General features: G+C 70.4%; 54 protein-coding genes and 1 tRNA gene (1 of these 55 running past the window's edge). 35 read left to right on the top strand and 20 right to left on the bottom strand.

The genetic code is table 11. The annotated features are described in order from the left end of the window. The 4 genes from JEQ17_RS48325 to JEQ17_RS48310 all read right to left on the bottom strand — a co-directional run. Positions 1–16, bottom strand: partial view of a site-specific integrase gene (locus tag JEQ17_RS48325; protein ID WP_200402165.1) — the start only. Its footprint begins 1,535 nt before the window's first position; 16 of the gene's 1,551 nt are visible here — the first part of the coding sequence; the start codon lies at positions 14–16; the stop codon falls past the left edge of the window. Positions 17–395: 379 nt separating this feature from the next. Further along, positions 396–1,007, bottom strand: coding sequence for a hypothetical protein (locus JEQ17_RS48320; protein WP_234048874.1), 612 nt, complete (start codon positions 1,005–1,007; stop codon positions 396–398). A gap of 142 nt (positions 1,008–1,149) precedes the next feature. Further along, positions 1,150–1,539, bottom strand: a complete 390-nt coding sequence (locus JEQ17_RS48315; protein ID WP_200402163.1) for a DUF6354 family protein — start codon at positions 1,537–1,539, stop codon at positions 1,150–1,152. 72 nt (positions 1,540–1,611) lie between these two features. Next, positions 1,612–2,244, bottom strand: coding sequence for a hypothetical protein (locus JEQ17_RS48310; RefSeq protein ID WP_234048873.1), 633 nt, complete (start codon positions 2,242–2,244; stop codon positions 1,612–1,614). A 277-nt stretch (positions 2,245–2,521) separates the two neighbouring features. On the opposite strand from JEQ17_RS48310, the gene tap reads away from it, so the two are divergent. The 3 genes from tap to JEQ17_RS48295 are packed head-to-tail and all read left to right on the top strand — an operon-like array spanning position 2,522 to position 8,084. Further along, positions 2,522–5,044, top strand: coding sequence for a telomere-associated protein Tap (gene tap, locus JEQ17_RS48305; protein ID WP_234048872.1), 2,523 nt, complete (start codon positions 2,522–2,524; stop codon positions 5,042–5,044). 21 nt (positions 5,045–5,065) lie between these two features. Further along, positions 5,066–5,644, top strand: a complete 579-nt coding sequence (tpg, locus tag JEQ17_RS48300) for a telomere-protecting terminal protein Tpg (protein ID WP_200402162.1) — start codon at positions 5,066–5,068, stop codon at positions 5,642–5,644. Between the two features lie 37 nt (positions 5,645–5,681). Continuing rightward, positions 5,682–8,084: a DEAD/DEAH box helicase gene (locus JEQ17_RS48295; RefSeq protein WP_234048871.1), complete on the top strand. Its 2,403-nt coding sequence runs from the start codon at positions 5,682–5,684 to the stop codon at positions 8,082–8,084. Positions 8,085–8,407: 323 nt separating this feature from the next. Here JEQ17_RS48295 and JEQ17_RS48290 read toward each other — a convergent pair whose 3' ends face one another. Then, entirely contained in the window at positions 8,408–9,775 is a 1,368-nt protein-coding gene (locus JEQ17_RS48290; protein ID WP_200402161.1) for an ApeA N-terminal domain 1-containing protein, read from the bottom strand. Between the two features lie 233 nt (positions 9,776–10,008). Between JEQ17_RS48290 and JEQ17_RS48285 the strand changes: the two genes are divergently transcribed. From JEQ17_RS48285 to JEQ17_RS48275, 3 genes are all read left to right on the top strand, one after another. Next, positions 10,009–10,290, top strand: coding sequence for an HU family DNA-binding protein (locus tag JEQ17_RS48285; protein WP_030578350.1), 282 nt, complete (start codon positions 10,009–10,011; stop codon positions 10,288–10,290). Between the two features lie 201 nt (positions 10,291–10,491). Next, the gene (locus JEQ17_RS48280) at positions 10,492–10,698 is read left to right on the top strand and encodes a cold-shock protein (RefSeq protein WP_030578348.1); all 207 of its coding nucleotides are present in this window, start codon (positions 10,492–10,494) and stop codon (positions 10,696–10,698) included. A gap of 55 nt (positions 10,699–10,753) precedes the next feature. After that, positions 10,754–10,827 (top strand) — tRNA-Met (locus tag JEQ17_RS48275). A gap of 125 nt (positions 10,828–10,952) precedes the next feature. Here the strand turns inward: JEQ17_RS48275 and JEQ17_RS48270 are convergent. Then, positions 10,953–11,375: a hypothetical protein gene (locus tag JEQ17_RS48270; RefSeq protein WP_200402160.1), complete on the bottom strand. Its 423-nt coding sequence runs from the start codon at positions 11,373–11,375 to the stop codon at positions 10,953–10,955. A gap of 282 nt (positions 11,376–11,657) precedes the next feature. On the opposite strand from JEQ17_RS48270, the gene JEQ17_RS48265 reads away from it, so the two are divergent. The 3 genes from JEQ17_RS48265 (at position 11,658) to JEQ17_RS48255 (ending at position 15,276) form a co-directional block, all read left to right on the top strand. Further along, entirely contained in the window at positions 11,658–13,196 is a 1,539-nt protein-coding gene (locus tag JEQ17_RS48265) for a serine/threonine-protein kinase (RefSeq protein ID WP_200402159.1), read from the top strand. Then, positions 13,193–13,609 (top strand): hypothetical protein, encoded by a 417-nt coding sequence (locus tag JEQ17_RS48260; RefSeq protein WP_200402158.1) that lies wholly within the window; start codon positions 13,193–13,195, stop codon positions 13,607–13,609. Before JEQ17_RS48265 ends, JEQ17_RS48260 begins: the two co-directional genes overlap by 4 nt. A 140-nt stretch (positions 13,610–13,749) precedes the next feature. Continuing rightward, positions 13,750–15,276 (top strand): hypothetical protein, encoded by a 1,527-nt coding sequence (locus JEQ17_RS48255; protein WP_200402157.1) that lies wholly within the window; start codon positions 13,750–13,752, stop codon positions 15,274–15,276. Between the two features lie 60 nt (positions 15,277–15,336). Here JEQ17_RS48255 and JEQ17_RS48250 read toward each other — a convergent pair whose 3' ends face one another. Next, a complete protein-coding gene (locus tag JEQ17_RS48250) occupies positions 15,337–16,314 on the bottom strand; it encodes a hypothetical protein (protein ID WP_200402156.1) in 978 nt (325 codons plus the stop codon). Positions 16,315–16,726: 412 nt separating this feature from the next. On the opposite strand from JEQ17_RS48250, the gene JEQ17_RS48245 reads away from it, so the two are divergent. The 7 genes from JEQ17_RS48245 to JEQ17_RS48215 all read left to right on the top strand — a co-directional run bounded on the left by JEQ17_RS48245 (position 16,727) and on the right by JEQ17_RS48215 (position 24,426). Beyond that, a complete protein-coding gene (locus JEQ17_RS48245; RefSeq protein WP_030578335.1) occupies positions 16,727–17,596 on the top strand; it encodes a hypothetical protein in 870 nt (289 codons plus the stop codon). A gap of 47 nt (positions 17,597–17,643) precedes the next feature. Then, positions 17,644–18,219, top strand: a complete 576-nt coding sequence (locus tag JEQ17_RS48240; RefSeq protein ID WP_030578332.1) for an ABC-three component system middle component 2 — start codon at positions 17,644–17,646, stop codon at positions 18,217–18,219. Positions 18,220–18,224: 5 nt separating this feature from the next. Next, on the top strand, positions 18,225–20,240 hold the full coding sequence (locus JEQ17_RS48235) for a coiled-coil domain-containing protein (RefSeq protein ID WP_233435909.1): 2,016 nt from the start codon (positions 18,225–18,227) through the stop codon (positions 20,238–20,240). 238 nt (positions 20,241–20,478) lie between these two features. Further along, positions 20,479–21,210 carry a phosphotransferase family protein gene (locus tag JEQ17_RS48230; RefSeq protein WP_030578328.1) on the top strand — a complete coding sequence of 244 codons (732 nt, stop codon included), beginning with the start codon at positions 20,479–20,481 and terminating at the stop codon, positions 21,208–21,210. Positions 21,211–21,405: 195 nt separating this feature from the next. Next, positions 21,406–23,463: a hypothetical protein gene (locus JEQ17_RS48225; protein ID WP_200402155.1), complete on the top strand. Its 2,058-nt coding sequence runs from the start codon at positions 21,406–21,408 to the stop codon at positions 23,461–23,463. A 232-nt stretch (positions 23,464–23,695) separates the two neighbouring features. Next, positions 23,696–23,992, top strand: a complete 297-nt coding sequence (locus JEQ17_RS48220; RefSeq protein WP_200402154.1) for a hypothetical protein — start codon at positions 23,696–23,698, stop codon at positions 23,990–23,992. A 233-nt stretch (positions 23,993–24,225) separates the two neighbouring features. Continuing rightward, a complete protein-coding gene (locus JEQ17_RS48215) occupies positions 24,226–24,426 on the top strand; it encodes a hypothetical protein (protein WP_200402153.1) in 201 nt (66 codons plus the stop codon). A gap of 64 nt (positions 24,427–24,490) precedes the next feature. Here JEQ17_RS48215 and JEQ17_RS48210 read toward each other — a convergent pair whose 3' ends face one another. The 3 genes from JEQ17_RS48210 to JEQ17_RS48200 all read right to left on the bottom strand — a co-directional run bounded on the left by JEQ17_RS48210 (position 24,491) and on the right by JEQ17_RS48200 (position 26,248). Beyond that, positions 24,491–25,039, bottom strand: a complete 549-nt coding sequence (locus JEQ17_RS48210) for a hypothetical protein (protein WP_200402152.1) — start codon at positions 25,037–25,039, stop codon at positions 24,491–24,493. A 208-nt stretch (positions 25,040–25,247) separates the two neighbouring features. Next, a complete protein-coding gene (locus JEQ17_RS48205) occupies positions 25,248–25,607 on the bottom strand; it encodes a hypothetical protein (RefSeq protein WP_200402151.1) in 360 nt (119 codons plus the stop codon). 8 nt (positions 25,608–25,615) lie between these two features. Next, entirely contained in the window at positions 25,616–26,248 is a 633-nt protein-coding gene (locus JEQ17_RS48200) for a hypothetical protein (RefSeq protein WP_200402150.1), read from the bottom strand. 219 nt (positions 26,249–26,467) lie between these two features. On the opposite strand from JEQ17_RS48200, the gene JEQ17_RS48195 reads away from it, so the two are divergent. The 13 genes from JEQ17_RS48195 (at position 26,468) to JEQ17_RS48135 (ending at position 41,440) form a co-directional block, all read left to right on the top strand. Next, positions 26,468–30,325, top strand: coding sequence for an SNF2-related protein (locus tag JEQ17_RS48195; RefSeq protein WP_234048870.1), 3,858 nt, complete (start codon positions 26,468–26,470; stop codon positions 30,323–30,325). Then, positions 30,322–31,524 (top strand): hypothetical protein, encoded by a 1,203-nt coding sequence (locus JEQ17_RS48190; protein WP_200402149.1) that lies wholly within the window; start codon positions 30,322–30,324, stop codon positions 31,522–31,524. The genes JEQ17_RS48195 and JEQ17_RS48190 overlap by 4 nt, the downstream gene beginning before the upstream one ends. Positions 31,525–31,575: 51 nt before the next feature. Further along, entirely contained in the window at positions 31,576–31,878 is a 303-nt protein-coding gene (locus JEQ17_RS48185) for a hypothetical protein (protein WP_200402148.1), read from the top strand. Then, entirely contained in the window at positions 31,875–32,084 is a 210-nt protein-coding gene (locus tag JEQ17_RS48180; RefSeq protein ID WP_200402346.1) for a hypothetical protein, read from the top strand. Before JEQ17_RS48185 ends, JEQ17_RS48180 begins: the two co-directional genes overlap by 4 nt. A gap of 229 nt (positions 32,085–32,313) precedes the next feature. Next, positions 32,314–33,594 carry a hypothetical protein gene (locus JEQ17_RS48175; RefSeq protein ID WP_200402147.1) on the top strand — a complete coding sequence of 427 codons (1,281 nt, stop codon included), beginning with the start codon at positions 32,314–32,316 and terminating at the stop codon, positions 33,592–33,594. Between the two features lie 176 nt (positions 33,595–33,770). After that, on the top strand, positions 33,771–34,736 hold the full coding sequence (locus tag JEQ17_RS48170) for a DNA-processing protein DprA (RefSeq protein ID WP_200402146.1): 966 nt from the start codon (positions 33,771–33,773) through the stop codon (positions 34,734–34,736). Beyond that, positions 34,733–35,476, top strand: a complete 744-nt coding sequence (locus JEQ17_RS50380; protein ID WP_234048869.1) for a ComF family protein — start codon at positions 34,733–34,735, stop codon at positions 35,474–35,476. Before JEQ17_RS48170 ends, JEQ17_RS50380 begins: the two co-directional genes overlap by 4 nt. A 294-nt stretch (positions 35,477–35,770) precedes the next feature. Further along, positions 35,771–36,634 (top strand): M48 family metalloprotease, encoded by an 864-nt coding sequence (locus JEQ17_RS48160; protein WP_200402145.1) that lies wholly within the window; start codon positions 35,771–35,773, stop codon positions 36,632–36,634. A 338-nt stretch (positions 36,635–36,972) separates the two neighbouring features. Further along, positions 36,973–37,866, top strand: a complete 894-nt coding sequence (locus JEQ17_RS48155; protein WP_200402144.1) for a nucleotidyltransferase family protein — start codon at positions 36,973–36,975, stop codon at positions 37,864–37,866. Between the two features lie 162 nt (positions 37,867–38,028). Continuing rightward, a complete protein-coding gene (gene lexA / locus JEQ17_RS48150) occupies positions 38,029–38,709 on the top strand; it encodes a transcriptional repressor LexA (protein WP_200402143.1) in 681 nt (226 codons plus the stop codon). 95 nt (positions 38,710–38,804) lie between these two features. Further along, positions 38,805–39,626 carry a winged helix-turn-helix domain-containing protein gene (locus tag JEQ17_RS48145; RefSeq protein ID WP_200402142.1) on the top strand — a complete coding sequence of 274 codons (822 nt, stop codon included), beginning with the start codon at positions 38,805–38,807 and terminating at the stop codon, positions 39,624–39,626. Positions 39,627–39,943: 317 nt separating this feature from the next. After that, positions 39,944–40,951 carry a hypothetical protein gene (locus JEQ17_RS48140; protein ID WP_200402141.1) on the top strand — a complete coding sequence of 336 codons (1,008 nt, stop codon included), beginning with the start codon at positions 39,944–39,946 and terminating at the stop codon, positions 40,949–40,951. 75 nt (positions 40,952–41,026) lie between these two features. Then, positions 41,027–41,440 carry a WhiB family transcriptional regulator gene (locus tag JEQ17_RS48135; RefSeq protein WP_200402140.1) on the top strand — a complete coding sequence of 138 codons (414 nt, stop codon included), beginning with the start codon at positions 41,027–41,029 and terminating at the stop codon, positions 41,438–41,440. A gap of 94 nt (positions 41,441–41,534) precedes the next feature. Here JEQ17_RS48135 and JEQ17_RS48130 read toward each other — a convergent pair whose 3' ends face one another. Continuing rightward, positions 41,535–43,349: an RNA-binding domain-containing protein gene (locus JEQ17_RS48130; protein ID WP_200402139.1), complete on the bottom strand. Its 1,815-nt coding sequence runs from the start codon at positions 43,347–43,349 to the stop codon at positions 41,535–41,537. Between the two features lie 88 nt (positions 43,350–43,437). Next, positions 43,438–44,673 (bottom strand): hypothetical protein, encoded by a 1,236-nt coding sequence (locus JEQ17_RS48125; RefSeq protein WP_200402138.1) that lies wholly within the window; start codon positions 44,671–44,673, stop codon positions 43,438–43,440. Between the two features lie 84 nt (positions 44,674–44,757). On the opposite strand from JEQ17_RS48125, the gene JEQ17_RS48120 reads away from it, so the two are divergent. From JEQ17_RS48120 to JEQ17_RS48110, 3 genes are all read left to right on the top strand, one after another. Beyond that, positions 44,758–44,907 carry a hypothetical protein gene (locus tag JEQ17_RS48120; protein WP_200402137.1) on the top strand — a complete coding sequence of 50 codons (150 nt, stop codon included), beginning with the start codon at positions 44,758–44,760 and terminating at the stop codon, positions 44,905–44,907. 184 nt (positions 44,908–45,091) lie between these two features. Beyond that, the gene (locus JEQ17_RS48115; RefSeq protein WP_200402136.1) at positions 45,092–45,514 is read left to right on the top strand and encodes a hypothetical protein; all 423 of its coding nucleotides are present in this window, start codon (positions 45,092–45,094) and stop codon (positions 45,512–45,514) included. 58 nt (positions 45,515–45,572) lie between these two features. Then, a complete protein-coding gene (locus JEQ17_RS48110; protein WP_200402135.1) occupies positions 45,573–46,373 on the top strand; it encodes a GNAT family N-acetyltransferase in 801 nt (266 codons plus the stop codon). A gap of 30 nt (positions 46,374–46,403) precedes the next feature. On the opposite strand, the gene JEQ17_RS48105 is transcribed toward JEQ17_RS48110, so the two are convergent. Then, complete coding sequence (locus JEQ17_RS48105) at positions 46,404–47,690, bottom strand: helix-turn-helix domain-containing protein (protein WP_234048868.1); 1,287 nt, start codon at positions 47,688–47,690, stop codon at positions 46,404–46,406. 242 nt (positions 47,691–47,932) lie between these two features. Here JEQ17_RS48105 and JEQ17_RS48100 point away from each other — a divergent pair, with 242 nt between their 5' ends. Further along, positions 47,933–48,478, top strand: coding sequence for a hypothetical protein (locus JEQ17_RS48100; protein WP_200402134.1), 546 nt, complete (start codon positions 47,933–47,935; stop codon positions 48,476–48,478). 84 nt (positions 48,479–48,562) lie between these two features. Then, complete coding sequence (locus JEQ17_RS48095; RefSeq protein ID WP_200402133.1) at positions 48,563–49,402, top strand: hypothetical protein; 840 nt, start codon at positions 48,563–48,565, stop codon at positions 49,400–49,402. A 208-nt stretch (positions 49,403–49,610) separates the two neighbouring features. Here the strand turns inward: JEQ17_RS48095 and JEQ17_RS48090 are convergent, their stop codons facing one another. The 5 genes from JEQ17_RS48090 to JEQ17_RS48070 all read right to left on the bottom strand — a co-directional run bounded on the left by JEQ17_RS48090 (position 49,611) and on the right by JEQ17_RS48070 (position 52,672). Continuing rightward, on the bottom strand, positions 49,611–50,063 hold the full coding sequence (locus JEQ17_RS48090) for a hypothetical protein (protein WP_200402132.1): 453 nt from the start codon (positions 50,061–50,063) through the stop codon (positions 49,611–49,613). 44 nt (positions 50,064–50,107) lie between these two features. After that, positions 50,108–51,217 carry a DUF4262 domain-containing protein gene (locus JEQ17_RS48085; RefSeq protein WP_234048867.1) on the bottom strand — a complete coding sequence of 370 codons (1,110 nt, stop codon included), beginning with the start codon at positions 51,215–51,217 and terminating at the stop codon, positions 50,108–50,110. Between the two features lie 160 nt (positions 51,218–51,377). Next, complete coding sequence (locus JEQ17_RS48080; protein WP_200402131.1) at positions 51,378–51,851, bottom strand: hypothetical protein; 474 nt, start codon at positions 51,849–51,851, stop codon at positions 51,378–51,380. Positions 51,852–52,292: 441 nt separating this feature from the next. After that, on the bottom strand, positions 52,293–52,505 hold the full coding sequence (locus tag JEQ17_RS48075) for a hypothetical protein (protein WP_200402130.1): 213 nt from the start codon (positions 52,503–52,505) through the stop codon (positions 52,293–52,295). Continuing rightward, positions 52,505–52,672 (bottom strand): hypothetical protein, encoded by a 168-nt coding sequence (locus tag JEQ17_RS48070; protein WP_200402129.1) that lies wholly within the window; start codon positions 52,670–52,672, stop codon positions 52,505–52,507. The genes JEQ17_RS48075 and JEQ17_RS48070 overlap by 1 nt, the downstream gene beginning before the upstream one ends. 590 nt (positions 52,673–53,262) lie before the next feature. On the opposite strand from JEQ17_RS48070, the gene JEQ17_RS48065 reads away from it, so the two are divergent. After that, the gene (locus tag JEQ17_RS48065) at positions 53,263–54,225 is read left to right on the top strand and encodes a transcriptional regulator (protein WP_200402128.1); all 963 of its coding nucleotides are present in this window, start codon (positions 53,263–53,265) and stop codon (positions 54,223–54,225) included. Positions 54,226–54,303: 78 nt separating this feature from the next. On the opposite strand, the gene JEQ17_RS48060 is transcribed toward JEQ17_RS48065, so the two are convergent. Beyond that, positions 54,304–54,579: a hypothetical protein gene (locus JEQ17_RS48060; protein WP_200402127.1), complete on the bottom strand. Its 276-nt coding sequence runs from the start codon at positions 54,577–54,579 to the stop codon at positions 54,304–54,306. Positions 54,580–54,871: 292 nt separating this feature from the next. Further along, positions 54,872–55,498: a hypothetical protein gene (locus JEQ17_RS48055; RefSeq protein ID WP_024126614.1), complete on the bottom strand. Its 627-nt coding sequence runs from the start codon at positions 55,496–55,498 to the stop codon at positions 54,872–54,874. Between the last annotated feature and the right edge of the window lie 955 nt (positions 55,499–56,453).

Genomic DNA, 56,453 nt, shown 5'->3' with positions numbered 1-56,453 from the left:
CCCACCACTCGTCCATGCCGCACCCCTGTGAGTCCTTGAACTCACTGAATCATCAGGGAAGCACAAGTGGGGCGCGTCAGGAGCATCGGGCACCTCGAAGCGGACGGCCCCGCACAGGCAGCCGCCGCAGCGTAGGGCGGAAGACGAAGAAGAGTCGGTGGTGGTCACGGCTTACTCCCAGGATCGAAGACCAGCAGCACGAACGCATGTGCTGCTCACGTACACCTCTACCGATCGGGCAGCAGTTCGGTTGCTGTCTTGAGAGCCGGTTCACCAAGACGTGTGTCTTCGGCTCAAGTACGCCACGGGAAAGGCGTTGTGGGCTGCGCCACGCGCCAGTGCCGGGCCGCCGGGCGGCCGGAGGCCACGGCACCGTGTGGCCTGGGGGCCTAGGGCTACGCGACGCTGTCGACGGGAACATGCCCGGCGACGTGCCAGTCCCACAGCTGGTGGGCGCTGTCCAGGCTGGGGCACCAGGTGACCTTGCGTCCGTTGCGGCAGATTTCGCCGGCACCCGGCGCGCACCGGCACACCACCCGGAACTGTCCGGCGCGCGCGGTCACGACCGCCTGCACGATCCGGCCCACGTGCGTGCCGTGGACGACATCCAGACGGATGGCCGCGGCGAGCTGTTCCGCCGTGACCACCTCCAGCCGGTCGACCGAGTCCAGCGCCTGGCAGACACCGCCGTCAGGGAGCGTGTACGACTTCACGGCCACCCACTGCCCGAGCCGGACGACGGCGCCGACCACTGCGGCCCGCTCCTGCTCGGGGTAGCGCTGCATGACCAGGTCGCCCCGCCGGATGTGAGGGGTATCCGCCAGGCGCTGGAGCGAGCTCACCGAGACCTTCGCGCTGACGCGGTCCTCGAGCCGCGCGGACTCCACGGTCCACACACCCGGCCCGGGCTTCATCAGTTCCCACTCGCCCGGCCGGCCCTCCACCTCCACGATCTCACCGGTACTGAACATCCCGCCGTCCGACGGAGCGTCGGGGGCCCAGAGCATGGCCTGAGTAGACGTCACCACTTCTTCCCAGCTTCCTATCCGTGTTCATTCGAGTGACCTCGAAGCCGCGAGCCGTCGGCCCGGCCCGCGTTCTCGGAGGCAGGCCGGGCCGCAACTGGGCAAGCGCGTTTCGCGCGGCCGGTCAGCCTTGGGCCTTCGCCGCCTCGGCGGTGAGCTCGTGGTGCACGCGCAGCGCCGCGGCCGCGTACGCCACGGGCGACGGGTTGGCACCCTGCACGTCCGTCATCGCCGCAAGGAAGCGTGCGTAGAGGGCCTGGTCGGCGTCGTCGACGACGTCCTCGATCAGCTTGAACGCGCTCGTTGCGAAACGGCGGATGGCCAGCGGCCGGGCCTTGCGGCCGGCCGTGCCCTGCCTGTCGCGCTCCACCACACACTCGGCGTGAGTGTCCGTCTGAGCGAGCACGCGCAGCATCCGCTCGCGGTCGACCATGTCGGGGGCCATGTCCTGCCACAGCTGCCCGACCCGGACGGGTCCGACGGCGGAGGAGACGGGGGAGGGGCTGGTACTCATGAGGAACTCCTCAACAGGGGCGAAGGATTGGTGCCGGGCGGGCGCCCGGGGGCAAGCGGAGGATCGGGGGACTCAGGCCGTGGTCCCGGGGACGGGAGCCTTGAGGATGCGGAGGTTCTCCGCCTGGATCTCGGCGCAGAACCGGCAGATGAGCACCCACAACGGCATGGACAGCCCGTCGAGCTGGTCATGGAGCAACCGGGCGGCTTCGTGCATGCCGTGCTGCGCGCGGACCACGTCCATCGAGTCCAGGCCGCGCGACCTCCGCTCAAGAGACCGGCCGGCGCCGAGCAGGAGGCCGTGGGCCTCGCGGCTGACCGTCTCCAGCCGCAGCGGATGCGCTGGGGTGAGCCGGGACGGCGGCGGCGGGGCCGGGTCGAAGGCGGTCGGGCGGGCCGCGCTGTAGCGCGTCGCCCACAGCTCGACCATGTAGACCGCGGCGGCCTGCCAGGCCGCTTCGTCGTGCTCGCCGGTGCGCTCCTGGAACGTCGCGATCGCCCGGTCGAGGAGGACCTCGGCGCGCTCCAGTGCCGTGCCGTGGCCGAGGCGGAAGTCTTCCATGGCCTTCGCGGTCTCGATCACGTGCACCTGGGCCGCGGGGGCGTGATCGGTGAGACTGCGGCGCATCAGGATGTCGCCCGCCTCCACGACGATCCGCGAGCCCGGCGCGGCGGGCTCCCCTGGTTCGGGGGACAGATAGGGCATGGCTGTCGTACTCCTCAGGTGTCATGTCGGTCGCGGGAGGCAGATCCCGGCGGGCCAGGAGACGGGCAAGTCCCGGCGCGTGCCGCGTCGTTGCGGACAAGGCCGCCTTCTCGTTTCTCCTCCGGGCGGCCCCGGCCAACGCTTAGTGACAATACATCTTGAAATCAAATCAAGCAACAATCACAATACATACTGGAATCTCAACAAGGCGCTTGCGTCCGCCGGCTCGGGTGCGTTAGATTCGCGTTAGATTTGAACTCTGAGGGTGGAGGTGGAGATGGGGGCCAGCGACCCGGTGACGGCTGTACTCGACCGGATCTCGTTCGACGGTCCGGTGCCGCCACTGCCGGAACCGGCGGAACGGGTCAGGCTCCGGGAGGCGTTCGGCTGGACCGTGACGCAGATGGGCCAGGCCAACGACGTCCGCCGCGAGACGGTGTGGACCTGGGAATCGGACCCGCCCCGCACACCGCGCGGCGAGAAGGGGCAGCGGTACGCCAGGATCCTCGCCTACTTCGCCGCCGAGCTCGCTCGCGTTGGTGCAGAGGGTGGCTCCGCCACCTTGGAACCCGAGCCCGAAGGCGAACCCGAGTCAGCGCCGGATGCGCTCGCCGCGGAGGCGACTCCTCTCGAGTTCGAGTTCGACATCGAGGACCCTCCCGAGCTCGTCTGGCCGGACACCGAGCCCGCCCCGGCCCGCGCGGAGACGGCGGTACCCGAGTTCGACGAGCCCGGCTCCTGGACCGACCTGCCGGAGGGCGTCACCCGGCTGTGCGCCCGCTGCGGGCACCCGACGTCCAGCGTCGTGGACGGCCAGCCCCGCCACGTGTACCTCCAGGCCATGGCCGCCATGGGCATGCCCCGCTGCGGCACCCGGCCCACCACGCAGGCCGAGGCCGCCTCCGCCCCGCGGACCGAGACGACGGCGCCCACGTCCGCCGTTGCCCCTCCCGCCCCCGCGGCGCCGGCGGTCGCCGCACCGGTGGCCACCCCGGCACCGGCCCTCCCCGCCGCCGCCGCACCCGCCGGCCGTCCGCCGGCCGCGACGCGCCGCCCGGCCACCGCTCCGGCCTCCCGCCGTACGAAGCGCACGGCGAAGAAGCCGGCCGTGAAGCCGGTGCCGCCGGAGTACGCCGACGGCCCTCTGGCCGTCCTCGGCATCACCGACGGCGCCCTCACCGCGCACCTCGCTGACGGCCGCACCGTGCCGTGCCCGGCCAAGACCCTCCAGGCCCTGGCCGCGTGGGCGCTGGACAAGCGGAAGATCCGCCTGGGCGCGGCCAAGGTCCACGACAACGGCTTCGACCAGGACCCGCTGATCATCCTCACCGAGGGCGCCGTCGCCCACTTCGGCCTGCCCACCAACCTCGCGGACCAGGAAGACCTCCGCCTGCCGGCCGACCACAAGGCCCTCAAGAGCCTCACCAAGGCCGGATGGGAACTCACCAAGGCCGGGTTCGGCCCGTGGCCGCGGATCTTCAAGCGCCTCGACGGCAAGCGCCACTGCATCCAGCTCTTCCTCACCCCGTGGGGCGCCCTGGAGAGCCGCGTCTGGGGCCCGGCCGGCGAGCTGCCCGCGGGCGACCTCGCCAGGATGCTTGGCACCTACGCCCGCCTGGTCATCACCCCCCGCGGCACCGTCGCCGTCACCGGTGAGGAGCTCATGACCTCGCTGCGCCCGCCCACCAAGGCCGAGTGGAGCCAGGACGAGGGCAAGTACGTCTCGGCGAAGGTGCCCCACACCCTCCACACCCTCGTCGACCCCGCCCCGTGCGAGGCCCCCGACGAGCATCCCGTCGTCGCCGCCGACTACCCGGAGGAAGGCTCCCGGCCCGCCAGCGAGGCCCTCGACGAGGAGGCGTGCATCTGGGTCCGTCCCGCCGACCTGATCACCGACGCCGAGCGGGCGTGCACCCACGTCGCCGCCCTGGACGTGCAGGTCGCCTTCCTCGCGGCCTGCCGCCGGCTGCACGTCGGCACCGGCCCCGCCATCCACTACCCCCGCAACCCCGCCTTCGACCCCGACCTGCCCGGCTCCTGGTACCTCGACCTCTCCCACGTCGAGACCGACCCGCGCCTGCCCAGCCCCTTCACCTCCAGCGGCGAACGCCCCGACGGCCCCGGCTGGTACGCCACCCCCACCGTCGCCTACGCCGTCGAACTCGGCGCCGACGTCCGCCCGATGGAGGCATGGGTCCGCGAGACCCACAGCCCCTACCTCCAGCCCTGGTACGACACGCTGCGGGACGCCTACCTGACCGTGATGGCCGAACTCGGCGTCACCCAGGACCTCGACGACGAGGACTTCCTCGCGGCCATGGCCGTCTACAAGGACGGCGACCCGCTGCTGGTGACGCTGGCCAACGCGATCAAGGCCACCGCCAAGTCGGGCATCGGCAAGCTGCGCCAGCGCCCGAACATGGGCGTCGACCACGTCTTCGGCGACCCGTGGCCGGCCCTGAAGCGCCTGACGTGGCGGCCCGACATCCGTGCCATGATCCTGTCGAAGGCGCGGACCAACATGCACCGCAAGATGCACAACCTCGCCACCACGGCGGGCCGTTACCCCCTCGCGGTCAACAACGACTGCGTCGTCTACGCCATCGACGGCCTGTCGCCGCTGCCCCTCCTCCTCGGCCCCGACGGCCAGCCGATCCGCGGCGGGTTCCGCCTCGGTGTCAACCCCGGCTCCGTCAAGCACCAGGGCTCCCAGACCATCGGCTGGGCGCTGGACCTGCTCGCCGACGGAGTGAACATCGCCAACGAGATCAAGGACGCCTCGCTCGTCCGCGTGGCCTGAGACCAAGGAAGCTGACTGACCGTGGGACTGATCGAAGACCGCCTGGACGAGGCCGCCGAGACCGCCTACTCCCAGCCGATCCCCAAGACCCTCGGCGCCCGGATCCGTTTCCTGCTCAAGCAGGAGAAGGGCGTCAGCCGTGCTGAGGCCGCCCGCGCGGTCGCTGAGAAGATCGGCAAGTCCCAGCGCACCGTCGAGCGCTACCGCGACGACAAGATCAAGTCCACGAAGCCCGAGACCGCCGCCCTCGTCGAAGCCGAGGTCAAGAAGCTCTGGCAGCCGCTCGTCAAGGCGAAGAAGCTCCAGGCCGCCATCACCACCGGCGGCATCAAGGTCGACGTACGCGCCAAGTTCGGGTTCACGTCCCCCAAGGGAACCACCAACGACCCCCGCTACCGCCGCCTCACCCGCCGCCTGGACGCAGCCACCGCCGCCGCCCTCTTCGAGGCCAAGACAGCTGGCGCCTCCGAGGAAGACCTCGCCCAGATCGTCGCCGACGGACTGCGCGACGACTACTTCACCGACGGCGGCACCCGTGCCACCTCCCTCCAGCAGGTCGAGCTGACCGGCATCGACCACATCCGCTTCAGCATCACCTGACCGCCAACCGCCCCCGGCTGAGAGGACCGGCCACCCCGTGACCGCGACCATCACCACCCCGCCGCCCCGGATCAGGCTGCGCCCGCACCAGTCCAAGGCCGTCCACGCCGCGCACACCGCGCTGCGCCACACCGCCCGGACCTCCATCGTGATGGCCTGCGGCACCGGCAAGACGTACGTCGCCGCGCGCACCGCCGCCCGCGTCGCCCCCCAGGGCACCCGGCTGGTGCTGCTGCCCACCCTGGAACTCCTCGCCCAGACCATCGACGACTGGCGCACCGCCGGCATGAGCGGCCCGGTCCTGGCCCTGTGCTCCAAGCGCCCCAACACCGCGGGCGATCCGGTCGCGTTCACCACCGACCCGGCCGTCCTCGCCGCCACCGTCCGCCAGAACCCCGGCCTGACGGTGTTCGCCACCTACCACTCCCTGCACCGCGTCCAAGACGCCCACCACCGCTTCGCCCTCCCCACCTGGTCGCTGATCGCCATCGACGAAGCCCACCGCACCAGCGGTGACCTGGGAAAACGCTGGGCCGCCGTCCACGACGACGAACTGATCCCCGCACACAAGCGGCTCTACCTCACCGCCACCCCGAGGATCTGGTCGGCCGGCGAGCCCGATGACGACGAGGACGACTCGCTCGTCGCATCCATGGACAACCCCGCCCTCTACGGCAACACCTGCTTCCGCCTCCCACTCGCCGAGGCCATCGACATAGACCTCCTGGCCGACTACCGCGTCGTCGTCATGGAAGTCCACGAGGCCACCATCCGCACCCGGCTCGGCATCTCCGACAAGGCCACCGAAGCCGAACTGCGCCAAGCCGCGCTCCAGATCGCCGTCCTGCGAGCCATGGCCGAGCTCGACCTGCGCCGCGTCGTCTCCTTCCACCACCGCGTCGCCGACGCCCACGCCTTCGCCAGCACCCTCCCCGAGACCGCCGCCCTCCTCCACGCACTCGACGAGACCGGAACCAGCTGCCCCGACCCGGGCGAACTGTGGGCGGCCGGCCTCGACAGCACCATGGACCCCGCCTACCGCCGCGAACTCCTCGACCGCTTCGACGGCCGCCCCGGCGAGTTCCTCGAACCCGCCCACCGCACCGTGATCGCGAACGCCCGCCTTCTCGGCGAGGGCGTCAACATCCCCAGCATCGACACCGTCGTCTTCGCCGACCCCAAAGAGTCCATCGTCGACACGGTCCAAGCCGTCGGCCGGGCACTGCGCCAAAAGCCCGGCCAGGGCAAGAAGGCCACCCTCATCGTCCCCGTCTACGTCGCACCCGGCGAAGACGCCGACGACCTCATGGGCTCCAACCTGTACCGGCCGCTCTGGCGGGTCCTCCAGGCTCTGCGTGCACACGATGACCGCATCGCCGACCGTCTCGCCGTCCCCCAGCAGCCCGCCCACCCGGTCCCGCAAGACGAGGACGAGGAGTCCGGCGTGCCCGTGGACGTCGTCTTCGACCGGCCCTTCCCCGCCGACACCATCGCCCAGGCGTTCCGGCTGCGCGTCCTCCACCCCCGCGAAGCGTCCTTCCGCCGCGGCCTGGAAGCCGCCACCGCCTACCAGCAGCACCACGGGCACCTCGACGTCCCCCGGCTCTACGACGACGAGAACGGCTTCGCGCTGGGCCGCTGGATCAACCGGGCCCGAAAGGCGTACGCGGCCGGCACCCTCAAGCCCGCCCAGATCAAGGCCCTCGAACACCTCGGAATCATCTGGAACCTCCAGACCCAGGCCGCCGAACGCGGACTCCTCCACGCCCGCAACTGGGCCGCCCGCCACGGCCATCTCGCCGCCCCCACCGGCGAGACGGCCGGCGACTTCGCCCTCGGCCGCTGGCTCACCAACCGCCGGGCCGCCGCCCGCACCCGCGCGGACAACGGACTCGAACCCGACCCCACCGACACCGCGCTCACCGAGATCGACCCGTACTGGAACCCCGCCTGGCCGATCACCTGGCAGCGCCTCTACTACACCGCCCGCACCTACGCCGACGCGAGCATCACCCTCGACGACCTCCCCGCCGACTTCCTCACCGACGACGACGAACCCCTCGGCGAGTGGGTCCGCGCCCAGAGCACCGACTACAGCACCCTCCACCCCGAACAGCTCCGGCTCGTGCGCGAACTCGGCATCACCTTGATCGAACCCGCCGACGACGAACCGCCCCAGCCCACCGGCCGCGCCGCCCGCCAGCAGCGGCAGCTTGACCACGGCCTGGCGGCCGTCGCCGCCTTCCGCGCCCGCGAAGGCCACCTCCACATCCGCCAACGCGACACCGTCACCGTCGACGGCGCCGAATTCAAGGTCGGCCAGTGGCTCAAGAACCTCCGCAAACGCTGGGACACCCTGCCCCCCGAGCATCTTCAAGCCGTCACCGAGGCAGGACTGACCCCCAGCCCCTCACTGACGCCTGGCCCGGCAGGCACCTGATACGAGCAGCCCCAGAGGGAGGACTGTGCTGTCCCGTGGCACCCGAGTCCAATCCCGCACGCGGTCGGCTGTCGGCGGCAACAGCGACCGAGTCCCCCTCGCCAACAGGCTGGAAGACCGCTGACGACCGACTACCACCCCCGGCTGGCGGCCTGGTCGAAGGCTCTGACAGCCGAGCACGCCCGGCACGAGGGACAGCCAGAGTACGTGCGCCGGATGACTGAGAGACGAGCCGAATCCAGCACGGGATCGACCGCCGCCCTGCGAGAACCCCGCCGACTCACCAACCCGCATGGCAAGACCAGGTGCTGGCGGAACTGGATTTACATCCCGATGCTGAGTTGTTTCAAGCTGTCCTGGAAGCGTGTGTTGCGGAGAGCTCGGGCGTCACTATCAGTGATACCTAGGTCTTGGAGTAGTCGCACCCTCATCAACCAAAGCAGCACCTCTCCGCACCAATAGCGTTGAGTTGCGCTTGGCCCCTTGTCTGCTCCGCCGTGAGAAACGCCGGTGCGCGCGTTGTAGACGAGAGTTGGAAAATCTGGAACTGCGGCAAGGATTCTCTGTCCGAGTTTCCCTGTAGACGACACGACATCTACAATTTGCTCCTTGAGTGACTTGTCGTTGCGTCCTTGGATCACATTCTTTGCCCACTGGACATGATCTTGGGGCAAGCCAGCAGCATCGAGTGCCGACACGACCAGTTTGACCCGCGCCCCGTGCTCCTGTTTAGATACGTCTTTGCTGCCGAACTCATTCTTCTTGACCCTGTGATATGCCTCAAGGCTTTGGAAAAAGGATGCGTACCGGTGCGCCGAGTAGGTGAAGGGTGCGTAGAGCGGTGCATGCAGCAGTGCGATCACCGTCTGGCGGTCCTGGTACAGGTCGAACCAGCGAGGCAGGAGCTCTGAGAGAGGTACAGGGGAATCCTCTGCGGTGAGCAAGGTAGGGGCACGGTAGGAGGAAATGCTCGATTCCACAACGCTTCCGGGTGCGAGCGTTCGGAAGTATGCAGACATCCATTCCTCGCTTCCTTCTGGGCGCAACTCCACATCTCTCATCCGGAGTTCTCTACCCAGAGACAAGAGCAGGAGATCATGGAAGGGGCGAAGGTAGGATTCAAGCAACTCTGACCAGCGCTGCGGTGAGCCGGATTCAGCAGAGAAGGCGCACCAGCGGCGAACAGAAACATGGGCTTCATCAGACGATCCGATTACGCCACTTCGAATGGCCAGTGAGGCGTCTCCCCATGTCGTTGAGACGCACTCCGCAATCTTGTCGTCAATAAGGGTTGCCCGCGGCTCCTTTTGCCTCTTGCTCACTGGCGGAGCGCCAACCCAGTCCGCCAGATAGTCAAAGTCGGATCGAATTCCACTGAAATCCGCGTCCATCAGGTGGTCCCCTATCACGGCCAGCTCTGCATCAAACGTCTGCTCCGTGATTTCAGGCCACTGGCTAGTCATTCCGAAAGCGCCGAGCAGTGTAATGGAACGCTGCTGCTCGTCGCGGCCATGGATGAGGGGGAGAGTTCCCCACTCGGCTGGCCCGGAAAGCTCCCCACCGGGAACCTCCTGGCTCAGCAACGCACCGTAGAGCGTCAGGACCGGGCCTTTCTCGGAGAAACTGAGCTTCCCCGTCGTAGGCGCTCCCCCTGGGATCCACCAGGAACCGTAAACCTCGAAGTTGTCCATCGCTGAAGTCTGTCGGATCGGCGCCACATAGGCCGGGTGATGAGGCATGAAGCCAGCCGGCACTAGTCCTTGAGACCAGCGCTCCAACGTTGCCCGCACCGCAGCTCCGGTGATCCGGCGAGGAACTGCCTGGCACTGGACCCGGCGTTGTCAGACCCAGGTGACAGGATGGCGCCGCACACGTCCCGTCCGTGCAGCGGACGTGACAACCCGAGGACCACGGAGTACCCCTCATGAACCGCAGTGAGCTGATCGCAGCCCTCGCCGAGCGCGCCGAGGTGACCCGCAAGGACGCCGACGCCGTGCTGGCCGCCCTCGCCGAGACTGTCGGCGACGTCGTCGCCAAGGGCGACGAGAAGGTCACCATTCCCGGCTTCCTGACCTTCGAGCGAACCCACCGTGCCGCTCGCACCGCGCGCAACCCGCAGACCGGCGAGCCGATCGAGATCCCGGCAGGCTTCAGCGTGAAGGTCTCCGCCGGCAGCAAGCTCAAGGAAGCCGCGAAGGGCAAGTAGGCGCCAGCCTCCCGCACGCAGCGGGCCAGCACCGAAGAGCCCGAGGCCCGCTGGGCGGCACAACTTGCACGCCTCACCCGCGCGGGAGCCGGATTGGTGTCCCGCCTACGGGGTAGAACGGACGCCGGACGCCCTTCGATGACGGAGGGCACCACCCACAGACCGACCGGGAACCACCCGGCGATTTCGAAGGACAGACGCATGGCCAGCGGCACCGTGAAGTGGTTCAACGCCGAGAAGGGCTTCGGCTTCATCCAGCAGGACGGCGGTGGACCGGACGTCTTCGCGCACTACTCCAACATCTCCGGCAACGGATTCCGCGAGCTCCTCGAAGGCGAGCAGGTCACCTTCGACGTGACCCAGGGCCAGAAGGGCCCCCAGGCCGAGAACATCGTCCGCCGCGGCTGACCCCGGAAAATGCGCGCCGCCCCGCGACGGCCACTGTGTAGAGTGGCGTCACCGACGCGGGGTGGAGCAGCTCGGTAGCTCGCTGGGCTCATAACCCAGAGGTCGCAGGTTCAAATCCTGTCCCCGCTACTGACCGAAGGGCCCGGATCCGTCCGGGCTCTTCGCCGTATCCGAACCCCGCACAGCCAAGGGGGCCAACGGCCTCCTCGCCTCCTTCCGGCGCAGCTGCCCGGGCCTCTCCCCACAGGCTGGCGTCATTCCGGCATCGGCGGAGGCCACAGGAGCCGGGCCCGGCCGTACCGGGCCCTGGCCGCATCCGCGCTCAGACCGTGAGGGCGCCCGATCTGCTCCCAGGTGGCGCTCACCTCCCGATCCGCGATCACCGCGCACCGCACCAGCTCGCTGGTCAGGTGCTGGAAGTCCGCGGCCGCAGTGCTGTGCATCCCCGCGTGAGCCCGCTCGTTGCCGACCGCGTCGGCCACCAGCAGCTCCAGGGCCTCGCATCGGGCCCGGATCTCGCGAGAGATCTGCAGCAGAGCGATCCGTGCCCGGAGGGCAGCTGCGGCTCGCCGCCGCTCGCGGTAGGCCTCCTGTCGGCAGGGACGCGGACGGGGGCAGTACCGGCGCCGCCGCCCGCCGGGAAGCCCGGCGCCACACCACGCACATGTGTCCTCCATATCCGAAGGATTCCCCCGGAACAAGATGACAGCACCATGGCCCACCGCCTTCCAGGAGGCCCGGCGTGGCCGGCCGCACACGTCCCTACAACCACACTTGCATGACCTTGACCTGCAAAGACACCCACTGAAGTGCGGGCCACAGTCCCGCTGCCGGCATCGTTCCGCCCAGCCCCGCCAAGGCGTTTTCGTATGCTCCGCTGCACCGCGGGAACGCCCTCGCCCGCGGCGCGCCTGGTGCCGGCCGGCCCAGCGCCCAGACACGCAGGGCTGGAGGACTTGATGCGCGGCACGACGGTCGCCGGCCGGTACCGGCTGAAGGAGCCGATCGGCAGCGGAGGCATGGGCACCGTGTGGCGCGCAGAGGACCTCCACGAGAACCACGACCTCGCCCTCAAGATCATTGCGGTCGGGGAGGGTTACCCGGTGCGGGAAGCGGCCTTCCGCCGCGAGGCGCAGGTCGCCGCGCGCCTGTCCCACCCGAACGTCGTCGCCGTCCGGGACCACGGCGCCGCCGACCTCGACGGCCGCAGGATCCTCTTCCTGGCCATGGACCTCATCGACGGACGGCCGCTGAACACCCTCACCGGCCGCCCGCTCCCCGTCACCCAGGCCCTGACCTGGGCGATCCAGATCAGCCAGGCCCTGGAGGCCGCCCACCACCGCGGCATCGTCCACCGCGACCTCAAGCCGTCCAACGTCCTCCTCGACCAGGCCGCCGGCAACGCCGCGAAACTGTGCGACTTCGGCATCGCGCGCCTTGCCGAGGCCACCCACCACACCCTGACCGTGACCGGCGTCGCCATCGGCACCCCCGCCTACATGTCGCCCGAGCAGGCCCGCGGAGACACCACGCTGAGCGCACCCAGTGACCTCTACTCGCTCGGCTGCCTCCTCCACGAGCTGCTCACCGGACACGTCCCCTTCACCGGCACGGGCTGGCAGATCCTCAACCAGCACGTCCACGACGCGCCGACCCCGCTGTCCACCCTGCGCCCCGGTGTTCCCCGCGAGCTCGAGCAGCTGCTCCTGGAACTCCTCGACAAGGACCCCGACCGCCGGCCGACCGCGGCCGACACCCGCATGCGGCTCACCCGGCTGAACACCGCGCTGGCCGCTCTCGCCGACGCACCCACCGCGACAGCGCCCCGGCACCCGCCCACGCTGGTCGCCACCACGACCTCCGTCAGCCGCCACCGCGAGCCGGCCGCCCGCAGCAGCACCATGTGCGCGGCCGGCCTGACCACGGCCGCCATCACCGGCGCCCTCTCGCTCACCACCACCGTGCCGACGCCCTGGACGACCAGCCTGGGCACTCTCGCCGGGCTGCTGCTCGCCGCCCTCTACCTTCTCGATCCGCCCCAGCCACCGCACCCCGAGCAGCTGAGGATCACCACGGCCGCCCTCATGACCCTCCTGCTCCTCACCGGCGGCACGGCGCTCGCCGTCCTCGTCACCGACATCTCCTTTTGGGCGTACGCCCTGGCCATCAGCGTCCTCGGCGGGCCAACCCTGGTCGCCTGCACCAGCGGTGTGCGCCGCCTGGTCGAGCACACCCTCCACCGCTCGGCCTGGCACGGCGACCTCGCGGCGACCGCCGGTGCCCTGCAGACCGCCACCGTGCTGCTCGCCGCCCACCACGCCGGCCTTCCGCCTCTCACCCTCATCGCCGCCGGCGCCGTGCTGTGGCCGGCCGCAGCACTTCTCACCGCGGTCCTCACACCGCGCCGAACCCGCCACGACCCTCTTGCGCCGGCCCGGACCGGAAACACCGAGCTCCTTCGTGTCACCCGGCCCCGGTCCGCCGTTACCCCCACATGAACGACGCCACCACCGTCTCCGGCGAGATCATTTCCGGCTCCGTGATCGACCGACTCCTTGCCACCGCCGACTGCTCCGACGGTGAACGCGCCCTCGCGAACAGCTCCCTTGCCGAGGAAGCGGCCTACAAGTACGCACTGGCCTACGGGCTGTCCGGCGGCCGCGACCTCCACCACGAGGCTCACAGCGCCGGCATCGACAACCTCCTGGGCCACACGGTGCCGGCGGCCGTCGCCTTCGCACTGCACCACCTCGATGCACTGCTGCCCGACCTGACGATCGAGCAGTGGGAGCGGCTCGATGCCGCCGCCATCGCCCTGCACTCCCGAATCTGCGAGGACCTGACCGGAGCGAACGGCACCGGCGACGAACCCCAAGTTCCTGCCGATGCCGTACCCGATGACGTGAACTGAGCCGTCCGGCCCCCCCGGTACCGGTTCCCACCGACGGCAAGGCGACGATCAGCGTCGCGTCGATGTCAGTGGCCGCCTCTAGGCTGCGCCGCACAGCGAGGCAAGACCCCGCTCACCCTTGAAGAGCGGGGAGTTGGACCATGACGCGCACCGGCAGACCGTGGAAGGACCCCCGCGAACCGGAAGAGATCATGCGGGCAGCGGGCCTGGAGCCGCTGGAGCCCTACCCCGGCAGCTCCGCCCCGTGGCGGTGCCGCCATACGGCGTGCGGCCGGGAGGTCACCCCCCGCCTGAGCAATGTCACCAAGGGACAGCGCGGCTGCGTCTACTGCTCCGGGCGGGCCCGGATCGAGCCCGAGGCCGCAGCCGGCGTCATGCGGGCCGCCGGCCTGGAGCCCCTGGAGCCCTATCCCGGCAGCGACCGCAAGTGGCGGTGCCGCCACCTCGCATGCGGACGCGAGGTCACACCCACCTACGTCCGGATCAACTCCGGTGCCGGGCCCTGCCGGTGGTGCGCGCCGAACGCGCCGGTCGACCCGGACGTCGCCGCGGCCGACATGCGGGCCGCGGGCCTGGAACCCCTCGGCCCGTACCCGGGAGTGGACACGCCGTGGCCCGTCCGCTGCCGGACGTGCGGAGCGCCCGGGGCACCCACGCTGGGCTCCATCCGGCAGGGACAGGGCGGCTGTTACCCCTGTGGTCGGCGCAAGGCCAACGAGTCGATGCGCCACGACGCCGAGACCGCGGCCGCGGTGATGCGGGCGGCGGGCCTGGAGCCGCTGGAGCCGTACCCCGGGACCGCGTTCCCGTGGAAGAGCCGCTGCACCAAGTGCGGGTCCATCGTCTCCCCCCGCCTGGGTTCCCTGACCGGCCAGAGCCGGCGTCCGGCCTGCAAGCGGTGCGCTGACCGGGCCAACGGTGAGGCGCAGCGCCACGACGAGGACCTGGCCGTCGCTGAGATGCGCGAGCACGGATTCGAACCCCAGGAACCGTACCGCGGGGTCAAGTACCCCTGGCGGTGCCTGTGCCACGGCTGCGGCACCATCACCTCGCCGACCTTCGGATCCATCCTCGCCGGCCAGAGCGGATGCCGGCGCTGCGCCGACGTCCGCGCCGGCGCCGCCCGACGGGAAGACCCCCAGCGCGCCGCCGCTTCCATGCGCGAAGTCGGCCTCGAGCCCCTGGAGCCCTACACCACGACCATGACTCCCTGGCGCTGCCGCTGCACCACCTGCGGCCGCACCTCGACCCCCACCCTGGCCAAGATCCGCAGCGGCCGCAGATGCAAGTACTGCGCCCGCTATGGCTTCGACCGCGCCGCGCCCGCCCGCGTCTACGTCGTCACCCACGCACAGCACGGCGCCGTCAAGATCGGCGTCGCCGGCGCCCTTCAGCGCAACGACCGCATCGCCCAGCACCGCCGCCTCGGATGGACCCTGTTCTACGAACACCACGTGCCCAGCGGCGACGACGCCCTGGCCGTGGAGCAGACGATCCTGCGGCGCCTGCGCGCCGCCGGGCACGGCGTCTTCCTCACCGCCGTCCAGATGCCCAACGGCTGGACCGAGACGTTCGACGCAGCCCGCGTCACGGCCGCCCAGCTTCGAGACGCGATCCGAGAACACCAGCCCACGCCAGCCCCTCCCGAGCCGCTGACCCTGTTCTAGCGGCCCAGCCGGGCCGGGGAGCAAGCCAACCTCGGCGGGTCGGGGCGGTGATGGGGCGGGCTATGCCGCGTCCTGGAGGGGGAGGGCCGCCGCGGCGGCCTGCTTGGCGGACTCCAGCGCCCTGGTGAACGTCGAGGCGACGACGGCGGCCTCGTCGGTCAGCGCCTCAATCTCGGCGACCGCCAGGTCGTCGACCGTGGTGCGGGCAAGAAGGTCGAGGAGTTCGTCGCTGCCCGCGTCCAGCCGCTCGATCTCCCGTACCTCGGCGTAGCGGGCGTCGGCCTCGGCGACCTGTGAGGCGTAGGCCTCCAGCGCCGCCACCCGCCGCTCGATGCCGTGCAGGCTCGTCGCGAGCACACGCCGGCGAGAGGCGAGCAGCTCGGCCACCGTGGCGTTGTCCGTCTCCTGCGGCGCCCTGTGACCCTTGCGGGCCACGCGGCTGTAGTTCCGCAGGTCTTGGGCGATCGCCCACTCCTGACGAGGGAAGGTCGCCTCGTTGCGCTGGGCGTCGAGCCACCTCTCGCGGTGCACCCTGGAGTCGAGCACGGCCGTCATCGCCCGCCGCGCACGTGCCAGAAGTTCCTGGGCCTCGGCGGTCAGCTCCCTCGGATGAACGAGGTGCTGCTGGACGGCGGCGAGCCGGCGCAGCTGCCCGTTGTAGAGCGCCCGATCGGCGATCAGACCGGCGCAGAGCACGGCCACGACGCCGGCGGCCAGCGGCCACATGGACAGCAGCGTGTGCGCCATGTCGACGGCCTCCTGCAGCTTCCGGTCCAGCGTGCCGACGAGGCTGGAGGAGTCGGCGGCGGGATCCGCGATTTCGAGGCCACCGGTCCACCACCACACCACACCGGCAACCGCGACTCCCGCTCCGCCGCGCGCAAGAAGGGGGACGGCCGCCCACAGCGGGTTGGCCGGGCGGCCCACGTACCGGCCAGGGTCCTCAAGAGCCTGCCGCAGGACCTTCCGAGTAGCGTCCGAGAGCTCCGCATCCGGGTCAAGGACCGGGCGCGTCGCGCTGTCCGCGGACTCCGTCACCGCTTCCTCCCCTTGTACGACCACAGGCCGCTCGGCCCTGCTCCACCTGTCGCGGGCCGACACCTCGGTCCGCGCCACGGTACGTGATCGCGTTCCGGCGCCAAGGCGATTGGACCCAGTGGACTGCCGCTGTCTCTGCGCGCCAGCCCCATCCACCGTGCCACTGCCGGGATACTGCCGACCGCAAGCACCTTGATCGCATGATTCCGTAACACGTACGCTGACGGCCGTTACTGTGTGTGGCGCAGAGTGAACAGTCCGCTGAACGCGGTTCGCTCGGGTTGCCTGCGGGATGCGGGGGTGCAGGTTGGACAACTCCATGCCGGTGGCAGCTGGTGTTCCGCCCATCCATTTCGGAGTGCACGAACTGAGGACCGGAAGCGCGGACGGGGCACGGGCCGACTTCGAGAAGATGCTCGCGCAGCTCGCCAGTGCGACCAATCCGAACGTCCGGATGATCGCCGCGAATCCGGGCGACTGGGGAATCGACGCTTTCGCCGGTGACCTCGGCGGTGCCATCACGGTCTGGCAGTCCAAGTACTTCATGCCGAAGACCACAACCAGCCAGTCGCAGCAGATTCGCGAGTCCCTCGCGAACGGGCTGAAAGCCGCAGCGGCCAACGGTCACACCATCACGCTCTGGATCCTGTGCATCCCCTCCAGCATGGACGGGCCGGCAGCCCAATGGTGGGATGGCTGGAAGAAGCGGCAGGAGAAGGCGCATGGCCTCGTCATCGAGTTGTGGGACGAGACCACGCTCATGAAGAAGCTGCTGAGCCCCGAAGGTGACCAGGTACGCCGTGCCTATTACGAACCCTTCACGGCGCCCGCCGCCCCCACCCAGGAGCAGATACGCCTCGTGCTGGACGTGGAGGAGGACAAGGCGGCGGCGCTCGACTCGGCTCTATTCGTGCGCCAGATGACCGAGGCCGGCCACGTCGAACTGGACTCGGCGAAACGCCAGTTCTTCAACGCCGACCTGGTGGCGCGCGAAGTCGCGCACAAGGGAGTGCCGGCTGAGGTTGCCGCACTGAGCTCTGCTGACGCCACCCTTCACGGGGTGTGGGAGATGCAGTTCAACGAGTGCTCGGCCGAGGGCACCCTCGCTGCTCTGCACGGCCGGGTATGGCGCGAGGTGCGCGGCGAGCACGACAAACTGCCCAAGGTGCTGCGTCTGGAGGTGACGCACAGCTGGGGTCTGGTCCACCGGCTGGTCGACAACCGTCGGGCAGGGTGGGTCGCACACTGGCGGCAGATCGCGAGCGGTCATGCCGACGACTGAGGTTTCGCGTCTGTCCGTACCGCTCGACCACTGATGAGGAGCATGCCGTGCAAGCAGACCGGCCGGTTGTGATGCCCGAGGACGAGGTACCTTTCCGTCTCGCTCAACTGCTGCTGCTCCTTGACGCCGTCGCCGCGCAGGACGCAAACGGGGCGACCCTGGAACGCATCGGGTACTACGACTTCCTGTCCGCGAACCCCTTCCTCGTAGTTCCCTCCGAGGGCCGGGACGCGAGCCTCCTCCGGTTGGCCGGATTCGACCCGCAGGTCCTTGCCTACGCGTCCTCTTCACAGCGATTCACGAGCCGGCGAGAACGGATCCAGCACGACTTGGCGCTCCTGGTGGCCTATGGGTGCTGCCAGGTCCGAAATCGCAACGGCTCCCTCACCTACTCGATCACAGAGGCCGGTCAGCACCTCGGCGGGCAGTTCACCGCCACCTACGCCACCTCCTTTGCTACTGCCGCAGACATCGTCGTCCGCCAGCTCCGCAAACTCAGCGACAAAAGGCTGCGCGAGCAGACCGCACGGTGGCTCAGGCCGGACGGACCCGACGGGCCCGCAGCTGCCCTCATGAGCGTCCTGGGGCCAGGCCCGTTGCTGGAAACGTCCTGGGAGGGATGATCACCATGGAGCCGCTTCCCGGCATCCGGATCCGCCGTCTGCGCCTGGTCGGCATGGAGCGGTCCTACGACGTCGATTTCACCGCCGAACAACGGGTACGGAACCTCTCCGTCATCGCCGGGGCATTCAGCTCCGGCAAGACAGCGGTCCTGGAATTCATCGCCTACGGGCTCGGCGCGAAACGGCACCCCCGCCACCAGGAGGTGCTGCGAAGGGTCCGTTCATGTCTCCTGGAGGTCGAGCTCTCCGGCGAGCCGCACGTGATCGAGCGGTCGGTCGGAGAGCCCTCGAAGATCGCCTTCGTACGCCGCGGAACGCTCGACAGCAGGCCCACCTCCAGGGCCGAGAGCAGGCCCATCGACCCGCCCGGGGCACCGGAGAGCCTGTCCTCCCTCCTCCTGAGTCATTGCAAGCTCGAAGGCGTCCAGCTACGCGAAGCGCCCACCAACAGCGAATCCCGCACGGACCCGCTCAGCTTCCGCGACTTGATGTGGCTCGCCTTCCTGCCCAACGAACGCGTCGCGGACAAGAACTTCCTGTTCGAGAACGACTACATGCGCAAGCACAAACTGCGGCAGGTCGTCGACGTCGCCTTCGGGGTCCACGACGATCGTGCCGTCGAACTCGGCCAGCGCATCCAGGAACTCGGCGGCCGGCTCAACCGCGCCAAAGCCGAACTCGCAGCAGCCCGTACCTTTGTCGTGGAACAGGCTCCCACCGCACTGGACGGTGAACCCACACCTGCCGTCCACGAACAGGAGCTAGCTGACATCACGAGCCAGCTCACGGAGTTGGACCGCCGGGCGCAGGCGGGAACGGAATTCGCCGCCCAACTGCGCCACCAGCACAAAGAGGCGGCCCAGACTTCTCACCGGGCGGCAGCGGTCCTGCGGGACTGCGAAACACAGCTCCAACGCCTGATGCCTCTCCGCGCACAGTACGCCGACGATCTCCTCAAGCTCGGCATGCTCGGCGAGGCACAGCAGATCTTCGACCCCCTGAGCGTCACCACCTGCCCCGCCTGCCTGAACCGGCTGTCGGCTCCCCCCACCGCCGACAACGGACGCTGCAGCCTCTGCCGCCACGAACTGACAGCGGCGGAAGGGGCGTTGGTCCTGGGCACTGCCGACACCGGCAGCCAGGCCGGAGACAACCGGGTGGACGTCGCAGCCGAGACCCGGTCCACCAAGGCCCGCCTCAAGGAGATCACCACCTACATCGACGAGCTCGGCGCCTCACTTGCCACACTCAAACTCCGGGCGGAAGAGGCGGCCGTCCGGGAAGAGGAAGCCGCCGCCGCGCTGGATGCCGCGACGTCGCCCTCCGTCTCACCGTTCCTCGCCGCCCGCGACGACCTCCACCGAAGGCGCGAACGAGTCCTGCGCCAACTCGAACAGGCCGAAAGCGCGGTCAAACTCCGCGAAGGACTTGCCAAACGGGCCGACGCCGTGGAACGCCACGAAGCCCAGATCGCCCGTCTCCGAGAGGAACTCGCACGACTCGGAGATGCCTCCCACGACCGCGATCGGGTCATCGCCAAGATCAGCGGCCGATACGGCGAGCTCTTGCGAGCCTGGCGCTACCCCAAGGTCAGTACGCCCTTCATCAAGACCGACCTCACCCCCTTCGTACGCGGTGAGCCGTACCAGGAAGCCTCCTCCGGCGCCCGCACCCTGCTCACCCTGGCCTGGCAGCTGGCCGTATTCGAAATCGCCGTCGAAGCAGGGGCCGCACACCCGGGATTCCTCATGATCGACAGTCCCCAGAAAAACCTCGGCCACGGCGGCACCCTCGATGCCGTGATCGCGGACGCCGTCGCCATCGACGACTTCTACCACCACCTGTCCCTCTGGCTCGCAGAGCGCGGTAGCCGAGCACAGCTCATCGTCGCCGACAACAGCCCGCCACCGCTGGTGGAAAGCAGCGTGGTGGTGCGCTACAGCCGCAACGAGGACCGTCCGCCGTACGGGCTGATCGAGGACGAAACCAGTGCGGACGAGGAGGCAGAAGCCGACGCGTGAAACGCCCTCCCAAACACGGGTCCTTTCCTCGATAGCAGGCTGACCCCAACAGGCGCATCCGCGCGGATCACTCACTCGGCAGTTGAAGCGGGCTCGACTCGAGGTCAGCCCGACAGCCGCGTGTCAGTCAGCATCAGTGGCTGCCAGAGCTCGGACGGGTGGGCGGACCATGGCGCGGTAGATCCTGACCTTTTGCCACTGAAGACTGACCGATGGCCCGCGCGTGCAGGATGTAGCCATGGAGAACGAGGTGCCCTTGTCCGGCGGACGCATCACTACAGGGGTGGTCAGGATCGGCGATACCGTCCGTCGGCCAGTCACCGCGTCGTCCTCGTTCGTGGCCGAATTGCTCGGTGACCTTCGACGGCAGGGCTTCACTGGCGCTCCGCGTCATCTGGGGTTCGACGAGGCCAACCGCGAGATCCTCAGCTACCTTCCTGGCTGGGTGCCCGCCCGCTTCCAGCGCTGGACAGACCCTCAGGTGGCTGCCGCCGGCTCCCTGCTCCGCGCTTTCCACGACGCCACCAGCGCGAGCCGCCTGGCCGGTCAGCACCCCGTTGTCTGCCACCACGACCCGGGGCCGAACAACACGGTCTTCGCAGACGACATCCCGTTCGCCTTCATCGACTTCGACACCGCCGCCCCCGGTGATCCGCTGGAAGACCTCGGATACATGGCATGGACCTGGTGCATTTCCTCCAAGCCTGACGCTCCACCCGCCGCCAGCCAGGCCGCACAGGTACGCATCCTCGCTGGCGCGTACGGCCTCGACGACGCCTCCCGCTCACGTCTCATCGATGCCGCGCTCGACCGCCAGATGCGCAATGCCCGGTGGTGGCGCCACCACCTCATGCGCCCGTCTCCGCACGTCGCTGACGACCACGAGATCGCCGAGCGCATCCGGTGGTCCGAACGGGAGCACGCCTACACCTTGGCCAACCGCACGACCTTCGACGCAGCCCTGCACTGACATCCGACACGAGTCCGATCCGCCTGCGCGATCAAGGCTCGCTGGCACACTCCCGCGTCCGCAACCTCGGTGACACTGGGGAGCCATCGCCCGGCGTCCGAACGATCCCGGAAACTCGTCCGCTCTGACTGTCACACCGCGCTCCGTCCGCACACCTGTACCAGGTGACAGCGGACCTCACAGCGGGAGCAGCACGTGACCCACACCCTCACTCCGTACGCGCCCCGGCGACAGCAGGGCCTTCGCACGACCGACACGGCCGTCCCCCCGGTCGCCCTGCGCCAGATGGCCACCGGCGAAACCGAAGAGACGGCCCGAGACGAACTCCCGGAGGCTGAGCACCTCATCCCGACGCCAGCGCCCGAACAGGCCCGAGGCGAGGCACGGATCTTCCATGCGCTGATCACCGCCTACGGCCGTCACCGCCCCACCCTCACCGGCGGCCCGTTCGGTATCCGCAGCCTCACCCCCCGCACCGACGAACTGGTGGTGCGGATCGCGCCCGCCCAGATGGACCGGTGGATCGACGCCCTCGCCCACCGGCCGGGCGGGACAGGCGTCGCAGGCCTGCGCTGGGCCGGCCTGCGAGAGGGGATTGCCCTGACGCTGCCCGGGATGAGGCTGCTCCTCGCCGACATCAGCGAGACCGACTGGCGTGCCGCACTCGGCCGCCGGTCCGCCGACCAGAGCAGCCTGATGCCGCACTGGATCCCCCAGTTCCGCGGCGAGCCCGAGTACGCAGCCGCCCAGGACGCCGAACTCGCGAGCCTCGCCGACCACCTGTGCGCCACCTTGCGCCGGATCCGGCTCCTCGACGCCCTCACCCGTATCAGCGGTCACGTCCACCTGTTCACCACCCGCCACCACGGCAGCCTCCACCTGATCGAGGCATGCGAGGCAACCCCCACCGCCCTGCCGCTGTGGACCTCCCGGTCCGTCCCCCTGGCCCTGTGGCCCGCCGGACCGATCCCCGCTCCGGGCCCTGCCGACCCACGCGCAGCTGTCCTTGACCTCCTCACCGAGATCGAACCCGCCCGCGCCCCGTCCGGCACCGCCGATCACCCCGCTGCCCGCGCCCTCTGCCACATCGCCGGCCTCACTACGGACCCTGTTCTGGTCCAGGCCGCCGAGCACGCTCTCGAAGTCGCCACCTGTGTCCTCGCCGACCCCGCCCACGCCAGCGTGTACGCCGCCGGCGGCTGGGCAGGCAGCTGCCGCACATACCCCGAAGGCACGGTCCACGGAAGCGACCCCTGCCTCCCGCCCGGCGCCGAGGCCGTCACCGGCCTCCCCGAGGAAGCCGTCCAGCGCCTCGGCCAGCACTTCTCCAGCCGGCCCTCGGACACCTCCCGCGCCGACCTCGTCGCCGCCGGCCGGGAGGAGCTCGTCCACCTTCTCGACTGGGCACTCGCCGTCGCGACCCGCCCCGCCAACCGGCCGGACTGGACCCGCGACAGGACCGACGGCACGCTTCAGCACACCCAGCCGCTGCCCGACCGCGACGGCCTCCTGACCCTGACCGCCACCACCACCGGCGTCTACCGCGTCAGCCTGGACGCACTGGGGCTGAGCGACCTCGCCGACGAGGACGACAGCGTGGAATGGGAACGTGAGGCCGCGCCCTCGCAGAGTGCCGCCGTCCTGCTCGCCGAACACGCCGCGATCGAGGCCGCCGTCTGCCTGCCCTTCCAGCGCGAACACCGCAAGCAGCGCCTCCTGCTGCCCGCGGCGGTGCCGGCCGAGCCGACGATCCGCTCCGTCATCGCCGGAGCCGACTACGTTCTTGGGTTCTTCACCTTCGCCAGCGTCCTCGGCCGCCTCCACGAGCGCGTGGGCTCCACCCAGGGAGCAGCCGACGGCCACTGGCGAACCGACACCCCGCCCGACGGCCCCGCTACCCTCACCGCTCTCATCAGCGACTGGTGCGCGCTGCCCTCACCCCACCACGGCGAAGCCGCCAACACCGCCACCGTCGACAGCCCCACCTACCTCCGCCACCTCGCTGCCCACCGCGCCGCCCTCGACCCGTTCGTCACCCGCTACCTCGCCGCCGCCGACACCCTCCCCGGCGCGCGCACCTTCGAAGAACGGCACCTCGCCGCCTTCGCAGCCCTGCGCACCACTGACCTCTCCGCCCTGGCCCGCACCGAGATCCGACCCGTCGGCGAACGGCTCCTCCACCTGGTCCGGTCCATGCCGCAGGACCCCGCCCAGCTGACCGCCTGGTACGAACACCACCTCGACCAGGCCTGAACCCCGCCGACCCCGGAAGAAAGAGCAACCGCACGATGAGCGATCAACTGCCGGACCCGACAGCGTTCATAGGCCCCATCGGACGCGGAAAGGCACCGCTCTCGTGTGACGCCGACGCCGACCAGTACGCGGCCATGCTCCGGCGCGCCCTGCACACCGTCGCGGCCGCGAACTCGGTCCGGAGGCCGCCGGTCAAAAGTTCGGACCGTTCGCGGACACCTCCGACGGCCGTGTGACCGTGCTCGTGGACGAGCACCAGATCCGGGACCGCCACCCCGGCCACGACGAGCTCCACCACCTGGCGCACGCGGTCCGTGAGCGAGGACCAGCGGTGGACGTCGTCATGGTGCCGCCCAAGCCGACCATGCTGTTCATGGACGAGATGGCCCACGTCGTCGGCAAGGCCGCCGACCCCGCCTGCGGCCCAGCGCCGGCCGAGCCCACCCGCTGGGTTTACGAGCCGAGCCGCCCCGTGCGACCGCTCCGGTGGCACCCGGGGGGTGAGCGTGAAGCGGCGGACGAGCGGTAACGGCTCGGGCCGGAGGCGGTGCTCGACGCGTTCGCGTCGGCAGACGTGAGCACGGGCGGGCGTGCCAGGAGCGGCGGGCGGGTGGTCGGTCGGGAGCGAGGCAGGCTTGACACGGGAATGCGGCCCGAAGGAAATCTCCTCGGGCCGCAGTTCGGAATCTGTATACGCTTTCGCAGCCGGCCTGCGCGCCGGCGTCCAGCCGGGCCCGGCCCGGGACGAATCAGGGGGACCAGATGACCACCACGAAGACCTCAAGCCCGCCAGTATCAGTGCCCGGCCGTACGCCGGGCGCCCCCGTCGCCCTCTTCAGCGACGAGGCGTCCGCCGTGACGAGAGCCGTGCCCGGCGCGGCCCGGAACTTGCCGCGGCCACTGGACACCCTGACCTGGCAGGAGCCCCCCGCCATGGAGGACGCGGACGACGACGCGCGGTGACCGCATAGCCCGGGACACGTCGCCTCTCGCCGCTCGGCTGATCCGACCAGGCGCCCCACCACGATCACCGGTTGTGCCAAGCAGAGTGGTCCTCGTTCCACTGCTCCCGGGCCCGGGCCCGCTCCACCTCTGCGTCCAGGCGTTCGACGCGCATTCCGTCCTCGATGTGGACATCGGTGTGCGACGATCCAGCGTGGTACCGGTGGCGTTGGCTGACCATGACCACGGTCCGGGCGAAACCCGCCTGGTTCGGCATGGCCATCGCCGTCGACACGAAAGGCCCCGCCGGGCCGCCCGGCACCGAGATCCAGTCGTCCTCGTCGGCCTGCCAGGGGAAGATCAGGTCTCCTCCCTGAGGGCCGGTGCCGGAGGGAAGACCTGCGAGCGCCGGTTCGAGACCGGCGGTCTGCCTGGCGAGCGCCTCCAGTTCGAAGACGGCCACCTGGAAAATGCCTCCGAGGGCTGCCATCTGCCCAAGCATGGCGAGTTCTGAGGCCACCCGGCGCCAGTCCTCCGCGCGGTCACCGGTGATGCTCCGGTACGTGCACAGTGTGGTGAGGGTGCGGGTAACGAAGGCGTGACGGGCGCGTTCGCGGCCTGCGTTGCCTCGCATGGCCGGGGGCAGAGGGGGGAGGCGGTCGGCGAGGCGCCGGGCGCGGAGTCGGGTGTCCGGGGCGGGCATCGGGGTCCTCGAAGTCGAAGGGCGTTCGGGCGGGTTCTGGCTTGCCGCTGCTCGCCGGTCCGGTGCCGTCGCGGTTAGTACGACGGCACCGGACCGGGCGGAGCGGGTTCGGCGGGCACCGGCCGGGGCGTGGAGGGGGCTACTCTCCCCGGGCGCTCCACCCGAAAAAGCACCAGGTCGGTTCGTCTCCCAGCGTGCGCAGCAGCAGTGCGGCGGCGCCGGATCGGACGATCGGGTCGTAGTCCTCGATCAGGCGGTCGGCGAGCCAGTCGGCGTCGTCCTCGCACAGCGGCCCGCCGTCTTGGCCGTCGAAGCAGCCGTCGGCGCGCAGCCAGTCTCGGCCGTCGGCGACCTTCACCTCGGTCACCTTCGACAGGTCCGCGCGGGGCCGGAACGGATCGTGCGGCTGTTCGCGGTCCTTGGCGGCGAACGCGGTGAAGGCCGCTTCGGGCGTGGGCCCGCTCGCCGTGAAGCGGAACAGCATGGGGTCCGTGATCATGTCGGTCCTCACATCTGGGCGCGGGGCGCCGGGTGTTCGGTCTGCTGGCCGGGGCCGCTGTTGAGGGCGTGCACGAATCGGCCCAGGGCGACGGGGATGGTTCCCTCCAGCTCCGGTGCGCCCTCTCGTCCGGCGACCGACAGGCGGGGCTGCCCGCCGCGGGCCCGCACGATGTGGACGGCGCGCTGGTTGAGGTCGACGGCGTGGACGATCCGGACTTCCTGGCGGCCGGGCAGGAGATGGTTCACCCGTTCACCGCTGTCCCGCAGCATGCGCAGTTCCGGCGGGAGTTGGACGTTCTTCGGCTTGTTCCACCCCTCGAACATGAACCCAACAGCGAAGACGGAGTCCTCATGCACCTCGCCGGGGACCAGGAGGGACGGTACGGGCGGCAGCGCCTCTGCGTGGTGCCGCAAGGCGTCGGCGGGGTTGATCCCCACCGGGTTCCAGACGACCTCCGGGATGAACTCCACCTCCACGCGCGGGGGCCGCAGACGGAGCATGAACAGGCGGGGAGGAAGGTCCCAGCCCTGTTGTTCACCGAGCCGGTACTCGATGTCGGCCAGGACGGAGGCGACCATGTCGGAGGCCAGGTCGTGCGACGGGGGCGCAGCGGAGAGGGGATGGAGGTCTCGGGGCATGGAGGAGCCACCTTTCGTCCCGGCCGCGCAAGAAGGCGGCCGCAGCGAATGCGATCAAGGGAGTGGAAGAGGGCCGGTCTGACCCGGCGACATGAGCAATCTACATACTGAAATACGAATACGCAACACCTGTGTTCTGTGTGTACGGCGTCGACCTGACGCGCCGGCAGGTCACAATGGGAGCGGTCTCGACGGCGTCCGGCTACTGGGGGAGTGTCTTTGTCCATCGACCGCCTGCAGCCCATCAGTCCCGCAGCGCTGGCCGCCCGTACGCCCCGAGTTCAGATCCCGCCCTCCCGCGCCGACGCCTCGGTCGAGAGCACGTCCTTGGCCCTGATGGACGCGGACGCCTTCCGCAGCACGCTTCAACGCGTCGTCGCCCAGGGCACATCCGCTGCTGCGGTCGCGTCCGAAGCCACCCGTCGCATCGCCCGGGGCCACCTCGACGTCGCCGCCCTGCGGACCGTGCTGTTCGACACGGGCGGTTCAGACGTCTGGCCGCCCGTACAGCAAGCCGCCATCACCGCCGTCGCCGCCAACCCGGCCCTGGCGCCGAGCATCATCTCCATGCACGCCCAACTGCTGCGAACCCCCTCCGCGACCGTCCGGGAGGGACAGGGGGATGACGGCCAGCCGTTCTTCGTCGCACAGGCCACCTTCGCACCAGCTGGCCGTGACATCACCGGCAGCGCCCAGCGGGCCCGCACCCGTAAGGCGGCACGGCAGCAGGCCATGACCACCCTCATCGCCGCGCTCGCCAACCTGCCGGACCCCCTCGCCGATCGCGCGGTACCCGAGTGGAACTGGGACACGCCCGCCGCCCAGCCCCAAGCGCCCGCTCCAGCAGCCGAAGCCAACCCCGTGTCGGCCTTGAACGAGTTCCACCAGGCCGGCCACATCACCCGGCCCGACTACCGGCCCCCCACACCGGCGCCCACCGGCTTCACGGCCACGGTCACCGCCATCCACCGCGGTCGGCAGCTCACCGGCGAAGGAGCCGGCCCCACCAAGCGGCAGGCCCGGGCCGAAGCAGCCGACCGGCTCCTCCAGGCCCTGCAGAACGCCCTCGGCGCCGACGCCGAGCCCCCGGCTGCGACCGAACCGGCGGCGGCCGCGGCGCCCGTCCAACCCGCGCTCCCCATGCCGCCCGCGCCGACAGAGAACCAGGAGCCGCCGCGCGCCCTCCCCGCCGGCCCGGCCGACCTGTTCGCCGCCCACCGCCTTCTCGAGCAGGCCCTCGCCGACGGCGCCGCCCTGACCCTGCTGCCCTCGCGCCACCCCGGCCGGACCGCGTGGATGCTGTTCCAGCCCGACGGCGCACCCCTGCTCGCTCCCGGCCACCTGCCTCCGCCGCTTCAGCCGGTCGCCCGCGACCTCGTCCTCGCCAGCTCCGGCGGCATCATGCCGCGCCGCGCCACCGTGACGGGCATCGCGGTCCCCGTCGGCCTCGCCCTGCCCGCACTCCTCGCCCCCCGCGAAGGCGAGCACCCCTCCGTCACCGGATGGCGAGCAGGCCTTCGCCTGGCCGTGGAGTGCGTGGCCCAACAGCGCGTCTATCCCGCCCTGACCGCCGACGGCCAGGGCTGCTGGCGCATCGGTCCGATCACCGATCCACTGCGCACCGCCGTCACCGAGGCCGCCGCCCGGATGGCCCCCGAGGGACACTGCCTCCTCGCCGGACACAGCCCCCTGCGCGTCCCGGCGCCCGAGCACGCCCTCTGGCCCCTACTCGACGCCGTCGCCGACGCGATGGTCCGAACCCCTGGTGCCGCCCCCCTCCTGGGCCCCGGCCCGTTCACCAGCACCCCGACACCCGACACCGAGCCCAGCGCAGAGCTGTGGGCCTGGGCCGACGCGATCGAGGACGCCGCCGACCCCCGCCCCGCTGCCCGCCTCACGCTGCGCATCAAGGAACCCGAGAACACCGAGCACGCCCCCACCGCCCAGGCCGTCCTGCTCCTGGCCACCGACGACCACGACGAACCCGTGCCGGCGAGCAGCATCTGGGAGGGCCACCCCAGCCATTCCACCCTGACCCCCGCCGTCCTGCCCGGCGTACGCCGCGCGCTGCGCCGCGGCGCCCGCCACTTCCCGCCGCTCGGCGACCTCGCCGCACAGGACCGCCCCCGCCGCCTCACCCTCTCTGCCGAGGACCTCGCCCGGCTTCACGACCACGCCGTCTCCCCGCTCGCCGCGGCCGGCATCACCGTCCACTGGCCAACCGCGCTCCTCGGCGCGCTCACCGCCACCGCCGTCATCGGCCGCCGCCACGACGCCGACGACGAGTTCACCCCCGGCAGCGGCTTCCTGGCCCTGGACCGCCTCGTGGACTGCCGCTGGCACATCAGCCTCGACGGCGAACCGCTGACCGAGGACGAGATGACCGCCCTCGCCGACGCCGCCTGGCCGCTGATCCGCATGCGCGGCCGCTGGCTGCTCATCGACCCCGACACCGCCCGCCGCGCCCGCCACCGCGAACTGGCGCCCCTGCCCTCTCTCGACGCGCTCGCCGCCGCCCTGTCCGGCACCCTCACCCTCGACGGCGAAACCCTCGACGTCCGGCCCGCCGGCACGCTGGCCACCCTCGTCGACGCCCTGCGCCAAGCCCCCGACGACCCCCGCCCCGTACCACCGCCGACCAGCCTGAACGCGAACCTGCGCCACTACCAGCAGCGGGCCCTGACCTGGCTCGCCCACACCCTCGACCTGGGCTTCGGCGCGCTCCTCGCCGACGACATGGGCCTGGGCAAGACGCTGACGACCATCGCCTTGCACCTCCACCGCGCCGAAACGGCCGGCGAAGCCGCCGGCCCGACCCTCGTGGTCTGCCCAGCCTCCCTCATCACGAACTGGCAGCGCGAGATCGCCCGCTTCGCCCCGGACACCGCCGTTCTCCGGTACCACGGCACCGGCCGCACCCTCGACACCGATGCGCTCGGCCACACCACGGTCGTCATCACCACCTACGGCACCCTGCGCCGCGACCCCGACCTCGCCGCCACCCACTGGGGCCTGGTCGTCGCCGACGAGGCCCAGCACATCAAGAACCCAGCCTCCGCCACCGCCAAGGCACTGCGCGACCTACCCGCCCGGTCCCGGCTCGCGGTCACCGGCACCCCCGTCGAGAACAACCTCACGGAGCTATGGGCCATCCTCGACTGGACCAACCCCGGCCTCTTCGGCACCCGCGCCGCGTTCCGCGCCCGCTACGGAGCCGTCGAGAAAGACCCGGGCGCGCCCGCCGCCGCAGGGCTCGCCCGGCTCATCGCCCCGTTCATGCTCCGCCGGCGCAAGAGCGACCCCGGCATCGCCCCCGAGCTGCCCGGCAAGATCCACCACCACCGCGTCGTCGCCCTCACCGACGAACAGACCGGCCTGTACGAGGCGATCGTCCGCGACACCATGCACAAGATCACCACCAGCAGCGGGATCGAACGCCGCGGCCTGGTCCTGAAGCTGCTCCAGGCCCTACGCCAGATCTGCAACACCCCCACCCTCTACCTCAAGGAACCCCTGGACGACGCCGAACCGGCCGGCCTCGCCCACCGCTCCGGCAAACTCGCAGCCCTGGACGACCTCACCGCGACCCTCGCCGACCGGGGCGAAGCCGCCCTCGTCTTCACCGGATACATCCAGATGGGCCGCATCCTCGAGCACCACCTGCGCGCCCGCGGCCGCTCCGTCCGCTTCCTCCACGGCGGCACCCCTCCAGCCCGCCGCCAGCACCTCGTCGACGCCTTCCAGCACGACCCCGACCCAGCCCCGGTGTTCATCCTGTCCGTCAAGGCGGCCGGCACCGGACTGACCCTCACCCGGGCCGAGCACGTCATCCACTACGACCGGCCCTGGAACCCCGCCGTCGAGGACCAGGCCACCGACCGCGCCCACCGCATCGGACAGCACCGCACCGTCCAGGTCCACCACCTGATCACCGAGGGCACCGTCGAGGACCACATCAACGAACTCCTCGCCCGCAAGCGGGCCTTGACCGACGCCGTCCTCACCTCCGGCGAAGGCGCCCTCACCGAACTCGACGACACCGAGCTCACCGCCCTCGTCTCCCTGGGAACCCGATGACCGGCACCGCCCGATCCCTCGCACCCCTGGCCGGCGCCTGGAAACAGGCCTTCCACCTCGCCACCAACGGCTCCGGCTCCTACGGCAAGGGCCTCAACCTCGCGCGCAACGGCGCCGTCGCCCAGATCCAGACTCAGCCGGGCAGAATCAGCGCCCCCGTCGCCGCGAAGAAGGCCACCCACCAGGCCGCGATCCACGTCCCCGAGCTGACCGCGGCCCAATGGGACACGCTGGCAGCCAAGCTCGCCGACGACCCTCAGGCCGTTGCCGACCTCGTCGCCAACCGGATCCCCGCCACGATCGCCGACTCCGGGCACGCCGGCGGCATCTCCATCGCCCCGCCGGCCGACGGCATCACCTTCTCCTGCTCCTGCCCCACCGGCCGGACCCACCGCGTCTGCGACCACAGCGCAGCCCTCGGCCACGCCGTCGCCGAACGCCTCGCCGCCACCCCCTCCCTGCTGCTCGGCGCCCGCGGCATGACCGCCCGCGCCCTCGCCGCCCACGTACGCGACCTCGTCGACGGCGCCGACCCCGGCCCCCTCCCCGCAGACACCAACGGCACCGTGCGCGCCACCCAGCTCTACGCACTGGCCGCCCACCGCCCCCCACAGCCCCCGCCGGACCTCGACCTCGATGCCGTCAGCAACCTCACCTGGAGCGACCCACCCCTCCCCGGGCCCCGAGCCCGGGACCTGATGTGGATGACCACCGATGCTGCCGCCCGCGCTCGGACCGTCCTGGCCGGCACCGCCGCTGCGCCCCACGACGAGCTGGCCGACATCCTGCGCATCCTCGCCAGCCCCGACGGCGCGGACCATCTGGAGGCCGCCCAGCACGCCACCGGCATCCCCGAAGCCACCCTGCGGGCGATGATGATCGGCTACCGCCACGGCGGCCCGGCCGGCGCCCACGCCACCCTCGCCGCCACCCCAGCAACCATCGACGTCCTGGAATGGGCACGAGAGACCGTCCACGCCTCCCGCGCTGTCGGCCTCGGGACCATCACCATCGACGGCAGTGCGCTCACCGACACGACCGCCGGAGTCCAGATCCGCCCGGGCCCCGACGGCCGCTGGTACCCCTTCACCCTCTGGCGCGCCGACGAGTGGCGTCCCGCACCCGGAGCCTGCGACGATCCCGCCGAGGCCTTCCGCGCCGCACGGCGCGCCCGCGCCGCACGACCACTCAGGCGATAGCCCCACCGACGACCCTGACCAGGACGTCACCGAGCCCGAAAGACCCACCGCATGCCCTTGGATCCGCAGACCGGCGTACGCGTCTACCAGTTCATCGCCGACCGGCTCGACGACAGGCGACGCGAGCACTACCCCGCTGGCCGCGAGGAGTACGAGGCTGACTGGGCCGCCGCCCATGATCTGGAGAAGGCCTTCGCCGAGGCCGTCCACGCCGACGACCCTGGTACTGCCGAAGGCCTTCTCCAGGAGCTCAACGGCATGGCTGCTCAGTGGCGGTGCCATCCTCACCACCCGGACAACCACAGCGAAGACGGGAGCCAGCCCGACGACACCGAGATGGACAGCCAGCCATGAGACGGCAGTGGATCCTTCCGTGTGGCGTGGTCGCCGTCATGGTGGTGCTCACACCGACCGTGATCCGCACCCAGAGTGCGTCGTGGACCATCGGATGGTCGGCCATCCTCTTCGGAGCCGTTGTCGTGCTGTTGATGCTCGTCCTGGCTGAACGCCTCATTCCGCCGCCGGACCGACCCGAGCCCCACGACCTCCCGGAAGCCTGACCCGCCCCGACCCACCGTTACTCGCCCCGGACAAGGCGCGTTCTTCAACCCTCTGCCCGGATCAGGCAACCGCGGTGGCGTCGTCGCGGAACCCGCTCTCGTCTTCCGCGGCCGCCGCGACCAGGCGAGCAACTGTGGGTCGGCCGCGTGCACTGCGACGGGAGCGGGGGATTCGGAAACCGGAGGTGCGCGGTCAGACCGGCTGAGATCATGGCAAGAGGGTCAGCTCATGACCATGGCACAGCAGTTGGGGGCGGCGATGGACGAGACGAGCACGGTGCGCGCGGTCGCGATCGACTACAAGGCGGTCCTGCGTTCGCCCGGGCGGGCCCACGACGGGGTCGCCGACTTCCTGCAGTGGCTCCACGACCACGACATCGCCTTCGTGCTGCTGACGAGCGACTCCATCGACGCCGAAGCCACCCTGAGGGCTGCCGGTCTGCCCGCGCCTGCCCTTCATCTGTGCCGCGACGACATCCCGGGCAGGCCGGCCCGCGGCAGCGGTGCCTGGCTGCTGTCGGTCGCCGACCACCTCAAGCTGCGCACGAATCAGCTGGCCATGGTGGGAACCTCGGAGTGGGACTGGCGTACCGGCATCAACGCCGGCGTCGTTTACATCCACGCCCGCTGGGCCAACCACGTCCGCGACAACAAGAACATGCGCACCCTGTCGGCGGACGAGCCAGCCGGCGTCGGTGAGCTCCTGGAGCACTTCCTCCTGGACGAGCCCCGCTGGGCCTTCAGCCACGACGATGACGCCCGCTCCTTCAAGATCCGCTCGCTGCTGCCTCCCAACGTGCGCTTCCCTCAGGCTCCCGGCCGAACGTTCGAGCTCCAGGACGTTTTCACCCGCGGCCGCACGATCACCGTCGGCTCCCAGGATGCCCGCGACATCTTGATGCTGCGCCTGCTGTCCTCCGCCTACCTCGACGGCACTCTGCCCCACCGCAGCCTCTTCTGCGTCTACCCCAGCAGCTCCCCGGGCCAGGTCAGCCAGCAGCTCGCTGGCTTCCTCACCAAGGCGAAGGTGATGGTCGGCTCCTACTACCGCGAGGACCTGCTCGAGCGCACCGGCCAGGCCCCCGACACCAGCCTGGAACGGTGGAGGAGGAGCCGGGGCGAGGCGAGCACGGCGGACATCTCGATCGGCGCCCAGGCCCGCACCGTCCGCATTAACCCCAAGTACAAGGGCAAGGTCAAAGGCAAGACCGTGGTCGTCTTCGACGACTTCACCACCGAAGGCAAGTCCATCGAGTGGGCCCGCACCCTCCTGACCAGCGCCAAGGCGGAACAGGTCATCGCCCTGACCATCGGCAAGTACGGCGCCTCCCGCCACACCGCCTACCAGCTGCGCCCCGGCACGACGGTCGACCCGTTCCAGGTCAGCTACCACCTAGCCGCCACGAACTTTGTGACGACGTCCGTCACCGGAGCCGCAGGCCCGGGGCCCGACGACGCTCTGAAGGCCACGATGTCCCACTTCATCGCCGCCGCGCAGAGCACCGACTGATCTCGCCCGCCATCCGGCCCTCGGAGTCGGCGCGTCCCGTGGCGACCGGTCCCGAGGATCGAGCCGACCGTGCCCTTCCCTCCCGTACGCGGACCGCGTACGCCATGATGGAAGTGGCCCGAGAACCTCGCTTCATCCTTCGAACATCCCGGGGCCACGAGTAGAAGGACACCTTGATGGACCTCGATATCACCGCTGACCAGCACGATCTGCTGACCCTGTGCGCGTTGCGCGCCGGCGACGCCACCCTCGACTGGAGCCTGCTTGCCCGCGGCGCCCAGAGCCCCGAGGGCCTGGCCGCACTCATGGACGGACAGCTGCACGAGGACTCCCGTGCCGCGACCAAGAACCGCCCCCTGCTACAGCAGGCCCTGACCGCCGGCCTGGACGACGCCCGCGCGCGCGTCGACGACGAACTCGCCGCCGCCGGCAAGACCGGCGCGCGCTTGGTCACCGTCCTGGACGAGGACTACCCGGCCAACCTCAGGGTGATCGGCAACCTGCCGCCGTTCCTCTTCTACCGCGGCGAGCTCGACCAGCGCGACGCCCGCTCCATCGCCATCGTCGGCACCCGCCAGGCCTCCGAGGATGGGCTGCGCCGGGCGGCCCGGATGGCCCGCGAGCTCGTCGACCACGACGTCGTGATCGCCAGCGGTCTCGCCAAGGGCATCGACGCAGCCGCCCACCAGGCCACGCTCACCGCCGGCGGCCGGACCTTCGCCGTCATGGGCACCGGCATCGCCGCCCCGATCTACCCGGCCGAGAACCGTCCGCTCGCGAAGGCGATCCTCGCCGCCGGAGGCGCGCTGCTGAGCCAGTTCTGGCCCACCAGCCCCCCGGCGAAGTACACCTTCCCCCGCCGCAACGTGGTCACCTCCGGCACCACCCTGGGCAGCGTCGTCATCGAAGCATCCAGTACGTCGGGCGCCAAGATGCAGGCGCGCCTGGCCGCTGAGCACGGCAAGCTCGTCTTCCTGATCCGCTCCCTCGCCGACACTCAGCCCTGGGCCAAGAAGATGCTGGAGGAGGACCGGGCGATCCTGGTCACCGCCTCCAGCGACATCACCGACCGCCTCGGCCAGGCCGCGGACATCCAGGCCGCCGGACAGCAGCGCCAGCAGCTCGCCCTGGCCGGCCTGTGACGGCAGGTCTCCCGGATCCGGCAGGCTTCCCCGACTGCCCGGTATGCGCCTACCGCATCACCGGCACCGCCCGCCTGTGCTCCGACTGCGCCGGCCGCACCCTCCAGCCCGTCGCCGAGCCCCACTGCCCGGTCTGCTCCCAAGCCGTCGCGCCGGGCAGGCCATGCGGCAACCGGGTGTGCGCCTTGCCGGAAGCCGAGCGGGGGTTCTCCCGCGTCGATGCGGTGGCCATGTACTCCGGAGCCCTGCGCGACAAGATCCACAAGCTCAAGTACGAGGGGAGAGCCGGCTGGGCGATGATCTTCGGCCGGCTCCTCGTCGGCTGGATGGAAAGCCACCCCGAGGCGATGCACGGCGTCGACCACGTTGTCGGGAACCCCACCCACACAGGCCGCCAACCTCTCCAGCACATCGAGGCGATCATGGACGCCGCTTACACGGAGGACGTCACCCGGGCCTACCCGCTCAGCCCGCCGGGCGCCCATCTGCTGGTGAAATATGCCGAGACGCCCCGCTCCGCAAACCGGACTCTGGACGAGAAGCGCGCGGCTGCGACCGCGCACGCCGCCGCCCTGACCTGGACCGGAGACACCGGCGCCATCAAAGGGGCCACCATCCTCCTCGTGGACGACGTCTTTACCAGCGGATCCCAGCTCCAGCACGTCGCGCGCCGACTCCGGGCGACCGGTGCCGCCGACGTCAGGGGACTTGTTCTTGCAAGAGTCCCCTGGAGCGGATGACCTCACCGTCGCGAGCGGGTCTGTCGGCTCCCCCGGCCGTCAGGTCGGGCTGGTGGGTGCACCCGCCGACGACAGCACCCGACCTCGTACGGCGCACGCCCGACGGCGGGAGCACTCTTAGATCCGCATGGTGCTGGGAGGCATGGGCCTTCTACGCTCCAACAGGCCGGTCGCCCGCCAGTCGCCCGTCAGGCAGGGGTGCGCTGCCCCTGTGAAAGGGAGCGGGACCGGGACCGGGCCCTGCCGGGACGGTCACAGCCGCCGTCTACGGTGATCACTATGACACTGGGGGACATGCTGAAGCGCCACGCCGGGCAGGCCGTGGTGGCAACGGCGATCATCAGCGAGGCCGTCCTGACGCAGCTCCGCGGACCGGAGGCCGGGATCGCCGTCGGCGTCGCGGTGGCGGCTGGCGGACTGTGGGCGGCGCAGGGCCGCGCCCGGCAGAAGTCGGCGGTCTCCATGGGGGCAGCGGCACAGGCGCTGACCTGGCAGCCTCACGCGGGCCGCAGGCCCCGCCCGTCCGACAGCGACACGTACCGCCACCTTGCGGCCAGGATGCGGCAGACCACCGAACACGTGCGGCGCACTACCGCCGAGCGCGGACTGGAGAAGGTCACCCTGGCCACCTCCGACGAGACCGGCAGTTGGGCCGACGCCCGCTCCACCGGCCACGGCCGCCGGGGACACGTCTGGCTCGGCATGCGGTGGCTCCACCCCCGTCATACAGCCCACCTTCCCGCGGTCTTGGAGCACGAGCTCGCCCATCTCCAGCGTCGCGACACCAGCAAGCGCATCTCCGCCGAGGCCGTGGCCGTGGCGACGGCCGGCCTGGCTGCCGGTCTGCTGTCCTTGCCCGCCTTCATCCTGACCGCAGCGGCCGTCTGGGTGCTGACCATCCTGTTCTTCTGGTGGGGCGAACTCGCCTGCGACCTCGCGGCTGTCCGCGTCTGCGGTCGGACCGCTGTGGCCGACATGTGGCGCGAGGACCTCGAGCGAGACCGCGCCCGCTCCTTCCTGCCTCGGATCTGGGTGACGGCCCGGAGCGTGCGAACCCATCCGCCCATGCGCCTCCGGATCCTGTGGGCCGAACACGTCCCGCTCCCCGACGGACCCGGCCAGGAGCCGCACCCGCTGCATACGGCGGCGGCCAGCTGATCCGGCACCTTGCGTCTCCGCAGCGTCCCGCTCTGCGCCCAGCCCGGGTACGTCCTGCCCCGACCTGCGATCCGATTCCCCGATATGTGCGATAGGACGCCAGTTGGCGCGGTAAGTTGAGCAGCAGTTCCCCTGGACGCCGCGTCCCCCGTGCGCTGCGTCCGGGGGCCTTCCGCCCGGTCCGGGCTGATCATCGGTTGCCGCCCGCCCGCCACGACATTCACGGCCCTCGACCGCGCGCCTCGCCAGGACGACTCACCTCCCGCGGGATGGCCATCGGCGGATCCACGTCATGGTCCGGCCACTACCCTGGTGGCCAGCGGGATCGAGGGAGCCACATGAAGCGCACGCGAGCTGTCGCACTGGTCGAAGCGATGCTTCACCGGCTCGACGGCCCCCAGGAATGGCCCCTCCACCTGGTCCGGCAGGTGTGGCTGTTCGGCAGCTTCGCACGCGGCGCCACCGAGCCCCACGACGTCGACGTCGCCGTCCGGTTCGAGCGCGACGAACGGATGAACCAGGCCGTCGTCCAGGCCATCTTCTCCGGCGGCAACCCCTACGCGCCGCTGCGCCGCGCGCTCGCCGGGTCGTCCCGCGGGCTGCAGTTCCAGTTCGAGGACGCGGCCCGCGAGCAGCTGGAGGCCGAAGGCACCTTCATGCTCCCGCTGTGGCAACGAGGTGACTCGCTCACCGAAGCACTCGGCGTGCTCCACGCGATCGCCGAGGACCCCGAAGCCGGCCGGGCCGAGCGCCACGACATGATCGAGGCCTTCGAAGGCCTCGACCGGCACATCCCCCGCCTTGTCCGGGCAGAACTAATCGGGTGGCAGCAGCAAGAGGCCATCACCATCTCCCGCATCACGCTCTCCGACCCGCCGGATGATGCTGAGCTGCTGGCGACCCCGGACATGCGCTGGGCCTTCCGCCGGTGGAACGACGACAGCCCGCTGCGCCGGGCGGCACTGGCTGGTCTGGCCCTCATGAAGGAACTCGCGGTCGAGCTCGACGACGTCGAGCTGGCCGGTCAACGGCTGCCCACACCGCGGCGCCTCGCGGGGCACCGGAGTGAACCCCGTTGGTGGATCAACTGGAAGTGGCAGGGCTACCAGAGCATCCCGTACTGCGTCACCGGCGCCCATGGCTGGTTGGAAGTAGTCCAGCCCACGCGGACGCGCCCGCTGAACGCGTTGGTGATCGAACCGGGGCCCAAGGCAGCAGTACTTCGACCCTGACTACCGGATCGGCACCGACCGGCGGGACGCCCGGCCTCGGCCGTGCAGCTTCGGGCCTCCGCGTCCTCGTTCCATTGGATCCGCTCGCCGTGTCGAAACGTTGTTCCATTTGTCGGCGCGTGGGGCTACTGTCCAGAGACGCAAGATCGCAAGGGGGGGCACATGACCATCACCCACGCTGGACCGGGCCGGCCTCCGGGCATCCGCCGGGGCCCCGACGGGCTCACCGACAGGCAGCGGGCCATCGTCGACTGCATCGCCCGTTCGGTCGCTGACCGCGGGTACCCGCCCTCGATGCGCGAGATCGGTCAGGCGGTCGGCCTGACGAGCACCTCCAGCGTCGCCCACCAGCTCCTTGCCCTAGAGCGCAAGGGAGCACTCCGCCGCGACCCGCACCGTCCCCGCGCCTACTGCCTCCCCCTCAAGTTCTCTGCGGGAGAGTACGAGGGGCCGGAGAGCGAGCCCGCGGCGGCGGAGGTGCCTCTGGTCGGCCGGATCGCGGCGGGCACACCGATCCTCGCCGAGGAGATGGTCGAGGACACGTATGTTCTGCCTCGCCAGCTGGTCGGTGAAGGTGAACTCTTCGCCCTGAAGGTGTCCGGGGAAAGCATGATCGAGGCAGCCATCTGCGACGGCGACGTGGTCACCGTCCGGCGGCAGCAGGTCGCCGAGCCAGGCGACATTGTCGCCGCCATGCTCGACGGCGAAGCGACGGTGAAGAGGTTCCAGCGCGACGCGGCCGGCCACGCCTGGCTCGTCGCGCACAACCCCGGGTTCCAGCCGCTCGCGGCCGACGAGGCTGTCATCCTGGGCAAGGTCGTCGCCGTCATGCGCGCCCTCTGACGATCCTCGTGATGGCACAGGGACAGCCGTCTCCCGCTCCACCCGTGCTCGGGTCCACGGCCAGGACCGGAGAGGGCTCTGCGTACGGTACGACCATGATCCTGCCGCTGGAAGACGACTCGAGGCCGCCCTACCTCCAAGCCGCCGAGGTGCTGCGCGACAGGATCCGCACCGGCGAGTACCCGGCCGGGAGCCGGCTGCCGTCGGCACGGATACTCCAAGCGCACTTCGGGGTGTCCAGTTCGACCGTGCAGAACGCACTGAGAGTGCTGAAGCGGGAGGGCATGGTCTACTCCGTGCTCGGCCGGGGCAGCTACGTCAGCAGCGCACACCCCGGCCTCCCGCTGGCGGACCGGACAGCGCCCTCTCCCGCCACCAACAACGTGGTCGACAACGAACACGACCCCAGGCCCCCCTACGTCCGTACGGCCGACCTGCTCAGGCAAGAGATACGGTCCGGCAACCTCGAACCGGGTAGCCGGCTTCCCTCCGCGCGGGAACTCCAAGACAGCTTCGGCATCGCCAACTCGACGGCACAGAACGCGGTGCGCGTGCTCAAACGCGAGGGCCTCGTCTACGCGATCAAGGGCAAGGGCGTGTTCGTCCGCCGCTCCGTACGACAGGACGAGCCGCGCCTTGGTGAGAAGGCGGCAGCACAGCCCGGCTCTCGGGCCCAGCCACGAACCGATGAAGAACTCGCCGCAGACCTGGCCGCCGCCGAGCAGCGCCTCGCGCACGCCGCCGACGCCTACACAGCGGCTGGCGCCCAGCTCGACGCCCTCACCCGCGAGGCCCTGCGCCGCGGCATGCCCCTGCCCGCACTTCGCCGCCTGTGGCACCCCTCGCACCCCATGCCACGGTCTGATCCGAGAGCAACCGATCCTCCGTTCCTGCCACGAGAACAGCCCCCACGGTGAACGATGGCGATCGTGACGCACGGGGATGCAGAAGAACTCGCCGAACAGAGCGATCCCCAGCCGGTCGCGTTCCCGCTGTAGTCGGCGCCCCGAACCGACGAACGGCGTGGCGCGCCCATCGAGCCGAGCCCGATGGATACGGTGGCGCCTTGCGGCATCGGTCTGCTGCTCCTCACGCGAACCTCGGCCCACTGGTTCAAGGCGGAGGCGAAGAAGCTCGGCTTCGACCAGAGCCGTCTCACCGACCGCACCACCGCACACCAGTGCCTGTTCCTCACGCTCCGCGGGCCGACGGAGCGGAGCGAAAGGTACCCGCCATGCCGGCGAACCAGATCAGCAGCCGCGCCCGGACCTACGCCCTCTACACCGGCGCCCCCTACCAGGCCGCATGTGAGGCCGTCGCTGCCTTGGAGCCCGACGCTCCACTCATCCCGGCACCGGCCCAGCACGAACAACTCCTGCTGGAATCGGAGGTGTTCTACTGGATCCTCAACACACAGCGGCACTTCTTCGAGTACCCCTTCGGCATCCGGTACGTACAGCCCACCTCGCGCGGCATCCGGCTCCACCTGGAGAGCAACTCGAGCCTCGACAGCCTGCTGAGCGGACTGCTGCCCTGCCGCTCGCCGATGCGCGCCGGGCGAGACGAGATCTACGGGCTCAACGGGGTGAGAATCTGCGCACGCACCGATCGCGGCATAGAGCTCCGCCGTCTCGGGCAGCCGACCAGCATCCGGCTCACCGGCCCCTCGCGCCGCGCCTTCCAGAAGGCCGAGACGGCACTCGCGCAGCGGATCCAGCGCAACGGCGGTGAGGCCTGCTGGCTGGCCGGCGACGCCTGGACCCCCTACGAGAAGCAGTGGGACACCGAACGCCAGCCGATCGCTTACGAGTCCACTTGGCGCGACGCCGCCTGGCTCCCCAGCGGACTCCTCCGCCGCCTCGGACTCCTCCACACCGTCGCCGTCCCCCAGGTCGTCACCGGACACGAGGCGCGCCTGGGGGAGTGGTGGATCCTTCAGCTCGAGCACGACTCCGATACCGGCTTGCGCCGCGCCGAGCTGGTGCAGGCCCTGACCGACCCGCACCACGGTCTGCCGCTGGAACTCTGCGGTCACCGCGACCTGACGCCCGGGGGCAGCCTCGGTCTGGTCCTCCTCAAGTCTCCGGATCGCAGCGCCGCTCTCCAACTGCGCTACGACCGGATCGACTACCCGATCAGGAAGGACCGCGCCGACATGTTCGCGGCGATCAGGCGACGCACCAGTGCCCTGACGGGCGAGGCCTCGCTGCCCGCCATGCCCGGTTGCCCGGGAACCGGATGAGGCTGGTCACGAGGCGTTGGGGCCTTCGTCAAGGCCCCTTCACCCGAAGGGATTGCCCCAATACGACGATGTCCCATGCCGCGGGCGTTTGCCGTACCGTTCTCGGACTGCGCCTGCCCAGGGGAGTGCGGCGGGCCGGACCTGGGAGAGGGCGGCATCGGGGTGGACGGGGAAGACCAGGAGACCTGGGGTGAGCGAGCGGTCTGCAGAACCGCTGATCCGGACGAGCTTTTCGTCGAGGGCGCGGCCCAGAACAGAGCCAAGGCCCTGTGCACCGGCTGCCCGGTGCGTACCGAGTGCCTGGCCTACGCCCTCGATCACCGGATCGAGCACGGAATCTGGGGCGGCATGACCGAACGTGAACGGCGGGCTCTCCTGCGACGGCGCCCCCTGGTCACGTCCTGGCGCCGCCTGCTTGAGACCGCGCGTTCGGAACACGACCGACTCGCCCGACCCGATGAAGCACGTGCCTGGGAAGCAACTGGGTAACCCTCCGGCCACCGTCGAGGTCCTGTCTGCGTCCCCGGCGGCGGGCGAGAGGGCCGTGACAGCGGTGGGTCCCGACCCGTGAGATGGCCTGGTCCTACAGCAGGTCCATCTCCGCGTCGACGTACCCGAACTGGCCGACCATGTACGCCAGCGCCTCCCGCAGCAGGCGCTGGCGCTCTGCGCGGACCATGGCCGGCGCCGCGGTGATCGTGACGGCCATCCGCGACCTGGGGCCGCCGTCGTTGGAGCCGAGCGACGTCAGGTCGACGCGCGTGTCCAGATCCGGCAGGACGCCGTTGTCGGCAGGCTGTTCGCACGTCATCCGCAGTTCGGTGGTGGGCGGGGCGGCCCACGACAACCCGGCAGGGTCGCCGATGACATCGGGCAGCACCTCCGCGGCCGTCTCCCACGCGGCGAGCAGCACGGCCTGGACCTCGTCGAGTCCCAGCTGCGTGTCCCCGCCGGCACCGAGGACCGCGGCCCACGCCTCCGGGTTCTCGATCAGGACGTCCGCGCAGGCGACCACGGTGGACTTCATCGTGGTGGGCAGGGCGAGCATGACGGAGGCCTTCACGGCCGGACCGCCGTCCGGCCCGGCGATCGTGCACACGTAGCCGACGGAACGGGCCGAGTTGCCAAAGGGCCCCCGCTCCCAGCGAGCGGCGGGCAGATCCGCGCCCCGGCGCCGGGACAGCATCGTCAGCGCGCCGGCCACCGCGCTGTGCGGAAGCTGCTGTTCGAGCAGCGTACGTCGGGGTTTGCTGACCTCCAGCGGGCCCGCGTCGGCCCAGGGCAGGTTCACCAGGGCGCGCAGGCGCAGCGCCGGTGTCTGGCCGGAGGTCCCGATCTCGGCCGACCGGCCCTGGTTGAGGCTGAAGCGGGGGAGCGGCTGCCACCGCCACACGCCGCGCTCCGAACGTGTCAGGCGGCCCGCGCCCCACGATCCGCCGTCAAGGTCCACACTTCGGGCGTCGGCCGAGATCACCCACGCCGTGTCCGTGTCCTTCGGCGGACAGGGCAAACCGATGGCCGCGAGCGGGTCCTGGCCCGGTGCATGCCGACCGGCTTCGACGATCGCCTGCCAGACGGGCGCGGCGACGGCCGCCGGAGGGCGCCCGGCCACCAGACACAGCACCCAGCCCGGCACGCCGTCCTGTTCGTGGTGCAGATCCTGCAGAGCAGCTGAGCCCTGCGCCCACGCCTCTCCGGCCGGCTGGCCCAGCCCTGCGTCGGCCAGCTGCTCGTAGGCCGCACGCATCTCCCGCTCGCGCTCAGGCACGCCCTGCCCGACCCGCAGCCCGCTGTCCGGCCCGGCTTTCGACGTGGCCTGCCGTACGAGGTCGGTGAGGGCCTGGGCGGTGGTCAAGCCGGAGGCTCGGACACCGGCGGAGAGCAGCTGCTGGATCTCGGTCCGCGGCAGCCAGTGCGTGCTGTCGCCGTCCCGCCTCGGCACGGCGACGGTGTCCGTGCGCGGAGAACCAGGCTTGCCCACCGGTGCCGGCACGACGAAGAGCGTGTCGCCAGCCTGCGCGGGAACGTCGATGAACGCCACCCGCTCGCCGTTCGCGCCGGACCATCCGACGCGCACGCCCCGAGGTGCCGGAGTAATCCATTGACGGATCAGCTTGCGGATCTGGTCCATGTTCACCGTCGCCGGGTCGACACCGACGATGTGGTCCAGGACCTCTTCGTCATGCTCCAGGCGGGTGGCTATGCCGATGACGATGACCCCGCCGCCCCCGTTGGCGAACCCGGCTACATCCTTGGCGAGTTCCTCGACCGCCTTGGGGTCAGCCAGCTGGTACGGGCGCCCCTTCGCGTCGATCCACTGCGTCTCGCGCAGTCCAAGCAAGGAGACCGGCTCATGGGCGTTCAGCGCGGCCAGCGCGCTCTTCAGATCCTTCACCACCCCGGCAGTATCCACCGGAGTTTCGGCTGCCTACGCAATGTTCCACAACGTCACCGGCGCCGCCGGAGCACGCGATGAGGGCCGCCGCTCAGCCCTCCATGTGCTGCTCGAGAACGACGTCAATGGTGAGGGCGAACCGGGGCCGGGTTGTGCGGCCAGTGCCTTGTGCCGCCTTGAGGGTGCGCTCGCTGCTGCTGCCGAGCCACAGGCCCACGAGCAGGTCGGTCAGGTACTGCTCAATCGCCACCGCGGTGTGCCGGACGGCTGTGTAGCCGACGGTGAATTGCTGGGAGGAGGGGCGGGCGGTGGCGCCCTCGACGGCGGCGAGGAACTTGGCCGGGACCACCAGAACGTCACCGGTACCGCAGATCAGCCAGTACACGGAGCTCGCGCTGTGTTCCAGCAGGTCGTGCAGTTGGCGGCGCTTGACGGTCCAGCTGTCCTCGCGTCCGGCGCGTCCAGGCGCCAGCGCGGCGGACTTCTTGACCTGGATGAGGTCTCCCGTACGCAGTTGGAGACGGCCGGGAACGCGTACGTCGACGACGACGCCGATGTCGGCTCCGTTGGCCCGTTCCTCCTTCTTGGTCACGGTGCGGTGGCCGACCCGCAGGTGCGGGCCGGCCACGCCGGCTACCCGGGTGTGGGCGGGCAGGGCGGTGAACTCGCCGGCGAGACCGGCCAGCAGCGTCGCGGTCTCTTGTTCTTCCTCTGCGGCCCCGAGGTCGTGCATGGTGCTTGCGAATTCCGCTGCGGCACGACGGGTGGCACCCCGCACGAGGCCTTCCAGATCGTGGTCGGCAAGCCAGGTGGATGCTGGTGCCGCCAAAGGGCGCGGGAACTGGTCACGGTGGGCGTCGACCGATGCGGAAAGGACGTCCAGCAGCCGCTCTTCGAACGGCCTTGTGCCCTCAAGGGCGGCCAGTAGCCCGGCGGCGCGCAGCTGTACGGGAAGGATCGTGCTGCGGCTGCTGCGGTTGACCGCCTGCCGGACTATCCGGTGCTTGTCGGCGAGTGGAACGGTGAGTGCCACGTCCAGGTCCTCCAGATGCCGCCCCAGGAGCAGCAGCCACTCCAGCGATCGCGCCCACAACACCGGCCGCGCCTGCTTCTCCAGCATGCGACGCAGTCCAGATGCCGCGACCGGGTCACGCTCCCCGGCCAGGAGCGCCAGGTCACGCCACAGCTGCGCCAGCCGCTGGTCAACGTGGGAATCGAGACGGTCCAGAAGCCGGGAGGTCCACATCTCATGCCGGTTGCGAGGACCCTCACGCTGCTGATGCGCCCGGGCGAGCCCGACGGCGACCGCGCAGGGAACCGGCAGCACGTCGGCGACCGCGGGTGTTGCACAGACGGCCCAGCGCACCACAGGCGGCGGCCCACCAGGGTAGGACCACTCGATCAGCGGCCGATGAGAGCACTCGCCGAGCAGAAGGCTCTCAACCCACGCTCGGTGCTCCCGGGCGAACTCAGCGAAGGCGTCCGGCTGGCGCCGGGTGAGGTCTTCGACATCTCCGGGGCACGCGCTCAGTGCCCGCTGACAGCAGTCGAAGCACCGTGAGACAAAGGAGTAGTGAGCGGGACAGGATTCCACCCCGCGACTCTACGGCCCCGGCAATCGACGTTCCGCATGGGCAAGTTGGTCGGCGCAGGACACGCCCTCCACCTCGCTCCGGCCGGTCGATACTCGTTCACGCCACGACGCTGGCGCAGGTTTGTCAGTCGGTCGAACTAAGCTCCGAAGCATGAGCACCCCCGCCCCAGAACCGGACCCGTTCGACCCGCAAGACTTCCCTGCCGACCTGGTCGCAGCCCAGCGCCAGGTGGCGGATCTGTACGCCGCCCTTCGCGCCCACCAGGCGATGCTCCCCTGGTCCCGTGAGCCTCACCCCGGCTGGCCTGACGAGCCGGAGCGGGGGAGGGAACGGGGCGGCCGACCCGCATCGCCCGGCTGGACACCCGACGAGGCCGCCGAGTTCGACCGGCTCATGGAGCAGCTGCGCGCTGCCACGGCACGGGTGCAGTGCCACACGTGGTGGGAGCGCTGCAAGCAGGAAGGCATCAAAGGCGCGGACATGGTCGTCACCCGCCAGGCCCTCAAGCACGCGAAGGGCGCCGTCCCGGAGGGCACGCTCCTTGAGCAGGACGACGTCCGTCCAGCGGCCTGACCCGGTTTGAGCCTGGAGCCGACCCACGCGGAGCCCCCTGCTGACAAGGTTGACCTCCATGGACTCCGTCGCCACCGCCCTGGACCGCATCTGGCCCTCCGAACTGCGCACCGACCGGCTCCTCCTACGACCGGTCACCACCGAAGACGGCCTCCTCGTACACGAGCTGCTGACCGACGACCGCGTCCGCGCACACCTCGGTGGCCCTGTCACGGAGGATCGCGTCGCCGCCCGGCAGGCCGCCTACCCGACGACGGCCGGCGCCTTCACCGTCGTCCGCGTCGCCGACCAGCGGCCGATCGGCCTGGTGACCATCGCCGTCGACCACAGGTGCGAGGGACGCGCCGAACTCTCCTATCAACTGCTCCCCGCCGCCTGGGGCGAAGGGCTGGGGAGGGAGGCCGTCGCGGCGGCCGTTAGCTGGTGGACGGACGCCGTCCCCGGCGGTGGCCCGCTGGTCGCGGTTACGCAGAAGGCCAACAGCGCCTCGTGCCGCATGCTGGAGGCGATCGGCATGACCGTCGTCGACGAGCTCGACGAGCACGGTGCGCGCCAGTGTCTCTACACCCCCGCTGGCGACAAGGACGACAGCGACCTGCGCTGGTTGCGCCTGCTCGCCGCGCGCCGGGACGCCGTCGAGCGTCGCCGAGGCGCCCAGGCACGCGCGACCGCGGCCGGCCAGAACCTCCCCGATGACCTCGCGGCGCTCACCCCCGAGGAACTGGTCCGACTGTGCCCCGCCCGCCACGGCGCCTACGGCCGGATCTGCGCCCGCATGGCCGATCACACGCCGGACCTTCACCTGGGCCGGGCACAGGACGGCGCGTGGATCGCCTGGCTGACGACGGCTGACGCCTGACCACCCGACCCGGCGCGAGCACGTCGGCGCTTAGAACTCGTCGGCGCGCATCGGGACGAGCTCGGCGACCTCGAACTGGGTCGTCTCCGGGTGTAGTTCGAGGAAACGGTCGATGACCTGGGCGTGCGCCTGGCCGGTGAACAGGTCCAGTGCCACGTGGTCGAGGGGACCGTCGTCCAACTGGAGGTAGGTCATGGCCAGATGGGCGCCGTGGTGCAGAGCGTCTTTCTCGGTGGGGTAGGTCCAGGTGCTCAGCTCGCGTTCCGGCTCGCTGCGGTGCAGCAGCACCCAGGGCCCGCCGGCTGGCCCCGTAGGCGAGTCGGCCAGGGCCCGGCACGTGCGGCACCACGACGCGTTCGCGGCAAGCCGCTCCGCCGAACCGGCACCCCACACCGGCTCTGGCACGACGATGCGCGCGACCGCCGACCGTACGGGCAGGGCCTGCGGCTCCAGGGTGAGCAGTTCGGGGACCCGGTAGGCGGTGCGGGCGCGGCTCTTCCTGCCGGCCGGAGGCTGCCACAGTGCCCGCGGCCACGGCTCGTCGAGTGTCACAGAGGGGCTGCGGCTGAGGGGATGGCCGAGGTCGACCCGGTCCCCGTAGGACGGGGTCGGCTCCTCCCCTGGCGGAAGCGGCAGCAGCCACCCGGCCACGTCCTTCACCCACGACTGCCCGCAGCCGCACCAGTGCACGGCGGCAGCCTGCTCGGCGGGGCTGTCGTACCAGTCCGGCTCCTCCCAGCCCAGCCCGAGGCGCGCCATAGCGGTCGGCTTCTCGCACGGGCAGGACGCGAACCGGTACAGCTCCACATCGGGCTGCTCGTCGCGCGCCGCGTGCAGCCACGCCGGATGAACACCCAGCGCCCGAGCCAGCGCCTCCCGCTCATGGTCCCCGGGCCGGGAGCGGCCCGCCGCCCAGTGCCCGATCTGGTGCGCGCCGACGCCGACGTCGCCTCCCAGGCCGACCGCGGTCTTCGCGGCCGCCTCCTGCAGCAGCCGCAGGCGCCGCGCGAAGGGAGACAGCCCCAGCAGCGCCCACACCGGGTGCTCCCCCTGGGGCTCGACGTGATCCGGATCGTCTTCCCACACCTCATGGAGCTCGTTGTAGGAAAAGGCGTGCTCGGCGAGCGTCTCGGTCAGCCAACGGCGCACCGCAGCGTCGTCCGCCCACTGCTCGTCGGTAGCCTCCCGAGCCGCATCGTCCGTGTTTTCCGCCAGCACCAGTTCCTCGTGCAGCGGGAACACCAACTCCTCGACGGCTAGCAGTGCCCGGGAGGCGATGACACGGCGGGCCGGCTCCGGCGCCGCGCCGCTCAGCACGCCCGACAGCACGAACCACCAGCCGGTCCTGCTGCTTACCCCACCTGCTCACCCTGACCTCACTCCCGCGGCCGCCGCGGCCCCGCACGCGCCACATCATCCCGGCCATGACACGGAAGCGGGCGACAACGCCCGAAGTTCACCCACACCAGAACACGCTCGCTCCACACCCCGGACAGCCAGCAGCGCCCGCCATCAGACCCAGCACAACCGCCAGCTACGCGGCCACATACGCTGTCCCGATGCCCGTCGTACCCCCGCTCTTCAGCGATGCCGAGACCGACCACCCCGCCATCGCCCAGTGGTGCTCCACCATCCTGGCCGGCGACACCGCCCGCCTGCTCCTCCTGGGACCGCACTGGTCCGGCAAGTCCCACGCCGCCTACGCCGGGCTGCGCCAGCTACTCTCCGCCGGCTACCGCGAAGAGCACATCACCGTCCACCAGGCCCACGATCTCGGGCGCAACTACGAGCCCAGCATGATCGAGAACACCACCGCCGTCACGGTCATCGACGATCTGACCCTCTCCGTCGACCTGGTGCGCGAGGCCACCGTGCCGCTGAAGCCGGACCCCGCCGAAGTCCAGACCATGATGGCCCTGGAGGCGGGAGCACTCGCGGATGCCGTCGCCCGCCTGAGCCTGCTGCCGCGGCGCTCCTGGCTCCTGATCGCCTCGAACCTCGACTGCCTCGTCGAGGCGGTCGGCCAAGAGACCGCCGACCGCCTCGTCGCCGTCGCCGAGCAGGCCGAACTCGTCCCCCGCCCCCGGCCGACCCTGCGCTGGTAGCAGCCGGACAATCAGCACGCCCGCCGCACCTCAATCAGCTGGACTACGCTGCGCGTTGTCGTCAGGGCGAAGGAAGGGCGGCCTGTGGCCAAGCGGACGAACGGCTCCGAGAAGAACCGCAAGGAGCCGCTGGCCGGCGTCGCACGCCGGCTGTGGGCGTTCTCCGGCAACGAATGCGCCTGGGGCGACCCGCACTGCTCAACCCGGCTGGTCACAGAGGAAGGCGCCTGGGTCGGCAAGATCGCCCACATCATCGGCGCCGAGCCCGGCAGCGCCCGTCACGAGGCATGGGACGGCACGGACGTCGACCAGCTACGGGACTTCGACAATCTGATGCTGCTGTGCGGGGTGCACCACGACCTGATCGACAGCAGCGTCACCCGGCACGACTACACCGTCGAGTACCTGCGGGCAGTCAAACAGAAGCACGAGGCCAAGTACCGGTACACGGTCGACGACATCGAGGCCGAGTTCCGCGACACGGTCAACGGCTCCCTGGTCCGCCCCGCCACCACCATGCGCCGCTTCTTCGCCTGGGAGGACGCCAACCAGGACCCGTCGGACGAACAGGACTTCCTTCAGCTGGTCAACCGCTTCGCGGGGCGGGTCGGCGGCCTCACGCGGATGGCCCGACAGGTGCTCGCCCTCGTGGTGCACGAGGAGACCACGGACTTCGAACTGGTGCTGAGGCGCTTCTCGGCGGACCGTACGACGCTGCTCAGCGTCGTACGCGAACTCCAGAAGGCGGAGATGGTCTACCTCCACGCCGAGGAGTACGACGAGGACCGCGGACAACTGTCCCTGCTCAGTGGCGCTCTGGAGGGAGTCCCCGAAATGTGGGACGAGCTTCGGGGCTTCTGCCGCGACGAGAAGGTGGACCTCAAGGAGATTCTGGTGGATCTCGACTTCTCCCGCTTGGACTGAGCCGCCGGCGGGCGTACGACCTACGCCCGGGGAGTGGCGGCCCCGGCCGTACTGCGTCCCGTCACGGGGACCGGGGCCTGTCCCGCACACTCCATTCCGGCACGGGCCACGGCGAGCCTAACGAATGACCCAAGAGCCCCTGCACCGATTTCCACCGGCCCGGGACGAAGCACGAGGACAAGCACGGCGAGGGGACTGCCACAAGGCATCACGCCGTCGGCTTCCGCACAGGACAGGTACCGCGAGCGGCGACACCGACGGCATCGTCGCCACTGTCCTGAACGCGCGGCGTGTCGGCCTCGGCGGGCCTGGCGGTGACACCGTAGAAGCCGCCGAAGGCCTCGACGCCGCTCTTCCCTTCCAGTTGGGCGAGCAGCGCCGCCGCTGCCACGCCGCGCGCCAGTTCGCTCGCGGTCCGGGCCACACGGTTCTGCGCGCGTCCCGACCGAGGACGACCATCGCTGAACTGGATCGCGTCACCGTTCTCGCCCAGGCTGCCACCAGCGCGCTCGGCCTCGCCTCGTAGCCAGGCCTTGGCCTGCTCGCGCGAATGGCCCCATTGCCTGAGCTTGTACGCGATGTCAGCACCGCACAGCGGAACTGCGAAATCCAGGAAGAGCCGCAGCTCATCAATGGCATTCAATGGTTCAGGCTGGCGCACAGAAGAATCTCCTAGACATAAAGAGTCGGAAACTCGAAATTGGGCTAAAGAAGCGGCTGGGTTCCAGGAGAAAGCGAGCAGGAAGCGTCCGTCGGAAAGATGCCGGCACTATCGGGCCACACGGCCTGCCAATACGGCACGGCAATCTCCTGGCCGTACACCGCCCGCAGCATCGAGAAGGGCTCCAGGGACGTCACGGGGCGCATGAGCAGCTGGAATCCGTTCGCAAGAACCCCGTCCAGCGCCTCACCGTCAACTGGACCAGACGATCCGGCGAACCGCTCGATGAGGGAGTGAAGCAGGCCCTGCATCACCCGGACGTCCAGGCCAGCCATCACGAACTCGCACCCCAGAGATTCGTGCAGACCGATGGTGTAGCAATAGGCAGCAGAACTCTCATCACCAAGAACTGGCTGGATAGCGAACCCGTGCTCCGCGATTACGCCCCGCAGCCGAGCAACGTACGCCGTCATGAAGTCGGGCGGACACACCGGGCAATCCGCATCTCCGCAGGAATCGTGAGGGCGGCCCTTCGGCAAGACACTGGCCGCGGCATCGGGTGTGAAATCGAGATCGCGGACGACCAGCTGGGACGGGTCATCGTCCGGACCAAGTGACTCCAGAGCCGGGAGATCGATCAGGCCCCACCCGCCTTGCGACAGGTCACCCCCCAGGCACGACCACCCGTAAGCCCGGCCGCTCGCGTCGTCGACCTCCACGACGTACCACTCACCCTCGGCGGAGTAGTACCGGAGGCCGACCACCCTGTGCTCATGCGGCTCCAGGACCGTTGCCCACAGAGCCGGGATCTCGGCCAGCACCTCCGGAGCCGGGTAGAAGCCGTGGCCGCGCTCCTCGCGCCACAGCTCGGGCGGCCGCGTCCCGACCGGAGCGCCCCCCTGCGCAGAGCCCTCGGCGTCGGGCTGGGCGCGGAAGATGGCCTGCTCCACATCCGGGTGAAAGATCGACACCTCCTCGCCGTCCCAGCGCACGGTGTACGCCTCCAGGTCACCGGGCAAAGCGAGCAGTTCGGGGACTGTCTCCATCGCCCTGAGGAAGAGGGCGATGAACAGTTCTTCCCGGCTTCCGGCGTCGGTAGAGACGGTGGTTCGCTCCCAGGGGTGCCCGAGGACGCGCATGCGGATGTCCGCCATGATCAGTTCTCCAGTGAATCGTGGGTGGGGAGCCGAGGAGGGCCTGGCTGAGGGCGTGCGTCGCCTCTGAGGCGATCGCGGAGTAGCGACGCTGCGCCTCAGCGCGCATCACGGGCCAGCCGGCCCCGACGGAGTGAGAGGAGGGAGGAGCCTGCCCGGATCAGGAGGCTGACGACTGCTGGGCCCGATACTTGCCCACCACGGCGAGCACGGCGGTGCCGAGCAGGTCGGCACCCTCACCCGCCATCCAGTCGCCGAGTGTCGCTTCCGGGCTGCTGCTGAGCCGCTGGATGAGTTCGTGCACGCCGACATGCGGAACGCCCTCGGCATCGCAACCAGCCTCGAAGTGCCCGAAGTCGGGGGCATACGCGTGGTAGTGCCCGTCGGCGCTCCAGTGAGGGTCCTGCCACAGCTCGAACACAGCGTTCGGAGCGTCCTCCTCCAGCCGCGCGGCTACTTCCTCGCAGAGGCCCAATGCGGCGTCCCGGGCGCGGTAGACCTGTCCCAGCGTGAGGGTCTCGGAGGGACCACGCTCATACTCGCCGCGAAGCCTGTGCTCCCGCATGAGGTCGAGAAGCGCGACGACCTCGCCAGCGGGAATCGAATGGATGCGGAGCTGCAGATCAGCAGACACGATTCTTCCTACGATCGAGCGCCACGGCGGGCGCGCATGAAGAGGGACAGCACCGCGGGCGTTGTCGGCAGCGGTGAAGTAGAGGGGCTTCGGTCGCTCGGCCGGCGCCCTCGCACCGGCGGAAGGAGTGGGGCCGTAGGCGTTTGGCTGTGTGCGGCTCTTCGGCCGTCCGGAGTTACGCCAAGGCCTGGTTGAGGGCAGCCGTCAGAACCGCGATGCCTCACGCCGCCAGCTGCGCGTCTCGGCGCGGCGAACCAGACGGCGGAACCAGGGCCCCTTTTCGCCCTCATCGCTGTACCGGCCCGGCAGGATCTTGCTCCCCACGGAGCCGGTCCGAGCGTTCTTGACCTTGCGACGCCTCGCGGGACGCTTACTCGCCCCGGTCCCCGGGACGGGGGTGCTCATGTTGAGATCAACTCCGCATCTGTTTGCCCCGATGCCTTACGCGGCGTCGTTCTCGGCGCAGTCGGGGCAGTCGTCGGGGCAGCGGTCTTGGGTGCCGTAGGTGTGAACCTCACAGCGCACACAGGGGTCGACGGAGGCGACGTAGTCGCCGTCTTCGGTACGGGTTTCTCCGACCCAGTCGTCAGCCGGGATCCCAGTCGGTTCGTTGCAGTGGCCGCAGTTGACCTCGCCGGGACGGTAGATGGCCATCAGAGCTCACGCTCGGGCAGACCGCCGTGGAGCCTCCACAGGAACTCCGACATGTCGACGCCGATCTCGTGCTCGGCGTCGTTACTGTCGCCATCGACGGCCTCGTTCCAACGGGCGAGAAGTTCTTCGACCTCGGCCAGGTCGGAGGGGCTTAGTTTGGTGCTCAAGGCGCGGTCCTCCTGCTTGCGCGCCCCGACAAGCGGGGTCGGATGGGGTTCGTGCATGGGCCCCGGAGGGCTGGAAAGTCAGTCAGGCGGTAGGTGTGATCAGCAGACGGCCCCATGGGAAGGGCCGTTCTGGCGCGGGGCCGTTCCAGGGACATCCAGTTGGTGACCTCGGTCGGGTCTTCTTCCCCGACGAGGCCGCGGGCGGCGGTCCGCTGGTCGGGTGGCTTCTCGGCCGCCGGTCTTCGCTCCCCAGCCCCGCAAGAACAACAATACATATTGGAATCTAAAGATGCAACAACAAAAAGAGTCCGTCTGCCTCAATGCCCGGACCAGGTGCCGGAAGGCGCGAGAGGGCCAACCCGATCGCCGCCGTCCCTAGACCGTGCCATGCCCCCAGGGCCTCGCCTACGCACAGCCGGCTACCCGCCCTTCGCCCACGGCCCGGGCGCGCCAGGGACGCAAGAGGCGCACGGAGCCGACAGACGTGCGCCCTGCCCGAGGCACGGCCAGACCCGTACCGTCGCAACATCGGGCCGAATACGCCGGGGGACGCTCGGGACACAGCGGCCGGGGAGGACGGTGGCGTGGTCATGGAGCGCAGGAGGGTACTGGGCACCGCGCTCTGCGCGGCGGTGCTTTGGAAGGGCGGCACGACAGCGGTGCTGGCCGGCGAACGCGGCCAGCACCTGGCCGAGGGGGATCTGCCGGCTGCGCGCAGGCTGTTCGCCGCCGGCAGATACGACCGGCTCCACCAGATGCTCCCAGGGATGATCGCCCGCGCGAGCGAGAGCGAGCGAACGGGCCCAGTCGGCGCCAGCCGCGCGGCGGGGGTATGGGTACTCGTCTCTCAACTAGCAGTCAAGAAAGCCGAGATGGGCACCGCGGCCGCCTTCGCGGTCCGGGCCGGGACGGCGGCCCGCCGCTCGGGCCGACCGGAACTCCTCGCGGCCGCCGCGCGCGCGGCCGCGACACCGCTGCGCCGCACGGGCCGCGCGGACACGGCCCTGCAACTACTCGGGGAAGCGCACGATGAGCTGGGCACCGCTCCCCGGCCGTCCGCGGCCGACCTCGACGCCTCCGGCATGGTGGCCCTGACCGCGGCCTACACCGCCGCCCAGGCCCGAATGCCCTCCGTCGCCGAGCAGTTCGCGTCCCTGGCCGAACAGACCGCGGCCCGCCTCCTCCGCGACCGCGGACGGGTACCGGCGGGCGCAGAGCTGTCGCCAGCGCAGTGCGCGCTGTACCGGGTCGGCATCCACCAGAAGCTCGGCGACGTCGACCGAGCCCTGGCGTACGCCGCAGGCCTGGAGCCGGCCGCGCTGACCACACCGGAGCGCCGAGCCCGAGCGGCGACCGACACCGCCCGCGCCCTGCTGACCGCCGGAGACGTGGCGACCGCGTTCGTCCAGCTACAACTCGTGGAACGAGCCGCGCCACAGGAGGCCCGCCGCCCCTCAGTCCGCGCGCTCACGGCCGAGGTCGCCGCGCGCCGGCCGGACCTACCCGGCGTCACAGCCTTCGCCCGCCGCACCACCCTGCGCGCCGCGACATGAAGCCCCCGCCGGCCGATTCCCCACCGCGTCCTCGCATAGGGACTTGATCAAGGTCGAGCAGACCTCGCGGGGGCGTCGTCAGCCCAGGTAGTAGGTGTGTGTCGGGCGAAAGGTCGGGTAGAGCAATTCGAATGCACCCGGGCCCCGCGGGTCGTCGAAGGCGAGCAGCGCCGGGTCGTCCAAGGTGCAGCAGCCACACTTCGGATCCATCCACGTGATGGTGATGTGGGGAAACTCGGCCGCCATTTCGCGGATGGCATCCTCCCACGCCGTCTTGTCCTCATCACGCCAGTCGTGCTGGGTTCCGTCCATGTAGACCTGGTCCAGGCGCTCGGCCCACTCGTCGAATTTCATGCTTGCGGCCTTTCTGTGCTCGTGGTTGGTGGCCCGGCCCCGGGTCCTGGGTGGAGGGGGTTGGTGGGGCCGGGGGCCGGGCCAAGGGTGGACGCGGGCGGGGCCTGGGGGTTGAGACCGATCCTGCCCTGGTCTGGGTCTTCCGCTTCCGTCGGCGCGGGCGCGCGAAGGCCCGTGCGGTGCGGGTGGGTGCCCGGGCCCCGTGGGGGCCCGGACACGGGCGGGGGTGGGGGGTGTGGGGGTTCGGCGGCCCCGTGTTGGGGGTTGGGGCCGCCGGGGGGTGGGTGGGGGGTCAGGCGGTCTTGTAGCCGTTGAGCTTCTCGACCAGCTCGGCGCGCATGAAGGCGAGTGCCTGTGCCTTGTCGTCGAGCTTGTTGATCTCGGCCTGGACGGCCTCGGCGCGCTTGCCGTTGAGGAACTTGGTGTACGTGGCCTCGCGCTTGGGGGTGTTCTTGTCGGCCTGGTAGGTGGTGACCAGGCCGGTGACGAGGTCGCGGACCTTCTCGAAGGTGTCCTGGCTGGCGTTCTCGGCCGGGGAGTTGGTCTCGAAGGCCGCACCCATGATCCGCTTGCGGAACGTCAGCAGCGGCGCGGCCCCGTTGTCCGTCTCGGCGGTCAGGTCGGCCGGGTTGACCAGGTGGCTGCCGACCACGTACGGCAGGTCCATGTCGCCCAGCTTCGGGGCGTCGGTCCGCTCGTGGCGGTCGGTCGCGCTGCCCTTGCCGAACTGGACGTTCAGCAGACCCGCGACCTTCGGGAACAGCTCCCAGTTCGGGTGGACCACGACCGTGCCGATCGGGAACACGCCGTCCTGGAGGACGCGGGACAGGTCGTAGACCGCCTCGCCGTTCTCGCCCGTCTCGACCGCGTACGAGTAGGTGTTACCGGCCGGGGTGGTGAACGTCTGGGTACCGGACATGAAGATCCCCTCCAACAGGGTCAGTAGGTGGTTTCTCGGCCGGTTCTTCGTTCCCCCGACCTCGTGATAACTACAGTACACACCGAACCACGAATACGCAACACCGGAACGGGATCACCCCCACACGCTCAACCAAACCCAGCCCCAACTAGAAACCTCACCCCCTCCCCCCACCCCCAACGACCACCCCCACCCCCACCCCCACCCGAGCCCACACCGCCAACCCGCCCCGAACCCACCGGAGCCACCCGACCCCACCCCCGCGCAACCCCGGATCTAACACCCCCACCGACCCCCGCCCCGAATCTAACGACACCCCGGGAACCCCCCACCAACCCAACCGGCGAATCTAACGCCCGCCCCACACGCGACGATTGGAGCGGCCCCGGATCTAACACCCCGGTCCGCCGAATCTAACAACCCGCCAATTCCCGGAACGTGAATCTAACGCCACCCTCACGCACGCCCCGGATCGCCGCACACGGCCCCCTGGAGCCTCGCCCCCGCTATCCCCTTCCCCGACTGCCAACACCCCTGTAGGCTGCCGCCAGAGCCGCACAGGGGCCGCCCGGCCGGACCGGAGTCACCCCCGGGGCCGGGGAAACGGAAACCCCGTCAATTCCCGCCCCACAACTTGAATTCCGGGGCCCCGAGCCCTTAGAATGATCAGGCCGCACGAGAAATCAGGACCACCCGCAGAGAAACACCACCGGGACAACCTGAAAACCCGTCGAGAAACCACAGAAAAGGCCCGCCAGGACCACGAGGGAACCCCCTCCCACCTAGCCAGCCAATCTCTGACCCCAACCCCCGGAAAGAGGACCCGAATTCGAGGCCGAACCATCCGCCGGCCTCCGGCCCGCCCCGCGGGCCGGCTCCACGGCCGGCCCCTTGGCGGGCCGGTCAGCGCTCTGCGCTGACGGTCTGTCAGAGGGCGCTCTGCGCCCTCTGTACC

It is taken from the genome of Streptomyces liliifuscus, from assembly GCF_016598615.1.
GTDB classification, from domain to species: Bacteria; Actinomycetota; Actinomycetes; order Streptomycetales; family Streptomycetaceae; genus Streptomyces; species Streptomyces liliifuscus.
Note: the sequence above shows the minus strand (reverse complement) of the source record. Positions and strands in the feature narration are given on the sequence as shown.

What these genes read in the sequence shown, in the direction of transcription:
- JEQ17_RS48140 (WP_200402141.1), top strand. Translation starts at nt 39,944, where the DNA reads ATGCCGGCGAACCAGATCAGCAGCCGCGCCCGGACCTACGCCCTCTAC.
- JEQ17_RS48280 (WP_030578348.1), top strand. Translation starts at nt 10,492, where the DNA reads ATGGCCAGCGGCACCGTGAAGTGGTTCAACGCCGAGAAGGGCTTCGGC.
- JEQ17_RS48255 (WP_200402157.1), top strand. Translation starts at nt 13,750, where the DNA reads ATGACGCGCACCGGCAGACCGTGGAAGGACCCCCGCGAACCGGAAGAG.
- JEQ17_RS48215 (WP_200402153.1), top strand. Translation starts at nt 24,226, where the DNA reads ATGACCACCACGAAGACCTCAAGCCCGCCAGTATCAGTGCCCGGCCGT.
- JEQ17_RS48085 (WP_234048867.1), bottom strand. Translation starts at nt 51,217, where the DNA reads ATGGCGGACATCCGCATGCGCGTCCTCGGGCACCCCTGGGAGCGAACC.
- JEQ17_RS48320 (WP_234048874.1), bottom strand. Translation starts at nt 1,007, where the DNA reads ATGCTCTGGGCCCCCGACGCTCCGTCGGACGGCGGGATGTTCAGTACC.
- JEQ17_RS48245 (WP_030578335.1), top strand. Translation starts at nt 16,727, where the DNA reads ATGCTCGCGCAGCTCGCCAGTGCGACCAATCCGAACGTCCGGATGATC.
- JEQ17_RS48180 (WP_200402346.1), top strand. Translation starts at nt 31,875, where the DNA reads ATGAGACGGCAGTGGATCCTTCCGTGTGGCGTGGTCGCCGTCATGGTG.
- JEQ17_RS48315 (WP_200402163.1), bottom strand. Translation starts at nt 1,539, where the DNA reads ATGAGTACCAGCCCCTCCCCCGTCTCCTCCGCCGTCGGACCCGTCCGG.
- JEQ17_RS48170 (WP_200402146.1), top strand. Translation starts at nt 33,771, where the DNA reads ATGGACCTCGATATCACCGCTGACCAGCACGATCTGCTGACCCTGTGC.
- JEQ17_RS48230 (WP_030578328.1), top strand. Translation starts at nt 20,479, where the DNA reads ATGGAGAACGAGGTGCCCTTGTCCGGCGGACGCATCACTACAGGGGTG.
- JEQ17_RS48145 (WP_200402142.1), top strand. Translation starts at nt 38,805, where the DNA reads ATGATCCTGCCGCTGGAAGACGACTCGAGGCCGCCCTACCTCCAAGCC.
- JEQ17_RS48235 (WP_233435909.1), top strand. Translation starts at nt 18,225, where the DNA reads ATGGAGCCGCTTCCCGGCATCCGGATCCGCCGTCTGCGCCTGGTCGGC.
- JEQ17_RS48155 (WP_200402144.1), top strand. Translation starts at nt 36,973, where the DNA reads ATGAAGCGCACGCGAGCTGTCGCACTGGTCGAAGCGATGCTTCACCGG.
- JEQ17_RS48200 (WP_200402150.1), bottom strand. Translation starts at nt 26,248, where the DNA reads ATGCCCCGAGACCTCCATCCCCTCTCCGCTGCGCCCCCGTCGCACGAC.
- JEQ17_RS48190 (WP_200402149.1), top strand. Translation starts at nt 30,322, where the DNA reads ATGACCGGCACCGCCCGATCCCTCGCACCCCTGGCCGGCGCCTGGAAA.
- tap (WP_234048872.1), top strand. Translation starts at nt 2,522, where the DNA reads ATGGGGGCCAGCGACCCGGTGACGGCTGTACTCGACCGGATCTCGTTC.
- JEQ17_RS48205 (WP_200402151.1), bottom strand. Translation starts at nt 25,607, where the DNA reads ATGATCACGGACCCCATGCTGTTCCGCTTCACGGCGAGCGGGCCCACG.
- JEQ17_RS48285 (WP_030578350.1), top strand. Translation starts at nt 10,009, where the DNA reads ATGAACCGCAGTGAGCTGATCGCAGCCCTCGCCGAGCGCGCCGAGGTG.
- JEQ17_RS48120 (WP_200402137.1), top strand. Translation starts at nt 44,758, where the DNA reads ATGAGAGCACTCGCCGAGCAGAAGGCTCTCAACCCACGCTCGGTGCTC.
- JEQ17_RS48310 (WP_234048873.1), bottom strand. Translation starts at nt 2,244, where the DNA reads ATGCCCTATCTGTCCCCCGAACCAGGGGAGCCCGCCGCGCCGGGCTCG.
- JEQ17_RS48065 (WP_200402128.1), top strand. Translation starts at nt 53,263, where the DNA reads ATGGAGCGCAGGAGGGTACTGGGCACCGCGCTCTGCGCGGCGGTGCTT.
- lexA (WP_200402143.1), top strand. Translation starts at nt 38,029, where the DNA reads ATGACCATCACCCACGCTGGACCGGGCCGGCCTCCGGGCATCCGCCGG.
- JEQ17_RS48055 (WP_024126614.1), bottom strand. Translation starts at nt 55,498, where the DNA reads ATGTCCGGTACCCAGACGTTCACCACCCCGGCCGGTAACACCTACTCG.
- JEQ17_RS48110 (WP_200402135.1), top strand. Translation starts at nt 45,573, where the DNA reads ATGGACTCCGTCGCCACCGCCCTGGACCGCATCTGGCCCTCCGAACTG.
- JEQ17_RS48175 (WP_200402147.1), top strand. Translation starts at nt 32,314, where the DNA reads ATGACCATGGCACAGCAGTTGGGGGCGGCGATGGACGAGACGAGCACG.
- JEQ17_RS48135 (WP_200402140.1), top strand. Translation starts at nt 41,027, where the DNA reads ATGCCGCGGGCGTTTGCCGTACCGTTCTCGGACTGCGCCTGCCCAGGG.
- JEQ17_RS48265 (WP_200402159.1), top strand. Translation starts at nt 11,658, where the DNA reads ATGCGCGGCACGACGGTCGCCGGCCGGTACCGGCTGAAGGAGCCGATC.
- JEQ17_RS48290 (WP_200402161.1), bottom strand. Translation starts at nt 9,775, where the DNA reads ATGGACAACTTCGAGGTTTACGGTTCCTGGTGGATCCCAGGGGGAGCG.
- JEQ17_RS48210 (WP_200402152.1), bottom strand. Translation starts at nt 25,039, where the DNA reads ATGCGAGGCAACGCAGGCCGCGAACGCGCCCGTCACGCCTTCGTTACC.
- JEQ17_RS48270 (WP_200402160.1), bottom strand. Translation starts at nt 11,375, where the DNA reads ATGGAGGACACATGTGCGTGGTGTGGCGCCGGGCTTCCCGGCGGGCGG.
- JEQ17_RS48075 (WP_200402130.1), bottom strand. Translation starts at nt 52,505, where the DNA reads ATGGCCATCTACCGTCCCGGCGAGGTCAACTGCGGCCACTGCAACGAA.
- JEQ17_RS48160 (WP_200402145.1), top strand. Translation starts at nt 35,771, where the DNA reads ATGCTGAAGCGCCACGCCGGGCAGGCCGTGGTGGCAACGGCGATCATC.
- JEQ17_RS48060 (WP_200402127.1), bottom strand. Translation starts at nt 54,579, where the DNA reads ATGAAATTCGACGAGTGGGCCGAGCGCCTGGACCAGGTCTACATGGAC.
- JEQ17_RS48185 (WP_200402148.1), top strand. Translation starts at nt 31,576, where the DNA reads ATGCCCTTGGATCCGCAGACCGGCGTACGCGTCTACCAGTTCATCGCC.
- JEQ17_RS48100 (WP_200402134.1), top strand. Translation starts at nt 47,933, where the DNA reads ATGCCCGTCGTACCCCCGCTCTTCAGCGATGCCGAGACCGACCACCCC.
- JEQ17_RS48115 (WP_200402136.1), top strand. Translation starts at nt 45,092, where the DNA reads ATGAGCACCCCCGCCCCAGAACCGGACCCGTTCGACCCGCAAGACTTC.
- JEQ17_RS48260 (WP_200402158.1), top strand. Translation starts at nt 13,193, where the DNA reads ATGAACGACGCCACCACCGTCTCCGGCGAGATCATTTCCGGCTCCGTG.